Origin of the sequence: Solwaraspora sp. WMMD406, from assembly GCF_029626025.1 — a bacterium.
Taxonomy (GTDB): domain Bacteria; phylum Actinomycetota; class Actinomycetes; order Mycobacteriales; family Micromonosporaceae; genus Micromonospora_E.
On the sequence record NZ_JARUBF010000001.1, the window covers coordinates 2877536 to 2935206 of the forward strand.

Annotated in this window: 40 protein-coding genes and 1 other RNA gene (2 of these 41 running past the window's edge); 30 read left to right on the forward strand and 11 right to left on the reverse strand. The window is 70.1% G+C overall.

What is annotated here, in order from left to right:
• On the forward strand, nt 1-736 hold the 3' portion of the coding sequence (locus O7632_RS13090; protein ID WP_278114384.1) for a nitronate monooxygenase. 365 nt of this gene lie to the left of the window's left edge; 736 of the gene's 1101 nt are visible here — the last part of the coding sequence; the start codon falls outside the window, past its left edge; the stop codon is at nt 734-736.
• Here the strand turns inward: O7632_RS13090 and paaI are convergent, their stop codons facing one another.
• Nucleotides 737-1204, reverse strand: a complete 468-nt coding sequence (paaI, locus tag O7632_RS13095) for a hydroxyphenylacetyl-CoA thioesterase PaaI (RefSeq protein WP_278114387.1) — start codon at nt 1202-1204, stop codon at nt 737-739. It abuts the gene before it with no gap.
• A gap of 521 nt (nt 1205-1725) precedes the next feature.
• Between paaI and O7632_RS13100 the strand changes: the two genes are divergently transcribed.
• From O7632_RS13100 to O7632_RS13120, 5 genes are read left to right on the forward strand one after another with little or no spacing between them, the layout of a single operon-like run.
• Entirely contained in the window at nt 1726-2169 is a 444-nt protein-coding gene (locus O7632_RS13100; protein ID WP_278114389.1) for an acyl carrier protein, read from the forward strand.
• Between the two features lie 33 nt (nt 2170-2202).
• The gene (locus O7632_RS13105) at nt 2203-8697 is read left to right on the forward strand and encodes a type I polyketide synthase (protein WP_278114390.1); all 6495 of its coding nucleotides are present in this window, start codon (nt 2203-2205) and stop codon (nt 8695-8697) included.
• A gap of 42 nt (nt 8698-8739) precedes the next feature.
• Complete coding sequence (locus O7632_RS13110; protein WP_278114391.1) at nt 8740-10653, forward strand: polyketide synthase; 1914 nt, start codon at nt 8740-8742, stop codon at nt 10651-10653.
• A 40-nt stretch (nt 10654-10693) separates the two neighbouring features.
• The gene (locus O7632_RS13115) at nt 10694-12286 is read left to right on the forward strand and encodes a fatty acid--CoA ligase (RefSeq protein WP_278114392.1); all 1593 of its coding nucleotides are present in this window, start codon (nt 10694-10696) and stop codon (nt 12284-12286) included.
• Nucleotides 12287-12300: 14 nt separating this feature from the next.
• A complete protein-coding gene (locus O7632_RS13120) occupies nt 12301-13149 on the forward strand; it encodes an alpha/beta hydrolase (protein WP_278114393.1) in 849 nt (282 codons plus the stop codon).
• A 22-nt stretch (nt 13150-13171) separates the two neighbouring features.
• On the opposite strand, the gene O7632_RS13125 is transcribed toward O7632_RS13120, so the two are convergent.
• Entirely contained in the window at nt 13172-16075 is a 2904-nt protein-coding gene (locus O7632_RS13125; RefSeq protein WP_278114395.1) for a CHAT domain-containing protein, read from the reverse strand.
• A gap of 104 nt (nt 16076-16179) precedes the next feature.
• On the opposite strand from O7632_RS13125, the gene O7632_RS13130 reads away from it, so the two are divergent.
• Together O7632_RS13130 and O7632_RS13135 are read left to right on the forward strand one after the other, a co-directional pair.
• Nucleotides 16180-16599 carry a hypothetical protein gene (locus O7632_RS13130; protein WP_278114398.1) on the forward strand — a complete coding sequence of 140 codons (420 nt, stop codon included), beginning with the start codon at nt 16180-16182 and terminating at the stop codon, nt 16597-16599.
• Nucleotides 16600-16635: 36 nt separating this feature from the next.
• Complete coding sequence (locus O7632_RS13135) at nt 16636-17046, forward strand: hypothetical protein (RefSeq protein WP_278114400.1); 411 nt, start codon at nt 16636-16638, stop codon at nt 17044-17046.
• A gap of 25 nt (nt 17047-17071) precedes the next feature.
• Here O7632_RS13135 and O7632_RS13140 read toward each other — a convergent pair whose 3' ends face one another.
• The 4 genes from O7632_RS13140 to O7632_RS13155 are packed head-to-tail and all read right to left on the reverse strand — an operon-like array spanning nt 17072 to nt 20418.
• Nucleotides 17072-17764 carry an acVLRF1 family peptidyl-tRNA hydrolase gene (locus tag O7632_RS13140; RefSeq protein ID WP_278114402.1) on the reverse strand — a complete coding sequence of 231 codons (693 nt, stop codon included), beginning with the start codon at nt 17762-17764 and terminating at the stop codon, nt 17072-17074.
• A 2-nt stretch (nt 17765-17766) separates the two neighbouring features.
• Complete coding sequence (locus tag O7632_RS13145) at nt 17767-18708, reverse strand: hypothetical protein (protein ID WP_278114403.1); 942 nt, start codon at nt 18706-18708, stop codon at nt 17767-17769.
• Nucleotides 18705-20084, reverse strand: coding sequence for a hypothetical protein (locus O7632_RS13150; protein WP_278114405.1), 1380 nt, complete (start codon nt 20082-20084; stop codon nt 18705-18707). Before O7632_RS13150 ends, O7632_RS13145 begins: the two co-directional genes overlap by 4 nt.
• Nucleotides 20077-20418, reverse strand: a complete 342-nt coding sequence (locus O7632_RS13155) for a DUF6403 family protein (protein ID WP_278114407.1) — start codon at nt 20416-20418, stop codon at nt 20077-20079. Before O7632_RS13155 ends, O7632_RS13150 begins: the two co-directional genes overlap by 8 nt.
• A 194-nt stretch (nt 20419-20612) precedes the next feature.
• Here O7632_RS13155 and O7632_RS13160 point away from each other — a divergent pair, with 194 nt between their 5' ends.
• The 4 genes from O7632_RS13160 (at nt 20613) to O7632_RS13175 (ending at nt 28787) form a co-directional block, all read left to right on the forward strand.
• The gene (locus tag O7632_RS13160) at nt 20613-22628 is read left to right on the forward strand and encodes an ABC transporter ATP-binding protein (RefSeq protein ID WP_278114408.1); all 2016 of its coding nucleotides are present in this window, start codon (nt 20613-20615) and stop codon (nt 22626-22628) included.
• Nucleotides 22625-24370: an ABC transporter ATP-binding protein gene (locus tag O7632_RS13165; RefSeq protein ID WP_278114410.1), complete on the forward strand. Its 1746-nt coding sequence runs from the start codon at nt 22625-22627 to the stop codon at nt 24368-24370. The genes O7632_RS13160 and O7632_RS13165 overlap by 4 nt, the downstream gene beginning before the upstream one ends.
• Nucleotides 24371-24604: 234 nt before the next feature.
• Entirely contained in the window at nt 24605-27901 is a 3297-nt protein-coding gene (locus O7632_RS13170; protein ID WP_278114412.1) for a DEAD/DEAH box helicase, read from the forward strand.
• A gap of 25 nt (nt 27902-27926) precedes the next feature.
• A complete protein-coding gene (locus O7632_RS13175; RefSeq protein WP_278114414.1) occupies nt 27927-28787 on the forward strand; it encodes an SWIM zinc finger family protein in 861 nt (286 codons plus the stop codon).
• Between the two features lie 25 nt (nt 28788-28812).
• On the opposite strand, the gene O7632_RS13180 is transcribed toward O7632_RS13175, so the two are convergent.
• Both O7632_RS13180 and O7632_RS13185 read right to left on the reverse strand, forming a co-directional pair.
• A complete protein-coding gene (locus O7632_RS13180; RefSeq protein ID WP_278114416.1) occupies nt 28813-29064 on the reverse strand; it encodes a DUF3040 domain-containing protein in 252 nt (83 codons plus the stop codon).
• Nucleotides 29065-29474: 410 nt separating this feature from the next.
• Nucleotides 29475-30218, reverse strand: coding sequence for a bifunctional DNA primase/polymerase (locus O7632_RS13185; RefSeq protein ID WP_278114418.1), 744 nt, complete (start codon nt 30216-30218; stop codon nt 29475-29477).
• A 308-nt stretch (nt 30219-30526) separates the two neighbouring features.
• Here O7632_RS13185 and O7632_RS13190 point away from each other — a divergent pair, with 308 nt between their 5' ends.
• The 6 genes from O7632_RS13190 (at nt 30527) to O7632_RS13215 (ending at nt 36228) form a co-directional block, all read left to right on the forward strand.
• Nucleotides 30527-31765: a helix-turn-helix domain-containing protein gene (locus O7632_RS13190; RefSeq protein ID WP_278114420.1), complete on the forward strand. Its 1239-nt coding sequence runs from the start codon at nt 30527-30529 to the stop codon at nt 31763-31765.
• A gap of 29 nt (nt 31766-31794) precedes the next feature.
• Complete coding sequence (locus O7632_RS13195) at nt 31795-32361, forward strand: flavoprotein (RefSeq protein WP_278114422.1); 567 nt, start codon at nt 31795-31797, stop codon at nt 32359-32361.
• A gap of 95 nt (nt 32362-32456) precedes the next feature.
• Nucleotides 32457-33302 carry a Nif3-like dinuclear metal center hexameric protein gene (locus O7632_RS13200; protein ID WP_278120016.1) on the forward strand — a complete coding sequence of 282 codons (846 nt, stop codon included), beginning with the start codon at nt 32457-32459 and terminating at the stop codon, nt 33300-33302.
• A 21-nt stretch (nt 33303-33323) separates the two neighbouring features.
• Nucleotides 33324-34064 (forward strand): C4-type zinc ribbon domain-containing protein, encoded by a 741-nt coding sequence (locus O7632_RS13205; protein ID WP_278114424.1) that lies wholly within the window; start codon nt 33324-33326, stop codon nt 34062-34064.
• Nucleotides 34065-34072: 8 nt separating this feature from the next.
• Nucleotides 34073-35395 carry a bifunctional RNase H/acid phosphatase gene (locus O7632_RS13210; RefSeq protein WP_278120018.1) on the forward strand — a complete coding sequence of 441 codons (1323 nt, stop codon included), beginning with the start codon at nt 34073-34075 and terminating at the stop codon, nt 35393-35395.
• A gap of 71 nt (nt 35396-35466) precedes the next feature.
• Complete coding sequence (locus tag O7632_RS13215; RefSeq protein ID WP_278114426.1) at nt 35467-36228, forward strand: sulfite exporter TauE/SafE family protein; 762 nt, start codon at nt 35467-35469, stop codon at nt 36226-36228.
• Nucleotides 36229-36348: 120 nt separating this feature from the next.
• Here the strand turns inward: O7632_RS13215 and O7632_RS13220 are convergent, their stop codons facing one another.
• On the reverse strand, nt 36349-37404 hold the full coding sequence (locus O7632_RS13220) for a phosphotransferase (RefSeq protein WP_278114428.1): 1056 nt from the start codon (nt 37402-37404) through the stop codon (nt 36349-36351).
• A gap of 193 nt (nt 37405-37597) precedes the next feature.
• Here O7632_RS13220 and rnpB point away from each other — a divergent pair.
• An RNA gene (gene rnpB / locus O7632_RS13225) (RNase P RNA component class A) lies at nt 37598-38015 on the forward strand.
• A 67-nt stretch (nt 38016-38082) separates the two neighbouring features.
• On the opposite strand, the gene O7632_RS13230 is transcribed toward rnpB, so the two are convergent.
• Together O7632_RS13230 and O7632_RS13235 are read right to left on the reverse strand one after the other, a co-directional pair.
• Entirely contained in the window at nt 38083-38652 is a 570-nt protein-coding gene (locus O7632_RS13230; protein WP_278114430.1) for an HAD hydrolase-like protein, read from the reverse strand.
• Nucleotides 38649-39491 carry a GntR family transcriptional regulator gene (locus O7632_RS13235; RefSeq protein ID WP_278114431.1) on the reverse strand — a complete coding sequence of 281 codons (843 nt, stop codon included), beginning with the start codon at nt 39489-39491 and terminating at the stop codon, nt 38649-38651. Before O7632_RS13235 ends, O7632_RS13230 begins: the two co-directional genes overlap by 4 nt.
• Nucleotides 39492-39838: 347 nt before the next feature.
• On the opposite strand from O7632_RS13235, the gene O7632_RS13240 reads away from it, so the two are divergent.
• From O7632_RS13240 to O7632_RS13290, 11 genes are all read left to right on the forward strand, one after another.
• Nucleotides 39839-40549 (forward strand): response regulator transcription factor, encoded by a 711-nt coding sequence (locus O7632_RS13240; RefSeq protein WP_278114433.1) that lies wholly within the window; start codon nt 39839-39841, stop codon nt 40547-40549.
• Complete coding sequence (locus O7632_RS13245; RefSeq protein WP_278114434.1) at nt 40549-41571, forward strand: HAMP domain-containing sensor histidine kinase; 1023 nt, start codon at nt 40549-40551, stop codon at nt 41569-41571. Before O7632_RS13240 ends, O7632_RS13245 begins: the two co-directional genes overlap by 1 nt.
• A 213-nt stretch (nt 41572-41784) precedes the next feature.
• Nucleotides 41785-42438 carry a hypothetical protein gene (locus O7632_RS13250; RefSeq protein ID WP_278114436.1) on the forward strand — a complete coding sequence of 218 codons (654 nt, stop codon included), beginning with the start codon at nt 41785-41787 and terminating at the stop codon, nt 42436-42438.
• Nucleotides 42439-43101: 663 nt separating this feature from the next.
• Nucleotides 43102-43860 (forward strand): hypothetical protein, encoded by a 759-nt coding sequence (locus tag O7632_RS13255; RefSeq protein ID WP_278114437.1) that lies wholly within the window; start codon nt 43102-43104, stop codon nt 43858-43860.
• A 450-nt stretch (nt 43861-44310) separates the two neighbouring features.
• A complete protein-coding gene (locus O7632_RS13260) occupies nt 44311-44628 on the forward strand; it encodes a hypothetical protein (protein WP_278114439.1) in 318 nt (105 codons plus the stop codon).
• 40 nt (nt 44629-44668) lie between these two features.
• Complete coding sequence (locus O7632_RS13265) at nt 44669-44959, forward strand: hypothetical protein (protein ID WP_278114441.1); 291 nt, start codon at nt 44669-44671, stop codon at nt 44957-44959.
• A 17-nt stretch (nt 44960-44976) separates the two neighbouring features.
• Nucleotides 44977-45414 (forward strand): hypothetical protein, encoded by a 438-nt coding sequence (locus tag O7632_RS13270; RefSeq protein ID WP_278114442.1) that lies wholly within the window; start codon nt 44977-44979, stop codon nt 45412-45414.
• A 74-nt stretch (nt 45415-45488) separates the two neighbouring features.
• Nucleotides 45489-47366 carry a hypothetical protein gene (locus tag O7632_RS13275; RefSeq protein ID WP_278114444.1) on the forward strand — a complete coding sequence of 626 codons (1878 nt, stop codon included), beginning with the start codon at nt 45489-45491 and terminating at the stop codon, nt 47364-47366.
• On the forward strand, nt 47363-47818 hold the full coding sequence (locus tag O7632_RS13280) for a hypothetical protein (RefSeq protein WP_278114445.1): 456 nt from the start codon (nt 47363-47365) through the stop codon (nt 47816-47818). The genes O7632_RS13275 and O7632_RS13280 overlap by 4 nt, the downstream gene beginning before the upstream one ends.
• A gap of 3 nt (nt 47819-47821) precedes the next feature.
• Entirely contained in the window at nt 47822-48148 is a 327-nt protein-coding gene (locus O7632_RS13285; protein WP_278114447.1) for a hypothetical protein, read from the forward strand.
• 147 nt (nt 48149-48295) lie between these two features.
• Nucleotides 48296-57671: the 5' portion of a hypothetical protein gene (locus O7632_RS13290; protein ID WP_278114448.1), read on the forward strand. Its footprint extends 2060 nt past the window's final position; the window shows 9376 of its 11436 coding nt (coding positions 1-9376); it begins with the start codon at nt 48296-48298; the stop codon falls past the right edge of the window.

A 57671-nucleotide genomic window follows, 5' to 3' on the forward strand; every position in this document is an offset into this window, starting at 1 on the left:
CCGCGAGCGGGTGCCGGTGGTCAGCTTCACCTTCGGTTGCCCGTCGCGGGCCGTGGTCGATCGCCTGCACGAGGCGGGCAGCACCGTTCTGGTCACCGTGACCAGCGCTGACGAAGCGCTGATCGCCTCCCGGGAAGGTGCCGACGCCGTCTGCGTCCAGGGCACGGAGGCGGGCGGGCATCGGGGCTCCTTTCTTCCGGTTCGTCCGGGGGCCGAGACGCCCGGTCTGCTGCCCCTGTTGGCGAGTGTGCGGGCGGCGGTTCCCGACATGGACATCGTTGCGGCCGGCGGCATCATGGACGGTGCCGGGATCGCTGCGGCACTGAGCGCCGGTGCCCGCGCCGCCCAATTGGGCACCGCATTTCTTCGTACGCCGGAGAGTGGTGCCCATCCCGCCTACAAGTCGGCGCTGGTGCGGCCCCCCGGGGACGGCACGGCGGTGACGTGGGCGTTCAGCGGCAGGCCGGCGCGAGGTCTGCGGAATAGGTTCATCGCCGAGTACGGCGCGCACGCACCGATGGCCTATCCGGACGTTCATTTCGTGACCGCGCCGATTCGCCGGGCCGCGACCCGGGCCGGTGACGTCGACGCGATGGCGCTGTGGGCGGGGCAGGGACACCGGCTGGCCCGCGATCTGCCCGCCGCCGTACTGGTCGAGACGTTGGTGGCCGAGGCCCGGCAGGCGGTGCGGTCGGTCGGTGACCGGCTCGAACCATCCGTCGCGGCCGAGCCGTGATCAGGCGGTGCCCGGCCGGCCGCTGATCATCTGGCTGTGGCCCCGGAATTCCGCGATGACGGTGCCGTCCGCGCGTCGTACGGTCACGTCGTAGAGGCCTGCCCGGCCGAACCTGGAACGTTCCACCGCCTCGGCCCACAGTTCGTCGCCCACGGCGGCGGGCCGTAGAAACGTCACCTGGGCGCCCTGCGCCACCGTCGTCGGACCGTGGGTGTTGCAGGCGAACGAGAACGCCGCGTCGGCGAGGAGGAACAGGTAACCGCCGTGCGCCATGCCGAATCCGTTGGTCATCGTCTCCGTCACCAGCATCCGGACCGTCGCGTGTCCGGGGCCGGCCACGTCGAGTTCGATGCCGAGGGACCGGCAGGTACGGTCGTTGCCGTGCAGTTCACGGGCCCGGAGCTGGGCGGTGGCTTCGTCGGTCCGTGGCGTGCTCCGGGTCGGGACGCTGGTGGCTCCATCGGCCATCGATGCACTCCTGTCGCTGCGCGGTGCGGATCCTGAGGGACGCGTCACGGGTGATGCCATTGCCGGAACGGATCGGTCCGTGGACGACATTAGCCTGTGGATCAGCGTCGACCGTCGCGGTGCCGCAGTCCGACAACGATCCAGAGTCGGATGTACGGCACCTATCACACTTGACAAGTGGGAGTACGGAGTTCTGCGGAGACAGGCATTTAGCTGGGCCTGAATCAATTAGCCGACGTAATGCACATGTGATGCAGATCACATCGACTGATGGTCGGGTCCGCCGGTCCGTGTGTGTCGAGCGATCCGAAGGAATCTGCTGGTCACCGGGTTCTTGGGGGAGGCTGGTCGGGCAACCACGGACGCCGCCGGGGGTCGAATCTCCCCTTCCGGTCGGCGGGTCGGTGTGTAAATGTGTAAGCGCCGACAGCAATCGCCGATCGAGCCTGTCCCGCTCGTCGTGCGACTGGAGCCGACACCCCGTCGGCCATTCACCCTCGAACGCTGGCAGGGGCCGAATCTTGACTCTCGACGCATCGTGGTACCAAAAGCTGGCCGACACCCCGTTCTCCGAGCGTGCGTCGGCCCTCGAGGCCCTCGTGGTCGCCGAGTTCAAGACGTGGTTGTTGATGGGCGACGCGGAGACGCTGCCGCTGGACGAGAGCTACTTCGAACTCGGGCTGACCTCGCTCGGCGCCACCGAGATCCAGCAGCTGCTGGTGGCCGGGTTCGGGCGGCCGATCGACGCGGTGAGCCTGTTCAACAACCCGACGGTCGGCCACCTGCTCGAGTACCTTCGCGCCGAGGTGTTGCGGGAGCTCTTCGTGCAGGGTGGAGCCGCGCCGATCCACGGCACGCCCGCGCCTGCCGAGCAGCGCTACCCAGGCATCTCGACGTCAAGTGACGCAGGTGTGACGACCAAGGACCTCGTCGACGACATTCTTGCAAAACTCTACAATTCCTGACCGCCGGATTTCGCGGTACCAATGGGGGATGGCGTGACCGAGCAGATTTCACACGTCCGTAATGACGATCTCGTCCGTGACCTGCTGATGGAGAAGTACGAGCCGATCGCCATCGTCGGCATGGGCCTACGCCTGCCTGGCGGCAACGAGACCCCCGAGGAGTTCGCTGATTTCCTCCGTTCCGGTCGAGCCGGCACCGGCCCGATCCCGAGTGACCGCTGGGACGTGGAAGGTCTCTACAGCGATGTCGACGGAGAAAAGGGCAAGGTGCTCACCGCCGGTGGCGGATTCGTGTCGGGCATCGACGAATTCGACCCGAGGTTTTTCAACATATCGCCCAAGGAAGCCGGCTACGTCGACCCGCAGCACCGGCTCGTCCTCGAGTGCGCCTGGAAAGCACTGGAGCACGCCAACATCGACCCGACGTCGCTACGGGACGGAAACGGCGGCGTCTACCTCGGCATCAGCTCGATGGACTACACCATCGAGGTGGACCGGCTGGATCCCACCGAACTGACCTCGCACATCGCCGCCGGCACCGCACACAGCGCCATGTCCGGGCGCCTGTCGTACTTCCTCGGCTGGCGCGGCCCGTGCATGAGCATCGACACCGCCTGCTCGTCGTCGCTGGTCGCCCTGCACGTCGCGGTGCAGGGCCTACGCCGGCGTGAGTGCGACATCGCGCTCGCCGGAGGGGTCAACGCGGTGCACCACCCGCGTAACCACGTCGTGTTTTCCCAGGCCAACATGCTGGCCGCCGACGGTCGCTGCAAGACGTTCGACGACAAGGCGGACGGATACAGCCGCAGCGAGGGCTGCGGTGTCATCGTCCTCAAGCGCCTTTCCGACGCCAAACGCGACGGTGACACGATTCTGGCGTTGGTCCGTGGCTCGTCGGTGCGCCAGGACGGCGAGAGCGGTGGTCTGACCGTACCCAACGGCACGGCGCAAGCCATCCTGATGCGCGAGGCGTTGGCCAGCGCGATGCTCACGCCCGCCGACGTCCAGTACGTCGAGGCGCACGGGACCGGCACCTCCCTCGGCGACCCGATCGAAATGGGAGCGATCGACTCCGTGTTGTCCGCCGCCCACCGTGGGGGCGACCCGGTGATCGTCGGCTCGGTCAAGACCAACATCGGCCACATGGAAGCCGCCGCCGGAGTGGGTGGCGTCATCAAGACCGTGCTGCAGCTCGGCGAAGGTGTGGTCTACCCGCACATCAACCTGGACACGCCGTCCCGGCACATTCCCTGGGACCGCTACCACGTTGCCGTGCCGACGCAGCCGATGCCGTGGTCCGGCGGAACGCGGCGGGCCCTGGTCAACTCGTTCGGATTCGCCGGCACCATCGCCACCGTCGTTCTCGAACAGGCTCCGCCGACGCAGGCCGTCACCCCGCCCACCGACGACGACCGGTCCGTGTTCACGCTGTCGGCCCGGACCCAGTCGGCGCTGCGTGCCCTGGCGTCGCAGTACCGGCAGGTTCTCGCACAGCAGCCGGAGTTGTCCGTCGCCGATCTCTGCTACACCGCCAACATCGGCCGGTCGCACTTCAACGTACGGCTGGCCGGTCCGGTCACCACCCGGGCGGACGTCGAAGCGCTGCTGGACAAGCAGGCGACCGGATCCACCGAGGACGCGGGAGCGGCCTCGGCCGGCGAAGGCGAGTTCCGGGGCGGAAACGTCGCGTTCCTGTTTACCGGTCAGGGTTCGCAATACCCTGGTATGGGATCGGCGCTGTACGAGCGGTATCCCACCTTCCGCGAGTCGTTCGACGAATGCGATCGGTTGTTCGGGCCGCTGCTCGGTCGATCCATCAAGGATCTCGTCTTCGCCGCTGACGGCGCGGACGGGCAGGAGATCCACCAGACCGCCTACACCCAGCCAGCCCTGTTCGCCCTCGAGTACGCCACCGCCCAGCTCTGGATCTCCTGGGGCGTACGACCCACCATCCTGCTCGGCCACAGCATCGGTGAGATCGTCGCCGCGACGATGGCCGGGCTGTTCAGCCTGTCGGACGCGGTCACCCTCGTCGCCGCCCGGGCGCGCCTGATGCAGTCGGTTTCCACGCCCGGCGGCATGGTCGCCGTCCGCGCCACGGCGGCCGACGTGGCACCGCTGCTGGCTGGCTACCCGGACGTCAGCTTCGGCGCGATCAACTCGCCCGAGCAGTGCGTCGTCTCGGGAGGCATCGCCTCGCTGGCCGCGATCACAGAACAACTCGAGGCGCGGGGCGTCAAGTCCAAGGCGTTGCCGGTGTCGCACGCGTTCCACTCGCCGTTGATGGCGGAGGTGTTCGACGCGTTCCGGGAGGCGATCAAAGAAATCGAATACCATGAGCCCGAGCTCAGCTTCGTATCGAACCTGACCGGATCGGTGGCGTCGCTGGCCGAGGTCGGCAACCCCGACTACTGGGTGCGACACATCGGCGAGCCGGTCAACTTCGCCGCCGGCATGGCCTTCGTGCAGGCCCGGGGCCGGCACGTCTTCGTGGAGGTCGGACCGTCCGCGGCGTTGACCGCGATGGGCCGACAGTGCGGTGATCCGTCGCCGCACCTGTGGCTGAGCAGCCTGCAACCCGACGACACCGAAGGCCGGACCATCCGTCGGTCGTTGGCCCGCAGCTACACGGCGGGACTCGCCATCTCCTGGTCCGGCTACCACCGTGGGTCGCCGCGTCGACGGGTCGACCTGCCGACGTACGCGTTCGACAAGAAGCGCTACTGGCTCCCGGTTCCGCCCGGTGGCGGGCGGTTCGCGCCGTCGGCGACGTCGACCGTCAGCGAGCATCACCCACTGCTCGGCGCCGAGGTCTCCACGGCCGAGCAGCGGGCGGCCGGCCAGCGCGAGTTCTCCACCCGGTTGTCCCCACAGACCCCCGCCTACCTGGCCGACCACGTGGTGATGGGCCAGACCGTGTTCCCCGGTGCCGGCTACGTCGAGGTGCTGTTCGCCGCGCAGGACGCCGTGTTCGGCGAGACCACCCGCCCGGTCCGTGACGTCGCGATCCACGAGCCGCTGTTCCTGCCCGAGGACGACCTGACCGAGGTACGGACCCGGCTGTCCACCGACGCGGACGGCACCTGCCAGGTGGAGATCGTCAGCCGGCTCGCCGCCCGCGACGGTGGTGCCATCGAACGCCGGCACGTCACCGCCCGGCTCGGCGCCGAACCTGACGGCCCGGCCGGCTCGGCGGACCTGATCGCCGACCTGCGCGACCAGGACGCCCGCCGGGGTACGCCGATCACCGTGCACCGGGCCGACGACCTCTACGCCGACTTCGCCGACCTGGGACTGCCGTACGGTCCGGAGTTCCGCCGCATCCGGACGGTGGAGCAGCACCCGGACGGGTTCGCCGTCGGCGACCTGCGGGGGATCGACACCGCTACCGTCGGGCACCTGCACGCCTCCGTCCTCGACTGTGCCATGCAGACCCTGGCCGGCGTCGCCGACCTCGGTGACACCTATCTCCCGGTGGGGTTCAGCCGGGTCACCCTGCTGAAGAAGCCCAAGAACGACCTGCGTACGCTGCTGCGGCTCAACCGGCCCGACCCGGCGGCCGGACCGGCTGCCGAGCTCACCGCCGACATCGTCGTCCTGGAGGGCGACCGGCCGGTGTTCGTGGTGCATCAGGCGCGGCTCAAGCGGGTGGCGAACACGTCCGGCGGCGCCGGGCGGGGGATGCTGCACGAGCCCCGCTGGCTACGCCGTTCGCACGTGGCGGCGCGGACCGGTGGTGACACCCGCCGCCAGGTCCTCGTGGTGCACCGGACCGAGTCCGACTTCGCCACGGTGTCCGAGTCGCTGGCCGAAGCCGGCATCGGAGTGCGGTTCGCCGCCGACGCGGCCCAGATCCGGTCACTGCTCGCCGCCGACACCACGATCACCGACCTGTACTGGTTCTGGCGTACCGCGCCGGACCTCGCCGGTGAGGCCCGGCTGCGGGCCGAGACCGAGGTCAACTACCGCGACCTGCTCACCCTGGTCGCCCAACTCGACGGGGTCGGCGTCGGCCGGGACCTACGGGTCACCCTGGTCACCGAGGCCGCCCAGCTGCTGCCCGGTGACGTGACCACCGGCCGCGACGACGAGAGCCTGGTCGCCTCCTCGCTGTGGGGTTTCGGGCACGTCATGCTCAACGAGTACCCGGCACTGCGGACGACCCTGCTCGACCTGCCCGCCAACCCGTCCGGGGTCGCGGATCTGCGGCCGCTGGTCGACGAGCTGGTCGCCGGTGACTCCGGTGGTGACGAGTTCCAGGTCGCGTACCGGGACGGGCTCCGTTTCGTGCGGCGGGTGTTCCCGCAACCGGCCGGTCCCGGATCCGACGACAACGTCGAGCTGACCATCACCGAGTACGGCCAGTTCGCCAACATCAAGCCGGTGCCGGTTCCGGACGTGGACCCGGTCGGTGACGAGATCGCGGTCAGCATCGAGGCGGCCGGACTGAACTTCAAGGACGTGCTCAACGCCCTCGGCATGCTCAAGCAGTACGCCGTCGACAACGGCATCGAGTACAAGCCCCTGCCGCTGGGCTTCGAAGCGTCCGGCACCGTCGTCGCGGCCGGCCCGGACGCCGAGTTCGCGGTCGGCGACGACGTGGTGCTCAGCCAACTCGGCTGCATGCGTCGCCGGATGACGGTGTCGTCCACGGTCGCCGTCCGCAAGCCCACCGAACTGGGCTTCGCCGAGGCCGCCGGCCTGTCCGCCGCGTACGTCACGGCCTACTACGCCCTGCACAACCTGGCCGGCATCAAGGCCGGGGACCGGGTGCTCATCCACGCGGCGGCCGGCGGTGTCGGCCAGGCGGCCGTCCAGCTCGCGCAGCTCGCCGGCGCCGAGGTGTTCGCCACGGCCAGCCCGCGCAAGTGGTCGTTGCTGCGGTCGCAGGGCGTCGAACATGTGATGAACTCCCGGACGCTCGAGTTCTCCGACGAGATCCTGCGCATCACCGAGGGACGCGGTGTCGACATCGTCCTGAACAGCCTCAACAAGGAATACGTCCCCGCCGGGCTGCGCGCGCTCGGCACCGACGGTCGGTTCGTCGAACTCGGCAAGATCGGCATCTGGTCCACCGAACAGGTTCGTGCCGAACGCCCGGACGTGGACTACCACAACTTCGACCTGAGCGAGTTCGCGCCGGACGAGCTGAACCGGCTCAACAAAAACATCCTGCAGACCGTCGTGGACCTCATCGACGCCGGGAAGGTCAAGGCGTTGCCGACCGTCGCCTACACCCTGGACGAGGTCGAAGAGGCGTTCGGGGTACTGAGCCGGGGCGCGAACACCGGCAAGCTGGTGCTGCTGTTCGGCGACGACCGTCCGGCTGAGCAACCGCTTGTGGTCACGCCCGACCTGACCTACCTCATCACCGGTGGACTCGGCGCGCTCGGCGTCGCCACCGCGCGCAAACTGGTGGACCTGGGCGCCCGGCACATCGCCATGGTCTCCCGACGGGACCTGCCGGAGGCCGAGGTCAGCGCGGTGGCCGGGTCACTCGGTGACGACGTCGTGCTCTCCGTACACCGGGGTGACGTCGCCGTCGCCGCCGACGTGGACCGGATCATGGCGGACATCGCCGGGTCGGGTGCCCCGCTGGGCGGGGTGATCCACGCCGCAGGTGTGCTCGCCGACGCCCCGATCGCCAACCAGACCTGGGAGAGCTTCGAACGGGTCCTGGCACCAAAGGTGTACGGGACGTGGTTGCTGCACCGGGCGGCGGCGGCCGTACCCACCCTGGGGTTCTTCGTGGCGTACTCCTCGGTGGCGTCGATCATCGGCGCGGCCGGACAGAGCAACTACGCCGCCGGAAACGCGTACATGGACGGTCTGATGCGGTGGCGGGTCGCCCAGGGGCGGCCCGGTCTGAGCGTCAACTGGGGTCCCTGGGCCGAGATCGGCATGGCCGCCGAGCTGACGGCGGCCCAGATCCGCAGCATCGAGGACCGGGGCGTCAAGTTCGTCAAGCCCAGCGACGCGACCCGGGCACTGGTCAAGGTCATCGGCCGAGGAGTGCCGCAGAGCATCATCAGCGAGTTCGACTGGGACCGGTTCGTGTCCGGTCAGCCGGTGACCGACGCGCTGTACCGGCAGGTTCTGTCGCACGACGCCGGTCCGGTGCAGAAGGTCGACATGGACGAGCTGATGCGGCTCAACCGGACCGACCGGGACGCCGCGATCCGGACCATTCTCCGGTCCAAGGTCGCTTCGGTGTTGCACTTCGACTCGGTCGACGACATCGAGGTCGATGCCCGGTTCGTCGAGCTGGGGCTTGACTCGCTCGCCGCCGTCGAGCTCAAGAACGCATTGGAGTCGGTGTTCCAGGTGCCGTTGCCGACGTCGATCCTGTTCGACTATCCGGCGGTCGGCTCACTCGCGGCCTTCATCGGTGAACAGCTCGCCCCGGCGGGCGCCGACGACGCGGCGACGGTCGAGCAGAAGGCGGACGACGACCAGTCCGACGTGCGAGGGCTGGACGACAGTGCTGCGGACGCCGAGCTCGACGCCCTGCGGGCGTTGGTGCAGTGATTATCCGGACACGCTCGGTGGACCGGTGACGGGGAGCCCACGATGACGAGCTACATCGACCAGCTCGAGGCGATGTCGAAGAAGCAGCTGATGGTGATGCTGGCCCGGCAACGTCTCCAGGAGACGCAGGCCATCGCGGTCGTCGGAATGGGCTGCCGGTTTCCCGGCGGGATCACCGATCCGGCGGGCTTGTGGGCGCTGGTGCGGGAGGGCCGGGTCGTGCCGACGGAGTCGGCCGGCCCGCCCCGCGACAGCCTCGGCCGGCCACGCTGGAACCTGGACGCCCCCGATCTCGCTCCGATGGCGGACCTGCTCGGCTCCGGGGGGTACCTCGACTCGATCGACCTGTTCGACGCCGACTTCTTCGGGATCAGCGCGCAGGAGGCGGAGCGGATGGACCCGCAGCAGCGGCTGCTGCTGGAGGTCACCGTCCAGGCCCTGGCCGACGCCAACCTGACCCGCGCCGAGCTGCGGCGACGCCGGCTGGGGATCTTCATGGGCGCCAGTACGGTGGAGTATCCGCTGGCCTGGATCCGCAATCGGATGACCGTCGACGACCTGTCCCCGCACATGGCCCTCGGCAACACGCTCAGCTGTACCTCCGGGCGGATCGGATTCGTGCTGGGGGCCAACGGGCCGGCCATGACGGTCGAGACGTCGTCGTCGTCCGCTCTCACCGCGATGCACCTGGCCGTGCAGTCGCTGCGTCGGCGCGAATGCGACATCGCACTCGTCGGCGCGTGCCAGCTGCTGCTGTCGCCGTTCACGACCGCCGTGCTGGCCAAGCCGGGCATGCTGTCGGCGGCGGGGCGAAGCCGCCCGTTCACCGCCCACGCCGACGGACATGTCCGAGGCGAGGGCTGCGGGGTGCTGGTCCTCAAACGTCAGGCCGACGCGGCCGCGGACGGTGACCTCACCTACGCGTTGGTACGCGGAACGGTCGTCCATTCGCAGGGCGACCGGCCGTCGATGGCGATGTCCACCTCGGCGGGACAGCGCACCGCCATCGAGTCGGCGTTGCGCGACGCGGGCGTCGGGCCACTCGACGTGCAGTACGTCGAAGCACAGGCGAACGGCTCACGGCTGGGCGGCATGATCGAGGCCGAGTCGCTGGCGCAGACCTACCAGCGAGGCTCGGCTGCGGCTCCGGCGCTCTACCTCGGCTCGTGCAAAGCCAACCTCGGATACCTGGAGACGGCGTCCGGCGTGGCCGGGATCATGAAGACGGTGCTGGCTCTCGCCCACGGCGAGATCCCGCCGCAGCCGGGTGCCGACGAGCTCGATCCCGGCGTGGCCTGGGACCAGATGGCGCTGCGCTTCGCCAGCAAGCCGGTGCCCTGGCCGGTCGCGCAGCGACGGATGGCGGGGGTCAGCGCGTTCGGGTTCACCGGCATCAACGCGCACGTGATCCTGGAAGGTAGCTCCCCGACGGGGCCGGCTCGTACCGAGGCGGCCGCGCTCGATCCGGACGACGCCGAACCGGTCCGGGCCGAGGCGGCACGGGCCGAGGCGGCACTGTTGCTGGTGTCGGCGCACACCGACGAGGCGCTGGCGGCGACCGCCGCCGCCCTGCACCAGTACCTCGCGGAGCGGGCCGACTGGGAGGTCGCGACGGTCTGCCGCACCCTGGCCCACGGCCGGGATCACCTTCCGGTCCGGTCGGCGGCAGTGGTGGCGGACCGCTCCGACGTGCTGGACCGGCTGGCCGCGCTCGCCGCCGGTCGGTCCGTCGAGCAGCCGGACCCGACCGGGTCAGCGGCCGCCGCGACCGGGCCGGCCTCCGCCGGGTCTCCGGTCGCCTCGGCGGTGTCGACCCTTGCCGCCATCGGCGAGCGGTACGTAGCCGGCACGGAGGTCGACCTCGCTGACGTGACCGGCGCCGGCCCGATGTGCCGGCTGCCCGGTCCCGCGTTGATCGGACGTAGTTTCTGGCCGGACGGCTATCGATGGTCCTGACAGGCAAGCGGATGGGACGGGCGACATGTACCACCCTCAGTTGAAGACCGTCGTCGACACGGTCACCTTCCACGCTGGCCGGATTCCGGACAGTGTCGCCATCGAATGCGAGGGCCGTGAGGTCACCTTCGCGGCGTTGCACTCCGGCAGCAACCAGACCGCACAGGCCCTCGTCGCCGCCGGAGTCGCACCCGGGGACCGGGTGGGCTTCCTCGGCCGGGAGTCGGAGCGGTACTACGAGATCTTCTTCGCCTGCGCCAAGGCGGGCGCGGTGCTCGTACCGATCAACTGGCGGCTGGCGTCCGGCGAGGTAGAGCACATCCTGCGGGATTCGGCAGCCGTGCTCGTCTTCGCCGAACGCGAGTTCCTCGCCACGGTGCACGCCGCCGCCGACGGCACAGCCGACGGCGGGGCCGACGACGGCGTGACCTCGGGCACCACGTCTAGGGTCGTCGTCGACCTGGACGGCGACGGCGCGCCCGGCGAGGCGTTCGCGCGCTGGAAGGCCGCCTACCCCGACGAGGACCCGAGCGGGCAGGTCAGCCCCGAAGATCCGATCGTGCAGCTCTACACCAGCGGCACGACCGGCCTGCCCAAAGGGGTCGTCCTGCCGCATCGCAGCTTCTTCCGGATCAACGATCTGCTGGTCGAACACGGCCGCGACTGGATCGACTGGCAGCCGGGCGACAAGAGCCTGATCGGCATTCCCGGGTTCCACGTCGCAGGCATCTGGTGGGCGATGCAGGCGATGAACGCCGGCGTCCCCAGCGTCTCCATGCGCAGTTTCGTCAGCACCGAGGCCGCCCGGCTGATCCGCGAGCGCGGCATCACCACGACGCTCGTGGTGCCGGCCATGCTGCAGATGATCCTCGCCGAGCCACGTACCGGCCCCGACGACTTCGCCAGTCTGCGCAAGGTCGCCTACGGTGGGTCGCCGATCTCCGAAAGCCTGCTGCGGCAGTGTATCGAGGTCATGGGCTGCGAGTTCGCCCAGCTCTACGGTCTCACCGAGACCGGCAACTGTGTGGTCTGCCTGCCGCCCGCCGACCACGTGCCGGGCAGCCCGCTGTTGCGGGCCGCCGGGCTGCCGTTGCCCGGGGTCCAGCTGCGGATCATCGACTCCGAGGGTGCGGACCTGCCCGCCGGTACGGTGGGCGAGGTCTGTGTCCGTACTCCCGCGATCATGATCGAATACTGGGGATTGAAGGCGGCCACCGACGAGGTCCTGCGGGACGGCTGGTTCCGCACCGGCGACGCCGGCCACCTCAACGACGACGGCTACCTGTTCATCTCCGACCGAATCAAGGACGTCATCATCGTCGCTGGTGAGAACGTCTATCCAGCCGAGGTCGAGAACGCCCTGTGTCGGCATCCGGCGGTCGCCGAGGCCGCGGTGATCGGCGTACCGGACGAGAAATGGGGCGAGTCGGTCCGGGCGTTTGTCGTGCTGCGGCCGGACACCCAGGCCACACCTCGTGAGTTGATGCTGTCGCTGCGCGGGCAGATCGCCGACTTCAAGATCCCTGCTCGGTACGATATTGTGGACAGTATTCCCCGTAATCCCAGTGGGAAGATTCTCCGCCGGGTTCTCCGTGACGAGTTCTGGGCGCACGCCGACCGGAACGTGAACTGAAGGGGAAGTCCTCGATGAACGTCGCGCTCCTCGCTGTCAAGACCGGACTGCGCGCCACGTCCGTGGTCGCTCCGGGACTGGCCGGGAAGATGGCCTTCGCCCTGTTCTGCCGGCTCAAGAGCCCCGCGCCGGTGCGCGCGACGGACGCCGAGATGCACGCGCAGGCGGTCGTCGATCACATGATCCACGATGGCCGGCGCATCGCCCTCTATCAGTGGGGCGACGGCGCGAACCCCGTGCTGATGGTGCACGGCTGGGAGTCGCGGGGCTCGCGGTACGCCACCTTGGCCAAGGAACTGCTCGCTCGCGGCTTCAGCCCGGTCACGTTCGACGCCCCGGGCAACGGCGACTCCGAAGGCAACCGCACCACCTTGCTGGAGTACGCCACGATCATCGAGGAACTGCACCGCAGGTACGGCCCGTTCCGGGCGATCGTGTCCCATTCCTTCGGGACGCTCGCCACGTTCCAGGCCCTCCGCGCCGGAGTCAAGGCCGACAAGGTCGCGACGATCTGCGGGGTCAGCGAGTTCAGCTATCTCGTCGACGTGTTCAGCGACGTCCTGGGTCTGACCCCGAAGGTGCGCAGCGACCTGACCGTTCGGTTCGCCGGCCTGTTCCCGCAGGAACACGACATCTACCGCCGGTTCTCCGCGACGCACGAAGCGGAGAGCGTGACGATCCCCGTACTCGTCGTTCACGACACCGACGATGCCAAGGTGTCGATGCGGCAGGCGCAGACGATGGCCGACGCGTTCCCCAACGCGCGGCTGGTCACCACCAGCGGACTCGGCCACAACCGGATCCTCACCGACCCGACGACCATCGGCGTGATCGCCGACTTCGTGACGGAAACGGCACAGTGACGCCCGTGCCGTCCGGCGCCGATCAGGCCCCGGTGTAGGCGAACGCCGCCCAGTACCTCGGATCGGCGTAGGGAAACGCGCCCGGCTGTCCGGCCGGAGCGATCCCCGGTAGCAACGCCACCAGATCCGCTGTGGACGCGGTGCGCAGCCAGCCCTGCGCCCGGTGTAGTGCGATCGCCGGTTCGTCGCCGTGTCGGCACCACCGCTCGTAGAAGGCGGTCATCAGATAGGTCGTGGCCAGGTCGTCGACCGCCCACGCCGAAGCGATGACGCCGGCGAAGCCGAGCTCGACGAGCGCCGCCGGCAGGCCGACGATCTCGTTCGGCAGGTCCGCGCCGGTCAGGTTGGTGTGGCACGCCGACAGGACCGCCAGCCGCCGTCGTCCCACCGCCAACGCGGCGCGCAGCTGCGCCAAGGTGACCTGGCGGTCGGCGAAGTACAGCCGACTGTCCATGATCCGGCGCGGGTCCGCGAAACCGTGCATGGCGAGGTGCCAGACCGTGTGCCGCTGCGCCTCGGCGCGGAACTCCGCCCAGGTGCACGCGTGCACCGGCCGGGTCGGCCGCCCGGTCCAGCGTCGGGAGACCTCGGACGTCTCCCGCGCCACGTACCGAAGCTCGGCCGCGCCCTCGGCCCCGGTCCCCGCCGGAACGTCCACCGCGAGCAGGGCCTGCTGAGGACCGAGCTCCCGGGCCGCCGTCCGGCACCAGCGCAGACCGCGGGTGTTCGGCGCGTACCGGATGGCCGAGTGGTTCCCGAGGTACCACCACTCGGCGGGCCGGTCCCACCTCGGTGTGCCGGCCGCGTGCAGCGGCAGCAGACTCAACAATCCGACCGGGATCAGGGTCACCACCTGACCGCCTGCGCGAAAGACGAGCTCCTTGATCCCGTCGTCCCACAGCGCCCGGAGCGTGCCGGTCAGCGGGCCAGCGGTGGCCTCGCCGTCTGGCGGGAGTTCGCGTAACCGGCCCGGCCCGGGCGCCCGCACCGCGCCCATCGGGGTGGTGTCGACGGCAGGCGCGGTCCGGTCGATCAGCCCGGTGACCCGGGCCCGGTCGAGCCGGGGCAGGTCGACGTACTGCGGATCATGGTCGGCGGCGACCACCAGGGCGTAACCGCCGGCCGCCGCCGCGCTGACGAACACGATCGCGCCGTCACCGGTTTCGGCGAGAACGTCGTCGTAGCTCAGGCCGGGCCGGCTGGCGTCGCGGCGGCCGAGCGCGTCGGTGAGATCGACGGCCCGGCCGGTCTCCAGGGCGAGCACCGCCTCCCGATACCTGCCGGTACGCGCGAGCCAGTATCCGGCGTCCTCGGCGTACTCCTGGGCTGCGGTCAGCACCCGACGTCTCGCCCGGGTGCCGGAGCGTTCGACGGCGTCCCGCGCAGCCAGTCCGACGAGCCGGTCGTACGCGTCGGCCGCGAGCTCCGCGTTGCCCGTACCGACCGCCCACTCGGCCCAGGCCGCCGCCAACCTCGCCTGCTCGGCGGTGCGGCTCGACCTGTCGAGCGTGCCGCGCCAGGCCAGATGTCGCCGTACGTCGTCGGGGCAGCCGGTCGCGGTGTCATGTGCCGCGAGCACCTCCTGGAGCAGGATCTGGTCGTCGACGCCGGGCCGACGCCAGGGGCGGCATCGGCGTCGCATCAGCCGGACCGCCTGGCGTACGTCGTCGGACCCCGGTCGGCGTCGCCACAGCAACAGCCGCGCCAGGGCTGCGTCGGCGGCGGTGCTCCGCCGCCACCAGCGCAGCCCGGCCCGCCGCCCGAGCTGGCACCCGCGTACGGCGTCCTCGACACGCTCTGGCGTGTGGCGGGCCAGGAGCAGCCCATGGGTGGCGAGGATCTGTGGCCGCAGCCCTCGGGCGAGCGGACCGGTTTCGCCCGCTGCGAGCCGCAGCTGCTCGATCGCCGCCGGCAGGTCAGCGGCGACCACCTGACGCCGGGCGTACAGCAGCCGGGTGAGGGCCGGCGAGGTGCCGCTCGCGGCGAGGTGGCGGAGCAGTTCGTCGAGCGGACCGACATCGTCGTGCAGGTCGGCGTTGTCGAGCACCCTGTCGATGAGCGCCAACGCGCGTCGGGTGTCCGAGGCGAGCAAATCGACCAGGCGCGGCGCGCTCGGGATGGCCTGCCGCGTCGGTCGCTCGGGTGCCGGCGGCCACGACAGGGGCGGCAGACACTCGGCGGCGGTGGCGACGGATCGCCGCTGCCGGGCGATGGCGGTCCGGGCCCGGTGCTGAGCACGGACCTCGCCGACTCGCTTGAACGCACGGTGATGGTCGGGGTTGAGGAGGTCGCCGAGTCGATCGGCGACGTCGCGCATCGCGGCGTACAACTCGTCCGCACGCGGATGGTCGACCGACGATTCCTGGCTGAGTACTTCGGCGCACATCGACACGAAGCCCCGGGCGACCGTCCGACGGCCGTTGTCGGTTCCAGCGTCGCGCGTGTCGATGAACGGGTAGTCCGCCATCAGCTCGGGTATCGCGTGGTCGAAATCGCCAGCCCTGGCCGCGAGCAGGATAATCTCGTGCGACGACGTCGAGACCACTGGATCGTACTCGGCCCGACGCGCTTGGCGCTGCCGCTCAGCGTGGTACGCCACCCAGGCGTCGGCGGCCGATCGCTGGGCGTCGCGGAACAGGGCGTCCTTGTACGCCCAGACATGCTGCTGAAGCCGAGCGAACTGCCGCCAGAACGGGTCCGGGCTGGTCAGGTACCGCGCGATCTTGTACCGCCGGGCCTCGTGCGCCCAGGGCTCCTGAAACGTGGCGTCGGTCGGCCTCCCGCAAATCCGACACGGGTACGGCCAGGATCGCGGGGCCGGAGCGTCTCCCGTACCGCATCCCTCGTTGTTGCACTCCCAGCCCTTCACCTGCGCTCCGGCTGGTGCCAGGTAGCCGTAGGAGGTGCGTGGCGGGCGTCGACTCACCTGCGTTGACCTCCATCCGATCGTCCACCTGAGCGGCGTGACTGCTCGTAGGAACCTGACGGACACCGCCCCGCGTTCCTGCGGCTTGTCCGTCAGAGGCCGGCATGGGACTGTTCCGTCGCGCGCCCCGGTCACCGTTTCCCGCCGACATGCTGCGATGGCTCGACCGATTCGGACGCTCCTCGTTCGATCCGATGGGCAGCGGGATCGAAACCGACGAGATCATGGGCCGGCTCGGGTCACTGTACGAGTACGCGACCAGCGATCCGGACGGTTTCATCGGCGAGTTGTCCGCCCTCGTGCAACGGGACCGAGGCGGATTCGCGACCTATGGGGCGGCGAGCCTGATGTGGGAGATGTATGGCGGCAAGGCACTCCGAATGCCGGCCGCTTTGCCGCTGATCGACGCCGGGATTCGATTCAAGCTCTCCCGGGGTCTGCCGACTGCGATGCTTACCGGCTTCGAAATGGAGCGGCTCGGTCGGCTCCGTGAACGGAACGGCGGGCAGCCGCCACCGCTGTGAACCAAGCACGTCGGAAACCGAAGTAAGGAGAAGATCATGGAGAGCCTTCTGTGTTTCGCGGTCGTCGTCGTTCCGATCGCCATCATCGGCTGGCAGCTGTACGAGACCCGGCAGGCCGTCGCCACGACGACCGTCGATTCACCGTACGAACCGGCCCAGGTGGCGCAGATCATCCGTGACGCGTTCGGCGGGCCGCGCGCCGTGCTGTGGACCACGACCGGTGGGCCGGGGACGATCAACATGCGTCGGCGCGGAGTTCGTGGCGGCATCACCATGTCGATCGACATCGAGCCGCTGTCCGGCGGCGGCACCCGGGTCGACATGTGGGCCTCGGGGACGGTCGTCTACTTCGGCTTCCTGGTCAACTTCGCCGGTGTGGTCAACCGCCGCAAGCGGGCGATCGCCCGTCGGCTCACTGCGGAACTCGCGGCCGGCCACACGGCCTGAGCACCGGGTGGCGGGGCGACAACGATCAGGGCACGAGGTGGATGCGGACGCGGCGGGCGGTGACCGCCGCGTCCTGCAGCACCGCGAGCCGGGGCTCCGGGCAGTCCAGTAGGTGCGCGTGGCGCAGCGGCAGCAGGAGTGCCAGCCGCCGGTCGGCGAGCACCGCGTCGACCATCAGGCGGTCGCCGCCGCAGACCAGTGCGCGGATCGGCTCCTCAGCGCCCGCACCGGCACCGGCGCGGGTGTCGGCGGCGGACTCGGCAGCACCCGGCACGTGGGGCAGCAGCACCCGGGCCACGATGTCGGCGGCCTTACCGGCGGCGGCGGTGGCCTGGTTGTCGCGCCGTCGGGCGTACCGCTGCTGGGACTGGCCCCCGGCGGCGGTCCGCCCTTGCACGTAGTGACGCTCCACCTTGGATGCTGTAATCGTGGTGCCGTCGACGATCCCGGCGGCCACCGCACCCTTGCGGGCCACCAGCAGACCGATACGCGGCGGCCGGATCAGCGCGGTGAGCAGGCCGTCGATGTCGGTGACCCCGACCACGCCCGGCGGCGGGTGCAGGGTGGCGGTGTCGCCGTTGCTGGCCCCGGTCACCGTCAGACCCTGCTCGGTGGCGCCGTCGTGCCGGCCGTAGAAGCCGTCCAGCCAGCCCCGGATCCGTTCCGGCGAGATCTCCACCCAGCGTCCGCCGCCGGCGGCCGGCCGCGCGCCCCGCATCGTCAGTCTCCCGGTACGGCGGGGGAGCGGGCCGCCAGTCGATCGCTTCGCACAGTCAACGCCTTCACTTCCGTGATCAGCTGGTCGACGTCGGGTTGGCCCCGTTCGTCGGCGGCGACGATCCTCGGTAGCAGTTCGGTGTAGTCGAGGGTGAGCTCACGGTACCGCCGCAGGAAGTCACGCCGCTGGTTGGTCCTGGCCACCGCGCGTTCGACCGTGGCGTACCGCCGGTCGAGGTCGATGATCCGCTGGGCCAGCACCGCCGTGGCGGCGGACAGCCGGCTGCGGCTGTCGGCCAGCTCCTGCCGGTCGGCGGCGCGGGCGGCGGCCCGCCGGCCGACCCGTCGACCGTACAGCCAGGTGACGGCGGCTCCGACGAGCACCGCGAGCACGGCCGCCGCAGCGACCAGGTAACGCGGCAACGACGGGCTGATCGTGCGCGACCCGTCCGGTACGGTGCCCGCCCGGACCAGGAAGTCGTAGTTGACGGCGATCACCTTGACCGCTTCCACCGGCCGGTCGGCGAACTCGTCGATCCCGCGCCCGACGACCATTTCGGCGACGGCGGCGCGGCCGAAGTTCTCGCCATCGCGGTCGGGCAGCAGCGCGCAGCCGTACGTGTCGTAGCCGTCCTGGTCCTCCTCCGGACGCAGCACCAACACGACGGTCCCGTCGGCGGCCCGGCGTACGTCGTCGCAGCCCTCGCGCAGGTCGGCACCGGCCGCCAGGAACACCACGACCAGCCGGCGGTTGCCGATGACCTGTTCGGCCGCGCGTTCGTCCACCGCCACCCCGGGCGCGGCGTACACCGACGACGTGCGGACGTCGCGGGCGATCGGGCCGTCGAGGGCGCCGCCGGACCACAGCGCCCAGCCGGCCAGCATCAGGCAGCCCAGCACGGCCAGACCGAACGGGGTCCCGGCGAACCGCAGCAGCCACCTCATGCCAGCCGGCCCTGCAGGTAGGCGTCCGGGCGGTAGCCGTCGATGCCCACCGTCCGGGCCGTGGCGTCCAGTTCCGCTTCCGCGTCGGTGAGCAGGGCGTGCACGTGCCGGCGCGCAAGGTCGTCGTCGAGCGCCGCCCGAGCCGCCGTCAGCTTGCTGATCGCCCTGGTCAGCGCCGGATCGCCGCGCCGTCCGGTGACGGCCGACAACTCGACGGCCAGCGCGGTCAACCCGGCCAGTCGGGCCGGTACGGTGCTGTGCCCCAGCAGATCGCGTCGCGCGCCGGCCGGGTTCGCGGCCCGCAGCACCGAGCGCGCCGACAAGGCCAGGAAAAGCACCACACAGCCGGCGAACAGCCACGGCAGCGCGGGCAGCGCCACCCGCAGCGGATCGAACGGCTGGTACGGCAGCGGCCGGTCGAACAGTCCGGCGTACCGGACGTCGGTCACCCGGCCCAGGTAGGTGCCGAGCACGGCGGTCTGCGGGTAGTCGTAGCGGCTCAGCCGATCGCCGAACTGGCCGTAGAAGCTGGCGGCGGCGACGTCGGCGAATTCGTCGGCGGCCGGCCCGTGATATTCGACCCAGGTGCCGTACAGCACGATGGTCGGGATGTCCGGGAAGATCGCGGTCAGCGCCGGACCGTACGCCGGCAGCGGTTCACCGTACGGCTGGCGTGGCAGCACCACGTAGTGCACGTCCCGGTCCGGGAAGGCGGTGGCCGCCGCCCGGCGCGGCACCTCGGTGAGGGTGGCGCCGTCGGCGACGTGCTGCCCGCCGGCCCGCAGGTCGGCCGTGACGGTGGCCAGCTCGGACTCGGTCGGCTCCCGCCATCGGACGCCGTCGACCTCGGCCGGGTCGGGCCGGTCGTCGAGCGCCACGATCAGGGCCACCAGCTGGTCGGTGACGTCGCCGGTGGCGAACTGGGCTCGCCAACCGGCCAGATCGGTCGCGACCGCCTGGTAGAAACCGCCACTGACCTGCGTACCGATGATCCGGACCGTCGCGTTGTCCACCTCCCGGACCCGGTCGCGTTCGTCGCTGTCCAGTCCGGGTGGGGCGACCAGGATCCGGACCTCGCTGTCGCCGATCGCCGCCCGCACCCGGACCGGATCCCATCGCGCGATCGATCCGGGCAGCCGGACGACGTCGTCGGCGGCGACCAGCGCGGTCATCTCGTCGACCGACGGTACGTCCGCGTCGCTGAGCTCTCCGGCCGACCCTTCGTCGATGGTCGGGCCTGACGGTGACTCGCCGTAGCTGACGTCCACGCTATGCCGCTGCGCCAGCAGGAAGATCACCAACACGACGAGGGCCGCGCCGAGCGCCAGCCAGCGCAGCGCCTCCGGCCATCGCGGCCGGATCGCCGGCTCAGTCATTGGTGTCCTGCCGATCGATGTCCTGCCGATCGGCGGCCCGCCGCCACAGGTGGTCGGCGCGCTGGGCGTACCCGGTGGCGGTGTCGGCGGCGGACGGCCCGCCCCGGTCGGCGGCGATGGACTCCGCCTGGGCCAGCAGCCGCTCCGCTTCCGGTATCCGCACGCGCGCGGCGTCCCGGCTGATGGTGGCGCTGTCGATCGCGGCGCGCGCCGCCGACCAGGCGGTCCGGCTCACGCGTCGCCGGGCCCGTCGGCGTGGCAGCCACGTGGTCGACAACCCGGCGGCGACCAGCAGGGCGGCGCCCACCGGCCAGACCAGCCAGGACCATTCCATCGTCGTGACCTACTTCCCGCTGCGGTGACCTGTGGGTTCGCCCGCCGATTCTGCATGATCGACGCCAGCGCGCCACTGGACGGGCGACGCCGGACCAGCCGGCCAGACGTCGACGTCGATCGACATCGATGGAAGGCGGTCGGCTGGTGATAATTGCCACGGCGTGCAGCGGTACGGGCGAATAGTCTGGCCGGGTGCCGCCGCAGATCCCACACGCCGATCCGGGGGTGCCGGACATCCGGGGTCCGCTGCGCTACCTCTGGTGGCTGGTCCGCCGCCAACCCTGGTGGGTGCTCCGGGGAAGCCTGCTCAGCACAGTGTGGATGGTCGGCTTGGCGGTCCGACCGTACCTGGTCGCTCGGGCGATCGACGACGGTCTGCGGGTCGCGGACCAGCGGGCGCTGTGGTCGTGGGTCGCGGTGATCCTGATCGCCGGGGTGCTCATCGCCGTGGTGGGCGTGTTCCGGCACCGCACGATGACCTACATCCGGGAGGACGCCACCGCCCGGACGGCGGCGGTGCTGCTGCGCAAGCTGTCGCGGATCGGGGCGGTGTTGCCGCGCAAGCTCGCCACCGGCGAGGTGGCCACCGTCGGCGGTACGGACATCACCCACACCTCGCAGGTGCTGACCCTGGCCGGCCCGGGCGTCGGTGCCGTCATCGCGTACGGGGTGGTCGCGGTGCTGCTCTGGACGGTGTCGCCGCTGCTGGCCGGCTGTGTCCTGGTGGGTGTCCCGGTCGTCGCCGCCCTGCTCGGCCCGCAGCTGCGGCGGCTGGACCGGGTCGAGCAGGCCTACCGGCGTGAGCAGGGGATGCTGACCGCCCGCGCCGGTGACATCGTGGCCGGGCTGCGGGTGCTCGCCGGCGTCGGGGGACGCACCTTGTTCGCCCGCCGCTACACCGACCACTCGCAACGGCTGCGAGCCGAGGGCTACCGGGTCGCGGCGGTCAACAGTTGGATCGAGGCGTTGACCGTCACCGTGCCCGGACTGTTCCTCGCCGTGGTCGTCTGGCTGTCGGCCCGGATGGCCGTCGATGGTCAGATCAGCATCGGACAACTGGTCGCGCTGTACGGCTACGTGGCCGCGCTCGCCATACCGGTCTGGTTTCTGCAGGAAGGCAGTTACCAGTTCATCCGGGGCCGGGTTTCGGCACGCCGGATCATCGGCCTGCTGCGGTTGACCCCGGATCCGGTGACCGGTGCGGTGACCGGCGCGGCGACCAGCCCGTCCCCCGGCTCGGCCGGTGACGACGCCCGGCGCGGCCGGCCGCCGGTCGACGGCCCGGTCCGGCCCGCCGACCTGCCCGGCCCGGTCCGGCCCGCCGACCTGCCCGGCCCGGTCCGGCCCGCCGACCTGTGCGACCCGGTCAGCGGGCTGACGGTCGTGGACGGGAGCCTGACCGGGATCGCCGCCACCGATCCCGGCGTGGCGCTGGCCTTGGCCGACCGGCTCGGTCGGTTCACTCCGTCCGAGGTCACCTGGGGTGGGCTTGCGCTGTGCGGGGTCCGTCTCGACGAGGTGCGCGCCCGGATCCTGGTCGCCGACCACGACGCCTACCTGTTCGCCGGGACGCTGCGGGAGATCCTGCAGGCGCCCCCGCCGGCGGATGGGTCGTCGTCGCCACCCGGGGGCCACCCCGACGATCGTGACCGTGGCGAGCAGGCACTCACCGCTGGCCTGGAGCAGCGCCGCCTCCGCTCGGCGCTGCGGGTGGCGTCGGCGGAGGACGTCGTCACGTCGGTCCGTGACGGGTTGGACGCCGTGATCGACGCTAGGGCCAGGAACCTCTCCGGCGGCCAGCGGCAGCGGGTCCGGCTGGCCAGGGCACTGCTGGTGGAGCCCGAGGTGCTGATCCTGATCGACCCGACGTCGGCGGTGGACGCGCACACCGAGGCCCGGATCGCGGCCCGGCTGCGGGCAGCCCGCGTCGGGCGGACCACCGTCCTGATCACTACGTCGCCGCTGCTGCTCGGGGCCGCCGACACCGTCGCCTACCTCGACGGCGGCCGGGTGACGGCCGTCGGGCCACCCGGGGACCTGCTGGAACGCCACCCGGGCTACCGGGCCCTGGTCTGGCGGGGCGACGAGGAGCAGGACCAGCCCGTCCGACCGTCCGGGGCGTCCGGGCCGGGGGCGTCCGGGCCGGCTGCGGCGTCCGGAGCGGCCGCGTCGCGGTCGGCCGGCGTACGCCAGCGGGAGGCACCGTGACCGCGTCGACCCGGGCCGGCCTGCCGATCGCCGACCGGCGTACGGTCCGCCGTGGCACCCGCGAACTGATCGGCCGGGAACGGTGGGTCGTCGCCGGCGTGCTGGCCCTGCACATCGCCGCCGCGCTGGCCGGCCTGGCCGGACCGTGGCTGCTGGGTCGCATCGTCGACCAGATCACCGCCGGTGCCGGGGTGGCGATGGTGGACCGGCTCGGGCTGGCGCTGGTCGGCTCCGTACTGGCGCAGGGGTTGTTCGTCCGGTTCGCCCAGTGGGCCGGCCACCGCTTCGGCGAACGCGCGGTTGCCCGGCTGCGCGAAGACTTCGTCAACCGCACCCTCGGCCTGCCGGTCTCGGTGGTCGAACGCGCCGGCACCGGCGACCTGGCGACCAGGAGCTCGATGGACGTCAGCACCGTCGGCACCATGGTCCGGGACGTGGTGCCGGTGGTGGTGATCGCGTCGGCGCAGTTGTGCCTGCTGTTCGGCGCGGTGTTCCTGCTGCACCCGCTGCTCGGTCTGGTCGGTCTGGTCGGGTTGCCGTCGATCGTCGCGGTGACCCGCTGGTATCTGCGGCGGGCGCGGGGGGCCTACCTCGACGAGGGGGCTGCGGTGGCCGCCCTGACCGACACCCTGACCACGACGGCCGACGGCGCCCGTACCGTGGAAGCGCTGCGGCTGCGCGACGACCGGGTCCGGCACGGCACCGCCCGGATCGCCCGGCTGTGGGCTACCCGGCGCGCCACCCTCGCGCTGCGTTCGGTGTATTTCCCGGTCGCCGAGGCGAGCGTGGCACTGCCGATCGCCGCCGTGCTGCTGGCCGGCGGAGTGCTGCTGCAGCGCGACATGGTCACCCTCGGCACGGTGGTCGCCGCCGCCCTCTACCTGCAGCAGACCATCGACCCGTTGGACCAGATCCTGCAGTGGATCGAGCAGGCGCAGCGCGGCCTGGCCTCCTACGCCCGGGTGCTCGGCGTCGGGCAGGTGCCGCCGGAACCACGCGGCCGGTCCGCCGTACCCGCCGACCGCGGCCTGCGGGTGCGCGGCGTGACGTTCGCCTACGGCGACGGCCCCGACGTGCTGCGCGACATCGACCTGACCGTGGCCGCCGGGGAACGGCTGGCGATCGTCGGCCCGTCGGGGGCGGGCAAGTCGACCCTGGCCCGGCTGCTCGCCGGGATCGACTCCCCGCGCGACGGTACGGTCCTGCTGGGCGGGGTCCCGGTCACCGACCTCGATCCGGCGCAGCGACGTCGGCGGATCGCCCTGGTCACCCAGGAGCACCACGTGTTCATGGGTTCGCTGCGGGACAACCTGGCCTTCGCCGCACCCGAGGCCGACGACCAGCGGTTGCGGTCCGCGCTGGTCGTCGTCGGAGCCGACTGGTACGCCACCCTGCCCGACGGCCTGGACACGCTCCTTGGCGACGGGGCGCGGGAACCGGGCGCCGCCGAGGCGCAGCAAGTTGCCCTGGCCCGGCTGGTGCTGGCCGACCCGGACATCCTGATCCTGGACGAGGCGACCGCCGCGCTGGATCCGACCACGGCCCGGCGCACCGAGCGGGCGTTGGCCGCCGTGCTGGCCGGGCGGACCGTGATCGCCATCGCGCACCGGCTCAACTCGGCGCACGACGCCGACCGGGTGGCCGTCCTCGAACAGGGCCGGATCAGCGAGTTGGGCAGCCACGACGAACTGGTCGACGCCGGTGGACCGTACGCCGCGCTCTGGCGTTCCTGGCACGGCTGATCTCGCACGCTCGTTCCGTGCGGCCCATGCTCATCCGCGACGGCGATCCCGCTTGTCCGCGACGGCGATCCCGCTTGTCCGCGACGGCGATCCCGCTTGTCCGCGACGGCGATCCCGCTTGTCCGCGACGCGCGGCCCACCGGGTGGGCCGCGCGTCGATTGGGCCGGCGACCGGCCGCACCCGTACCATCCGGGCAGATCGGCTCCGGCGGCGCGCGGCAGAGTGGAGGAACCATGCTGGTGGTGCATGGCCTGCTCAGCCCGGGTGGACGTCTGGCGTTGTGGGCGGAGGATTCGAGGTTGCCGGCGGCACCACCACGCCGTCCCGGACGCCCGCCCCGGCGACGCCCGCACCCGTTCGCCGCCGACCTCGACCGGCTGGCGGCGGCGTTGACGCCGATTCTCGACACGGTGGTGGCGAAGGCCACCACGGCGAGCGCGGCACTGGTTCTGCCCACTGTGACCGGCCGGCCGATGGAGTCGCCGGAACTGGTCCGTACCCAGCCGGTCGACGCGACCACCGGATCGACTCCGGTGGCGGGGACCGCGTCCTGGCTGGTGCCGACCCTGGAGTTCGACGTCGACGAGGCGTTGTCGGTGCTGTGCACGTTGCACGACGCGGCCGACGGCGACCCGGACGTCACCGTCGCCGCCTCGGTACGGCACCTCGCGCTGCTTGCCGGGTTCGCCGCTGAGCTGGTCGCCCGGGGGCGGGTCGTGCCGGCGGTGCGTGCCGACCGCGACGAGGGTACGGCTACCGCGTGCTGGCTTCCGGTGCTGACCGGTGCTGACCGGCAGTGGGCCCGTTCGCTCGCCGCCGCCGTACCGCCCGCCGCAATGTCCGCCGCGCTGCCAGCCGGGTCCGGGCCCGCCGCGCTGCCAGCCGGGTCCGGGTCCGCCGCCGGCACCCGATCGTCCGAGGGTTCCGGGCGACTCGGATCCGGGCTACTCGGATCCGGGGCGCGCGTCGTCGCCGCCGCGTTGGACGCGCTGACCGACGCCGCCGCCCGAGCCGTGCTGGACGGGGTTCGCTTGGCCGACCGCCGCTCCGGGTCCGGTGTGCTGGCGGTGCGTGACGCGTGGCTGAGCGCGTTGACCGGCCGGCAACGAGCGTTCGCGGCGCCGGCCGGGCCGCTCGCCACGCTCCGTGCCGGGCTCGACGACTGGCACCGGGAGGTGGCTGTCCGGCCGGTTCGGGCCTGCTTCCGGCTGCGCGAGCCGGCCACGACGGACGCTCCGCAACCGCCGGCCGGCGTCGGGGCGGCCGGCCTTGGGGCGGCCGGTGACACACCGGCCGGTGACGCGGGTGCCGGTGACGCGGGTGCCGGTGACGCGGGTGCCGGCGACGCGGCACCCTGGCGGCTCGAATTCGCCCTGCAGGCCACCGACGAGCCGAGTCTGGTGGTCGACGCCGAGCAGATCTGGCGCGGCGGCGACGGCCTGCGACCACTGACCCGACACACCGGCACCCCGCCGGAGGCGCTGCTGGCCGAACTGGGCCGGGCCAGTCGACTCTGGCCGGCGATCGAGGACGCGCTGCGTACCGCCACCCCGGACGGGCTGGACCTCGACGTCGACGGGGCACACCGGTTCCTGCGTGACGGCGCACCGGCGCTGCACGCGGCCGGGTTCACCGTGCTGCTGCCGTCGTGGTGGCACGGTCGGGGTGCCCGGCTCGGAGCCCGACTGCGCGTCACCAGCCGTACCGCTCCCGGCGCGGTGCAGGTCGACAGCCGGTTCGGCCAGGCCGACCTGGTCGACTACCAGTGGGAGGTGGCCCTCGGCGAGCAGCAGCTGACCGAGGCCGAACTGCGGGAGCTGGCCCGGGCCAAGACCCCGCTGGTCCGGCTGCGTGGCCAGTGGGTGGAGGTCGACGCCAAGCGGCTCGCCGCCGGCCTGTCGCTGCTGCGTTCCGGCGGCCGACTCAGCCTGGTCGACCTGCTCCGGTTGGCCCTGGGCGAGCACGACGACGGCGATCCGCACGACGAGGGCGACCTGCCCCTGCCGGTGCTCGGCGTCAGCGCCGACGGTGCCCTGGGCGACCTGCTCAGCGGCCAGGCCGACCGTCGGCTGGTGCCGGTGAGCGAGCCGCCCGGCTTCCGGGGACAGCTACGGCCGTACCAGCGGCGGGGGGTTGCCTGGCTGCGGTTCCTGCACTCGATCGGTCTGGGCGGGGTGCTGGCCGACGACATGGGACTCGGCAAGACCGTCCAGCTGTTGGCGATGCTCGCCGCCGACGAACCGCACGTCGGACCGACCCTGCTGATCTGTCCGATGTCACTGGTCGGCAACTGGTGCCGGGAGGCGGCGACGTTCGTGCCGGACCTGACGGTGCACGTGCATCACGGGGCGGAACGCCCGCGCAGGGAGGCATTCGCGGCGGCGGTGACGGCCTCCCGGCTGGTGATCACCACGTACGCCGTGGCGACCCGGGACGCCGCCGAGTTGGCCGAGATCGCCTGGCATCGGATCATGGTCGACGAGGCGCAGGCGATCAAGAACGCCGCGACCCGCCAGTCCGTCGCGATTCGCTCGCTGCCCGCCCGGCACCGGGTCGCGATCACCGGTACGCCGGTGGAGAACCGGCTCGCCGACTTGTGGTCCATCATGGACTTCGCCAATCCGGGGCTGCTCGGACCGGCCGCGACGTTCCGCAAACGGTACGCCGAGCCGGTGGAGCGGCATGGCGACGTCGAGGCTGCCGAACGACTGCGCCGGATCACCGGTCCGTTCGTGCTGCGCCGTCTCAAGACCGATCGGTCGATCATCGCCGATCTTCCGGAGAAGCTGGAGATGGAGGTGCTGTGCAACCTCACCGCCGAGCAGGCATCGCTCTATCAGGCGGTGGTCGACGACATGATGCGTCGCATCGAGTCCAGCACCGGCATGGAACGGCGCGGCCTGGTGCTGGCGACCATGACCAAGCTCAAGCAGGTCTGCAACCATCCGGCCCAGTTCCTGCGGGACGGGTCGCATCTGGCGGGGCGTTCGGGCAAGCTGGCCCGGCTGACCGAGATCCTCGACGAGGTGCTGGCGGCCGGCGAAAAGGCCCTGCTGTTCACCCAGTACGCCGAGTTCGGCGCGATGCTGCGGGGCCATCTGTCCGCGTACACCGGTCGGGAGGTGCTGTTTCTGCACGGTGGGTTGACCAAGGCGGACCGGGACACGCAGGTGGCCCGCTTCCAACATGACAGCTCCGGTCCGCCGATCTTCGTCTTGTCGCTCAAGGCCGGCGGCACCGGGCTGACCCTGACCGCCGCCAACCATGTGGTGCACGTCGACCGGTGGTGGAATCCGGCCGTGGAGGATCAGGCCACCGACCGGGCGTTCCGGATCGGGCAGCGGCGGGCGGTGCAGGTACGCAAGTTCGTGTGCGCCGGCACCGCCGAGGAGAAGATCGCCGCGATGGTGGCGGACAAGCGTGGCCTGGCCGCCAGCATCGTGGGTAGCGGTGAACAGTGGCTGACCGAGCTGTCCACCACGCAGCTGCGGGAACTGTTCGCCTTGGAGGCCGGAGCGGTGGTCGAGTGACGGTGGTCGGATGGCAGGTGGTGCGGTGAGTGCGTTCGCCGAGTACGGACGTCCGCGCCGGGTCGACGGCGGGTTGCGGGCACGCAGCACCCGGGGTGCGATCGGACAGTCCTGGTGGTCGCGGCGCTTCGTCGACGTACTGGAGTCGTTCGCGTTGGGCACCCGGCTCAGCCGGGGACGGTCCTACGCCCGGTCCGGTCAGGTCGTCACGTTGCGGGTCGCTCCGGGCGTGGTCACCGCCCGGGTGCAGGGTTCCCGGCCGCAGCCGTACGAGGTGCGGATCGGGCTCCCGGTGTTTCCGGGGTCGGTGTGGCGCGACATCGAGCGGACCCTCGCCGCGCAGGCGTTCTACAGTGCCCGGTTGCTCGCCGGTGACCTGCCTCCGGAGCTGGAGGAGGTCTTCGACGCCGCGGGATCACCGCTGTTTCCGCGCGGAATCGGCGAGTTGACCCTGCGGTGCGGTTGCCCCGACGACGCGGTGCCGTGCAAGCACGTGGCCGCGACCTGCTATCTACTCGCCGAGGTGTTCGACGCCGACCCGTTCGAGATCCTGCACTGGCGGGGCCGGGACCGGCAGACGTTGCTGAGCCGGTTGCGGCCGGCCCCGGCCACGTCGGCTGGCGCCAACGGTTCCGGCGGCGCCGCTGGTGCCGGGGTCCCGGCGGTCGGCGCCGCCTGGGCGTTGGTCGACCTGCCCGAGCCGACCGCGACAGATGCCGCCTTCTGGCGTGCGCCGGTGCCGTTGCCGGCGCGGGCACCGGTGCTGCCGGCCCGCTCCGATCTGCTGCTCCGCCAGCTCGCCGCGCCGTCGGCGGCCGTCGGCGGCCCCGGGCTGGTGGCGTTGCTGAGCCGGGCCTACCGACGGTTCGGCGGACGACCCGGGTAGCGGATGACCGCCCGACCCGAGCCGGTCACCAACGTCGGGCGCGCAGGGCGAGGACCCCGGCGACGCAGAGCGCCACCGTCGAGATGATCGCCGCCAGCCATCCGCCGAACAACGCGAGCGGCGGCACGGTCGCCCACAGCAGCACACTGGCGATGATGGCCATCCGGTTGCGGCGGTTCGCGGCCCGATCACCCACTCGGGCGACGAAGTCCGGATCGGTCGTCCGCAGATGGCGGGCGATCTGGTCGAACCGGCGTTGATCCTCCCTGCTGAGCATGGCGTACCTTCCCTCCAAGCGTCCCCGACGACCGTTGGCGCTCTCGCGTCCGAGCGCGTCACGCTCGTGATGCGCATCGGGTCCGGACCCGCATCACGAAGGCCACCGGCGCATTACCCACTCGGCTGGCGCTCACGCCGACACTTCCTGCGGCTTGCGCGTGAACCGGCAAACTGGTCATCCGATCAGCCGGCGTCCGGGTGGCGTCTGTGACGGCGTTCGGGCGGCGTCGAGCGCGGATACGCCCGGTGCGGCACGCGGATCAAGAGAAGAACGTCGACGTGGGTGAGTGCCGCCGGCCGTGAAGGTTCATCCGACAGCGGCGGCACTCACCCACGTCGAGGGCAGGTCACCTCAGCTGGTGCGACCCACCCGGCCGGCCAGCGTGACGACAACCGGGCGCACTCGGATCACATCGCTCTGCGCAGCGTCGAGACCTGCCGGGGGACCGGGACGGTCGCTGGCACGGCGACCCGCTGGGCCAGGCTCACCGCCGGCACCGACTCGATCGGCGCGCTCCGGGGGTGCGGCAGCCGTCGCGGCGATGTCGCGCTTTCCCGCGCGTCGACGACGATCCGCTGTACGGCGTACGAGTCGGGCACCTGCCAACGGACCTCCTCCGGCCGCACCGCCCAGCGGACGGCACCCTCGGGCAGCAGGGTGGGCGGCGCCGGGATCCACGACCCGTGACCGTGCTGGATCACGTCGAGCGACTCGGCCAACTCCGGCCGCAGCGCGTCGCCGGGGCGTACCAGGAACATCCATCGTCCGGTCGGGGTGACCGCGACGGGACCGCGGAGCTGGCCGTGCCCGGGGGCCGCCGCACCTCCGCGTAGTCGGACCGTGCACAGCACCCGTAGGCCGAGCCGGGCGGGCATCTCCAGGACGTCGAAGGCGTAACCGGTGGCGAGCAGGACCGCGTGCGGTTGTCGCCGCCACCACGAGCTCACCCGGTCGGGGCGGTCGGAGGCGGACCGCTCCCAGCTCTCCAACGCCGGATGGCAGCTGGCCGTCGGACACCCGGGCCGGTCGCAGCAGAACCGACCGTCCTTCAGGTAGGCCCCGGGCGTCACCGGCCAGCCATGAGCGGCATAGTGCAGCGCGCCGCGGCGTAGCCGCAGCCGAACGAAAGGCGGTTGGACCGTCCACCGCATGATCGAGATTCCCCCCAACACGTCATGACATCGGCAACGGGCTCAACCAGGATCGGCGTGTCTGCGCACGCGGGGAGAGAACGCCTGCGCAGACACGCCGTCACGGTGGAGACCGTTGCAAGTTGCATCGAAAACTACGAGCATCTGTGACGGACCTGACGCACAGGCTGTGCGATGAGCTCAGTTGGGGTACGGGGACTGGCTGTGCGATGAGTACAGTGCCGAGGTCCGTACGTTCGGGGGGACGCCACGTCGATCGACCGCTTCCGTCCTGCCGGCCAGGGCTGAGGCGAGGCAAGGGGGGAACATTGGGCGCGGACGATTTACCGATCGGCCGACGGGTCGCCTACTGGCGCGGCCGACGCAAGATGTCGCAGCAGGTCTTCGCCGACCGGCTCGGCAAGTCCAAAAGCTGGGTGGACAAGGTCGAGCGAGGAGTCCGCCGGCTCGACAAGTTCTCCGTCGTCTACGAGATCTCCGACGTCCTGCAGGTCGACGTCCAACTGCTGCTCGGCAAGGAGCCGGAGCGCCGTCCGGAGAGCGTCACCTGCATCGACCAGGTGGAAGTCGAGGAGATCCGGGCCGCGCTCGAACGCTACGACTCGATCAGTGCCTTCTTCGAACCGGCACCGACGCCGCCGCAACTCGCCGAGATGCGCAAGGCCACCAACCACGCCTGGCTGACCTTCCAGCACGCCAAGTACGGGGTGCTGGCCCGGGCGCTGCCCCGGCTGCTGCGCGACGCCCAGGCGGCCGACACCCTCTACGCCAACACCGACGAGGCGAGGGAAGCGTCCAGCCTGCTCGGGCAGATCTACCAGATCGCCTCGACCACCCTGCGCAAACTCGGCGAGCATGATTTGGCCTGGCTGGCCGCCGACCGGTCGATCGTGGTGTCCCAGCGCGCCGGTGACCCGCTGCTCACCGGCGTGGCCACCTGCCGGGTCGGTAACGCGTTGCTCGCCCTCGGCCGGTCCCGGGCGGCGTTGGAGGTCAACGTCAACATCGCCAACCGGCTCGCTCCGGGCACCAGCGGCGAATGCACGCCCGCGCAGTTGTCGGTCTACGGGCTGCTGCTGCTGCAGGGGGCGATGGCCGCCGCCCGGATCGGCGACAGCGCCACCGTACGGGATTTGGTGCATGGTGCCGAGGAGGCGGCACGGGCGCTCGGTGAGGACCGCAACCACTATTGGACCAGTTTCGGTCCGACCAACGTCGAGCTGCACCGGGCCGCCGCCGCCGTCGAGCTGGGCGAAGGACGGATGGCGGTCGACACTCATCGAGCGATCATGGAGATGCCTGGCTTCAGCGCGTTGCTGCCGGAGCGCCGGGCCCACCACATGCTCGACGTCGCACGTGGCTACGCCCAGTTCGGCGAGATCGACAAGGCCAGCGAGATGCTTCTCGAAGGAGACCGGTTGGCGCCGGCGGAGATCCGGTGTCGTCCGATCGCTCACGAGGTGATGTCGGAGGTGCTGCGCCGGACTCGGGGCACCCCCCCGGCGCCGGTGGCGGAGCTGGCCGAACACATGGGGGTAGGGGTATGACAAGTGCCGACGGGTAGCGAGGTGACGGTGTGAACCCGGTCCCTGACCGGACCCTGTACGTGGTCGCCTGTGGAAGTCCGGCCGCTCGACGGGTCGGGCGGCTGGTCACCTTCGCGCAGCGACGTGGCTGGGCGGTGTGCGTGGTGGTCACCCCGGACGGGCGCAAGTTCGTCGACGTACCCGGGCTGGCCGCGCAGACCGGCAACCCGGTGCGGTCCGACTACAAGAACCCCGGCGACCCGGACGTCCTGCCCCCTGCCGACGCCATGATCGTCGCGCCGGCCACCTCCAACACGATCAACAAGTGGGCCGCCGGCATCACCGACACCCTGGCGCTCGGTCTGGTCGTCGAAGCCCAGGGCAAGGGCCTGCCGATCGTCACGCTGCCGTTCACCAACACCGCACTCGCCGGCCATCCGGCCTTCCAGGAGAGCGTGGTCCGGCTGCGGGGATGGGGGGTACGAGTGCTGCTCGGCGACGAGATCCTGCCGCTGCAGCCGCCGGGCATCGGCGAGCAGATCATCGACCGGATTCCCTGGGAACTGACCCTCGACGCGCTCGACGAGCAGATCGAGGCCGCCACCGGTCAGCGTTGAATCGGGGGACGGTGGCGGACAAGTAGGTAAGCTGGGCCGCCGTGGGCACAACTACATCACCGTCGGCGCGGGCTGCGGGCGACCCGGCTGATGTCGTGGGCGGTTCGCCGGTCCGGGTGGCGGACGTCATCGCCGCCGTCGAGCGCCGTTACCCGCCGGCCTGGGCCGAGCAGTGGGACCGCGTCGGCCTGATCCTGGGCGAGCCGGACGCACCCGTTCGCACGGTCTGGTGCGTCGTCGACTGCGTGCCGCAGACCGTGGCGGAAGCGATCGACGCCGGCGCGCAGATGATCATCGCCCATCATCCGCTGCTGCTGCGTGGAGTCTCCTCGATCGCCCCCACCACCTACAAGGGACGAATCATCCACCAGCTCATCCGAGGCGGCGTCGCGCTCTACACCGCGCACACCAACGCCGACGTCGCCCGACCGGGCGTCTCCGACGCGTTGGCAGCCCGGCTCGGACTGACCGATCTGCGCCCGCTGGTGCCGGCCGCCGCCGGCACCCCGGCCGCCAGCGTCGACGGGCAGGGTGCCGGCCGGATCGGCACCCTGCCACAGCCGGTCACCCTCGCCGAACTGACAAGCCGGGCCGCCGCCGCGCTGCCGGCCACCACCTGGGGCGTACGGGCCGCCGGCGACCCCGAGCGGATGATCACCACGATGGCGGTCTGCGGCGGCGCGGGCGACTCCTTCCTCGACGCCGCGGCCGCTGCGGGCGTCGACTCCTACCTCACCTCCGACCTGCGCCACCACCCGGCCGCCGATCACATCGCCGAGGCCGGCCCGGCGCTGCTCGACGCCGCCCACTGGGCCACCGAACGCCCCTGGCTGGACGACCTCGTCGGCCTCCTCGCCACCGAACTGCCGGTGCGGGCGACCGCCTCCGACCTCGATACTGATCCGTGGACCCTGCACGCACCGTCGTCCCCCACCAGCTGACCACCCGAAGGAGCACCACTAGTGAAGGCCGACCCGCAAGCCCAGCGTCGCCTGCTCGACCTGCAGGCGATCGACACCGCCCTCGCCCAGCTCGCCCACCGCCGCCGGACCCTGCCGGAGCACGCGGAGTTGGACGCGCGGGCCCGCGAGCTGTCGGCGCTGGAGGACGAGCGGGTCCGCGCGCAGGTCGCCGTCGACGACCTGGACCGCGACATCGCCCGCCTGGAACGCGACATCGAGCAGGTCCGCGCCCGCAAGGACAAGGACCAGGCCCGGCTCACCCTCGGCTCCGGCCCGGCCCGGGAACTGGAAGCGCTGCAGCACGAGATGGCGTCGCTGACCCGCCGGCAGACCGAGCTGGAAGACGCCGAACTGGAACTCATGGAGCAGCGGGAAACCGCCCAGGCCACCCTCGACGAGATCACCGGGCGGATCGACACCACGCGCCAGCGACGCGCCGACGTCGAAGCGGCCCGGGACAAGGCACTGGCCGAGATCGCCAGCGAGGAGGCGTTCAAGACCTCCTCCCGGGCGCCGCTCGCCAACGACCTACCCGCCGACCTGGTCGCTCTCTACGACAAGGTCCGCGAGAACTCGGGCGGGTTGGCCGCCGCGCTGCTGCGGGCCGGCCGCTGCGGAGGCTGCCGGCTCGAACTGTCCGCCACCGAGCGGAGCCGGATCAAGGCCGCCGACCCGGCGGAGGTGGTCCGCTGCGAGGAGTGCCGGCGGATCATGGTGCGCACCGCTGAGTCCGGCCTGTGAGCGCCGCGATGAAGGTCATCGTCGAAGCCGACGGCGGCGCCCGGGGCAACCCCGGACCGGCCGGGTACGGGGCGGTGGTGCTCGACGGCGTCACCGGTGCGGTGCTGGCCGAGCGGGGCGAGGCACTGGGTATCGCCACCAACAACGTCGCCGAATATCAGGGCCTGATCGCCGGGCTGCGCGCCGCCGCCGACCTGGGTGCCACCGCCGTGGACGTACGGATGGACTCCAAGCTGGTGGTGGAGCAGATGACCGGCCGGTGGCAGATCAAGAACCCGGGACTGCGGCCACTGGCCGCGCAGGCCGCCAGACTGGTCCGCGAGTTCGATACGGTCAGCTTCGGCTGGATCCCTCGGGAGAAGAACAAGCGCGCCGACGCGCTGGCCAACCAGGCGATGGACCGGGCCGCCGGCAAACCGGCCAAGTCCAGCCGGGCCGCGTCCGCCGTCGCGGCGGCTCCGGGCGCTGCGGCTCCGGGCGCTGCGGCTCCGGGCGCTGCGGCTCCGGGCGCTGCGGCTCCGGGCGCTGCGGCTCCGGGCGCTGCGTCGGCCTCTGGCGAGGCTCCGGCCGCGACGGCGGCCAGCGACCCCACGGTCACCACCGCCGGGCCGCCGGCCGCCGAGCCCCAGCCGTCGATGTTCGCCGTCGCCGGATCCGGCGCTGTGCCCGCCGCCTCCTGGGAGCCGCCGGCCACCGCCACCGCCACCCGGCTGATCCTGGTCCGGCACGGCGAGACCGGGATGAACAAGCAGAGCCGCTACTCCGGTCGCGGCGACGTACCCCTGTCCGAACAGGGCGTCGCTCAGGCCGTCGCCGCCGCCGCGCGGATCGCGGTGATCCGGGCCAAGGTCGACGCGATCGTCTGTTCGCCGCTGGTCCGGTGCGTGGACACCGCGCGGGCGATCGCCGCCGAGGTCGGCCACCCGACGGTACGCACCGAAGCCGACCTGATCGAATGTGACTTCGGCGACTGGGAGGGGCGCACCTTCGCCGAGGTACGGGAACGATGGCCGGCCGAGTTGACTTCCTGGTTGGCGTCGACCGAGTTGGCTCCGCCGGGTGGTGAGTCCTTCGCCCAGGTGGCCGGGCGGGTCCGCCGGGTGGTGCGGGAACTGCTCGGCGCGTACCGGGGAAAGACCGTCGTGGTCGTCTCGCACGTCTCCCCGCTCAAGATCATTCTGCGGGACGCGTTGGGAGCCGGTGACGCGCTGCTGCACCGGCTCTACCTGGACCCGACCGGCATTTCGGTGATCGACACCTGGCCCGACGGTGGGGTGGCGGTACGGACCGTCAACGACACCGCGCACCTGGCCGGCATCGCCACCCCCTGACCCGAAATCGCCCCGACTCGATGTCGCCACACCGGGGTCGCGCGTCGCCCCCGCGCCGCTAGCCTCGCAGGATGGATCTTCCCGCGTTCGCGCTGCTGGTCGGGGCCGGGCTGGCCGCCGGCACCGTCAACGCGGCGGCCGGCGGTGGCTCGCTGATCACCTTCCCGGCGTTGATCGCCGTCGGGCTGCCACCGGTCTCGGCGAACGTCACCAACGCGATCGCGGTCTGCCCCGGCTACATCGCCAGCACGGTCGGCAGCCGGGTCGACCTACCGCGCCGCCGAGGGCTGTGGCGCCTCGTCCCGACCGCCGTCGCCGGGGCGGTCCTCGGCTGCGCACTGCTGCTGGTCACCCCGCCCCGGGCCTTCGAACTGATCGTGCCGTTCCTGGTGATCAGCGCGGCGGCGGTGCTCGGCCTGCAGAACCAACTGCGCCGCCTCGTCGGCGAACCCCACCACCTGCCACCCGGGCGCGAACAGTGGTCACTGCAGGCGATGACCTTCTTCTGCGCCGCGTACGGCGGATACTTCGGCGCCGCGCTCGGGGTGATGCTGGTCGCCGGCCTGGCCCTGGTGCTCGACGAAACCCTCAACGGAGTCGTCGCGCTGAAGAACCTGCTCTCGGCGGCGGTCGGGGTCACCACCGTCGCCGTGTTCGCCATCTTCGGCCCGGTCGACTGGGTAGCGGCGGCGACCGTCGCCCCGGCCACCATCGTCGGCGGCTACGTCGGGGCCCGGGTGGTACGCAAGCTCCCGCCGACAGTCCTGCGCTTCGGCATCGTCATCTTCGGCATCGGGATCGGCGTCCTGCTCCTGGTCCGCGCCCTGCGCTGAGCGTCGGTTCGCCCGCTGTCGTGCGGCCTGCCGTCGCACGAGGGGACCCTCCTTGTCGTCAACCTGCCCGGATGACAACCATGGAGGTTCCCTCGATCCCTGCGACAGGGTCGGAGTCGGTCAGACGATGTCCGGTTCGCTCAGCTCGGCCAGCCATTCGGCGGGCGCGTCACGCACGTCGTCGTCGATCGGCGACGCCGCCCGGTCCAGTGCCCGTCGCCACGACAACGCCCGGCTGATCCGGGTCAACCGGCATGCCAGGGCCGCGCTGCGGCGCCGCGCCGCGCCGTCGCCGGGCCAACCCGACAGGTACGCGTCCCGCAGCCGCGCCAGCCACGGATCTCCGGGGGCCAGACGGTAGGCGTATGACGCCGACGACAGGGTCACCAGCAGTGTCCCGAACGGGTGCGCCACGCTCGCGTCACCCCAGTCGAAGAAGCGGTACGGCGCCATCGCGTCGCCGCTGGTCACGTAGCCGCCGTCCGCCACGAAGACGTTGCCGTCGTGCAGGTCGTCGTGCTGCAGCGACGCGGGCATCCCGTCGGCGGCCAACTCGGCACACCAGCGGGCCACGTCGGGTGCCTTCGCGGCGACAGCGGCCGCCCGCTCCGGTCCGAGACCGGCCCGTACCGCCGGGTCGTCGAGCAGGTCGGCCAGCAGCGCTGGCAGCCGGTCCGACCGCTGATCCGGTACGCCGAGGGCCACCATCGCCTCGGCGTGCGGTGCCACGGTGCGCTGCAGGTCGGCGTACTGCTCCAGTAGCGCGACCCAGTGCGGCAACTCGGCGTCGGCGTCGCGTGGCGCGTCCGCCCCGCCGCGCCGCCGCCCGAGAGCGTCCCGCAGGGTCGCGCCCGCGTCGGCGGTGAGCAGCCAGCCGCGTACCGGATGCGTCGCGATCGGGGCGAGGACCGCGTCCGGTACCCAGCCGGCGAGCGCGGCGGCGAGCGGTGCCTCGTAGCGGCAGCCGTACGTGTTCGCCTTGAACCAGTGCCAGCCGGCGGCGGTCGGCGCGCGGTAGGTCACCGACCAGGGACGTACCCGCTCCTGCTCGACCGGGCCGACGGCCGGCGTGCCCCGGGCAGCGAGCTGCTCGCCAACCCATTGCAGTACGCCGTCGCGCCAGGCCGGATCCGCCCAGTCGTTGCCGCCCAGGATCGACTCGTCTGCCGTCAGCACCGCGCGATCGTAGTCCCGGCCCACCGGGTCGAGCACGGAATTATCCGGCTGAGCTGCACGTCCTGCGGTGGATCTAGAAGGATCTGGCCGGTATACCGACCACAATCCTTCTAGATCGGCGCTGGTCGAGGGGGCGCGGCCAGCCTATCGTTCGGCGGTGATCGTGGCTGCGTACGATTGACCCTCGGACGGACGAGTCGACCGGGCGGCCGCGTCAGCGGGGGATATGTCCCCTGTTGCCGAGGAACGTCCGGACTCCTCAGGGCAGGGTGGTTGTTAACGGCAACCCGGGGTGACCCGCGGGACAGTGCCACAGAAAACAGACCGCCGGGCGGTGAAACGCCAGGTAAGGGTGAAACGGTGGGGTAAGAGCCCACCAGCATCCCGGGTGACCGGGATGGCTCGGTAAACCCCACCCGGAGCAAGGCCAAAAGGGCCGGTGTCGCGAGACGCCGACCTGCGCAGGCGTTCGAGGGCTGCCCGCCCGAGCCTGCGGGTAGGCCGCTGGAGCCTGCCGGCGACGGTAGGCCGAGATGGATGGCCGCCCCCGCTGCGTAGCCGGGCAACCGGCGCGTACGGGACAGAATCCGGCGTACAGGTCGACTCGTCCGTTCCACCCCAGTTCAGTACGCCGATCAAGCCGCTGAGCTGCACGAACTTCCCGTCATCGATGGTCGTTCATGGTCGGCTTTGGTCGGCGTCTGACGTCCTGGATTCGCTCTGACGTACGCATTCCTCGGGGTGGGTGTGGAGTTCGCGGACGGCGGCGAGTACCGGACCGGGATGGGGTTTCATACCGCCGGGGTCGCCGTGGGGGCGGCCGATGACGGGGTGGACGTAGGCGGCGAGCCGTCGCGCGATCAGATATTGGGTGACGGCGTCGGCGCTGTTGTTGGACACGATCGCGATCCCGCGTCGGGCGTGGTGGGCGGCCACGATGACTTCCCGCGCGTACGGGGTGGGTTCGGCGACGGTGATCGCGTCCAGCTCGGCGGCGCGGAGGGCGTCGTCGACCAGGCGGACGATGACGGGCCGGTTCAGGGTGGCGGTCCAGCGCAGGACGGCGAGCGGGTCGGGTTCGTCGAGCAGGTCCGCCGGGATGGTGACGCCTTGGTCGACCAGCAGGCGGCGCAGGGTGGCGGCGACCTGGGGCGCGGGGTGGTTGGCGAAGACCTTGCAGACGGGTCCGTCGAAGTCGAGCAGCAGGAACCGGGCGCGGTCGATGACGGCGGCGAGTTCGGCGTTCATGACGTGTACTCGCGGGCGATGGTGTTCCACAGGCTGTTGAACCAGGCTCCGGCCTGCTGCACGTACAGGCCGTCGTAGGATGCGTCGTCGTCGCTGGGGGTGAACGGTAAGAGGATCGCGTCTTTGCCCATGGCGTCGTAGATGGCCATGGGTTGGCCGTCGACGCTGACGGTGTGTTCCACGACGGGGTAGAAGCCGAAGAACGCTTTCTCGTCGTTGATGACGAACAGTTTGAACAGCGGGGCCGCGCCGTGGACGCGTACCTCGGTGGTGGCGGCCTTGACCAGGTCGAGATCGGCCAGCTCCTGGACGGCGTCGATGATGGCGTGGATGGACCGGTTGGTGATGCGGGCCGACCGGGCGCGGACGCGGGGGTCGTCGGCGCGGTCCTCGGCCCGGCACGGGATCGCCATCGGGGCGTTCATGTCGGAGATCAGGATCCGGATGCGGATCGATCCCGGGGTGAGTCGGCCGACGCGGACCTTGTCCAACGTCTCCTGGATGGCGTTGTGGAGGGTCTCGCCGGAGAAGCCGGCGAAGTCGATCGCGACGTGGGTGGCCTCGAAGGCGCGTTCGATGTGCGGGCGTAGACCGACGGGGCGTTCGGTGTTGGCGCGGACGAACGTGCCGCTGCCTTGGCGGGTGACGATCAGTCGCTCGTCCTGGAGCTTTCGCAGGGCGGCTTTGATCGTCTCGCGGGCGACGGAGAAGCGTTCGACCAGGTCGTTTTGGCTGGGCAGCTTCTCGCCGGGGGCGAACTTGCCGGTTTTGATCTCGGCGCGCAGGGCGGCGGCGATCTGCTGGGACGGGGTGCGTGGGTCGTCGGGGTCGAGCGCCATGTCCGGACCATACCTGTTGGCTAGCCAGGCTAGATGTCTCGTGTCTAAGTGTTGATATGGCTAGCCAAGTCGCCCTGCCTTTGATCCACGGCATCTGGCTAGTCAAGCCGGTCTACGAGTGGAGGTAGAGAGGTAGAGCAGTGGCTCTGCGAGGCGGGACGCGGTGTTCGGTCCGGTGTTCGGACGTTTCCCGGCCGTGGACACGTTCACACTGGTGGAAGCCGCGTCCGTATCCGCAGGTCGGATCAGCCCACAATAGACAAGAGTTGGCGAACCGCTCTCTCGGGACCATAGTATCTGCCTCTGATGTCACCACCAGCACGCCAGACACCTGTGGGGTGGGTCAGTTGAAGGTCTTGCTCGTCGAGGATGACCTGCGGTTCGCGCGTGTGCTGGGGACGGCGTTGCGTCGGGCGGGATACGAGCTGACCCATGTCGGTACCGCGACCGAGGCGTTGGCCGCCGCGCCAGCGGACGTGGTGCTGCTCGACCTCAACCTGCCGGACTGGGACGGCCTGCACGTCTGTCGCGAGCTGCGGGCGCGCAGCGAGGTGGTGATCATCGTGTTGAGCGCCCGATCGGAGGAGAGCGAACGCATCGCGGGTCTGCGGGCGGGCGCTGACGACTACCTGGTCAAGCCGTTCAGCTTCGGTGAGCTGCAGGCGCGGATCGAGGCAGTGCTGCGTCGGGCCCGGCCGCGCCCGGCGGGTGTCCGGGAGATCGGCACGTTGCGCGTGGACCTGGATCGCCACGAGGCGTTCGTCAGTGACGAACGGCTGTCGCTGAGCCGCAAGGAGTTCCAGCTGCTGGCCCTGCTGTCTGGCGAACCCGGCACGGTGCAACGGCGGGACCGCCTGATGATCGAGGTCTGGAACACATCCTGGCCCGGCACCAGCCGTACGCTCGATGTGCACATCGCCCGGTTGCGCGCCAAGGTCGAGGGGTCCGTGCACGTCGAGGCGATCCGTGGGGTCGGTTACCGGCTCGTGCCCGTCGACGGTTCTGGGCCTGGTCCGGCGGCGCCGATCGGTGACGAGGCGGACGAGGTGCTCGGTTGATGCTGCGCCGGATACTCGCGGTCCAGCTGGCACTGTTGGGAGCGGCCGTGCTCGGACTGGGTACGCCACTGGCGTGGTCGCTGGTCACTCGACCGGGCGGTACGCCGGTCGCCTGGTGGATCTCGCTGGTCGGGCTGGTGCTGCTGCTGGTCATCGGCGCGGTGCAGGCCGCGCGTCGGCTGAGTCGCTGGTTGGGCGACCCGGTCGAGTCCTTGACGGCCGAGGCTCGGGCTTGGCGGGACGGAACGTCGCAGCGGCCGGTGCCGCCGGCCGGCCCTATCGAGCTGCGCCGGCTCGCCGACGCCTTCAACGATCTCGGAGCCCGAATGGCGGCGCTAGTGGATCGGCAGCGAGCCTTCGTCTCCTATGCCAGCCACCAGCTGCGGACTCCACTGGCCACGTTGCGGCTGGCTGTCGACAACCTTCGGCCGCCGCAGGGCGACGGCCGTGACGATCCGCAGGACGAGTACGACGTCCTGGTCGACGAGATCGACCGGATGACCCGGATCTGCGATTCGTTGCTGGCCTACGCCCGAGCCGAGGCGACCGCCGCGCAGGCCACGGAACTCGACCTCTCGGCGCTGGTGGCCACCCGAGTGGAGATGTGGGAACCGGCCGCCGCGCTGGCCGGCATGCAGATCGTGCGGGGCGGGGCCGACGGGGTCGTCGCATGGGTCGGGGAGTCCGCCATCAGCCAGTGCCTGGACGCGCTGATCGACAATGCGATGAAGTATGCCGGGTCCGGCGCGAAGATCGTCGTCGCCGCGTTCCGTCTACCGGACGGGTGGGCACAGCTCGACGTGATCGACAACGGACGAGGGTTGCTGGCTGAGGAGCTGTCCAATGCCCGGCAGGCGTTCTGGCGTCGAGCCGCCGACCAGAACCAGAGCGGATCCGGGCTGGGCGTGACGATCGCCGAGACGCTGATCACCGCCTCTGGTGGGACATTGACGCTGATGCCGGCCCGGCCGCGTGGGCTGCGGGCACACATCCGGCTGCCCGCCGACGCCCGGCGCCGCTGACCCACCGGGGTCGACCCGGTCCGGGTCGTGGTCCATGGCGCGCCCAGACGACGAGTCTCGCCGCTGTCGCGTGTCGGCTCACCATCTTCCGCCGATGGCCGCCTGTGTTAACTGTTCATCACGTTCCATCGAGGATGCTGGCCGGCGACGTGCTCGGCTGCGAGTCTGCGAGCGACCGATGCGAGGTGCGGAAGGCAGGAGGCCGGTGGACCCATGCGGACCAGAGGCCTGGTGACGTTCGAGGCCGCGACGATGTACGTCTGCGCGAGTTCCTATCGCCGATCGGCTCGGGAGCGGCTGGCCGCCGGGATCGGCGGCGGGGCAGCCGGGGACGTCCAGGGAGCGGCCGCACCGAACGGTGGGGCGTTGATCGCCGAGTTCAGCCAATCCCCGCCGGCGAGGCGGCTACGACGGCTGCTGGATCCGGAGGCGGACGGCGAGGTCTGGGTGCGGTCGGACGGTTACGGCGTTCGTCGGCAACTCGGCAGGCATCAGGTCCTGACCACGCATGATCGACAAGCCCGGATGCTCGCTGACTTGCAAGAGACGTGGCGGTCCGGGGTCGCTGTGGTCCACGAGGATCACCCGGCGCGGGTGCAGCGGGCCACGGAGCTGTGGCGTGGACTGCTCGCCGCAGCTGCCCCCGTACGGGGGGCGAGCGGCTTGTGCCTGCCCCTGCCGGCTGGTCCACTGGCCGAGATCGCGGTGAACGGTGCCGGGCATCTTGGGATCTCAGCCCGGGTGCGGCGTACGACGACCCAGTTCTGCGTGGTGAGTGTCGACAGTCACGTGCACGTCCTGCGGCTGATGCAGCTCATGAGGCAGAGTACGGGTCATGCGCCAGCAGACTTGAGAGGAACTACGTAGGTGAGCTCCGATCCACCGAGTGATCTGACCCCGATGCGAACCATCATTCTGCCGGCCATGGCGGAGGCGACGGCCCCCGATCCGGCGCAGCCGTCACGGCGGCCGCAGCCGCCGCAGCCGCCGCAATCGGTACCGTCGGGCCGGCGGCTGCCTCGGCTCCGTAGGCAGGTTCGGGGCCAGGAACCGCTACCCGGATCGGCGGCCGCAGCCCAGCTCGCGGATGTTCCGATCGATGATCGAGCGGGTGTTCGGCTGGCCAGCGATGTCGCCGGCTCCGACAGCGTCGCGCGGCCCACGACGGGAGCCGCACCGCGGCCGGCGGAGTCCGAGCCTCGGATCACGCCGGACGACTCAGCCGGTACCGGCGAGTCCGGTCGGGTCCGACGGGTCGGAGCCGGCTGGCGGACGCGCCTTGGTCTCACCACCCCGCCAGCGGCAGGTGCGGCGGAGCATACCGGGCACGCGGACGAGCCCTCGGGAGCCGGAGATGTGCTGCCGGCGCGTCGCCGACGCCGACTCCGGGCGGCTGTGGCGGCAGCGGCCGCAGGTATGCTCATCGGCCCGCTCGTCTACAGCTTCGTGACCGGGCCGGGCGGCCAGCCTCCTCGGACGACCGTCCCCCCGGCCGTTGCCCTGGCACAGCCGTGGCCGACGAAGTCTGCCGTGACGACCGGACCGGACCCGTCGCCGGCGACGTCGACCGGGTCCCCGGACACGCTGACGCCGACTCCGGCCGGCGCGGGCACGCCAACCGCAGGCATTCCCGCCTCGGTGCGAAACGGTGCACCGCCACCGGCCGCGATGACTCCTCGCCAGTCGACAACGACTCCGGCCGCAGCCGGCAAGCCGTCCGCCGGACAGCCCGCCGCGTTGGCGAACAGTGCGCCTCCGCCGGCCGCCCCGACGACTGCGGCTGCGGCTGCGGCTGCGCAGGCGACCACGGTCGTCAAGGTCTCCGGAGTCGGCTGCGCGAACGATGCCACGCAGAACTGGTACGCCTCCGGCATGGACGGCAGCTGGTCGGAGAAGAGCGGCGGTGCCAGCGGCTGCGGTCGGTTCGTCGCGATGCCGATGTCCGGCAGTTCATCGTGGGACAGCGGTCGGTACGTGGTGTGGTGGTTCGAGACCAGCCCGGTCGTGACCGGGTCCTGCGCCGTGGCGGTCTACATCCCGTCCAGCGGAGTGGCCAACGACGTCGCCGGCCGCCCGTCGTACTACAAAGTCCTTGGTGGACGTACGAGCAGCTCGGTGTATGCCGGCTTTTCCGTTGACCAGACGGTGAACCGAGGGCGCTGGGTCGGCGTGGGCACGTACCCGTTGCGGAACGGTGCCATTTCGATCCACCTTGCGAACCGTGGGGCCAACCCCAATGGTGAGCGGCACGGCGCGGCGCAGGTCCGGGTGTCGTGCACCAACTCCTGACGGTTCGACGGCCCGCGCCGCGCTGAGGCGTCGCGGGCCGCGTGTTCGCCGGAGCGAGATTCGAGAGGCCATGGCGGTGGGCCATTCGCCGCCGCTTCGCCGTGTGGACGTGACCTGGGACGACATCGTTGATCGGGATGTCTGCGCGTCAGGAATTCGATCCCTTGGCGTCGGGTGGTGTCGCGCCCACGCCAGGCGAGCGGATCGAGCTAGGCCCGTCGTATTCTTCGACCACATGGGTATTCCTTAACCTTGCACCGATCTGCGGTCAGTCATGTTTTTCCAGGTAGAGGTGGGTGGAGTCCTTTCCATGATCATCTAGTTTACCTCTATGAAATATTTGTAACCCATCTCTGTAACGGCCTTGGGCGTAGCCACGTTTGTGGACTGATGTTGTACTAGCCCCATCCATAGTCGGTCGAGTGCTACCGCGAGCGGGAGGCAAGGGCATTGACCAGTCCCAACCTTAATCATGACGTCGAAGGAACCCGTCAGGTCACGGCGGCCTATGACGAGACGCAGCGGCAACTCGCCAGCATCAGATCACGATTCGACGCGGCGGTCGCCGGCATCACCGGGGTCCAGTCGGGTGCCGCGATGGCGATGAAATCGGCGGTGGCCACGGAGGTTGTCCCCCGGTTCAACGCGATCGTGCAGCAGTTCGCCAGCCTCGGTACGGGCATCGGCCTGGCAAACCGCGACGCGGTTCAGGCGAACGAGCAGGCAACCGATTCCGTGGCGAGCTTCCGCAGCAAACTGAACTACTGACAGCTGGTCCGAGCGCAGCGCCGTTACCGAAGGAGCAAGCATGACCCAACCGATTCACGTCAACAACGTCAACCTCGGCGGGGAGCTGGACGGGCTCCGCAGTCTTGTCGTCGAGCTGGACTCGGCGCTCGACGCGTTCGAGACCACCGCAGGTCCCATCCTGGTCAACTGGACAGGCTCGGCACCCGAAGAGTACCGCGTCGCGAAGGCGAACTGGGACCGGCTCATGGGTGAACTCGGCATGGTCCTGAACAGCACCCCGCAGGTCATCTCCGAGATCGCTCAATACCACGTCATGGCGGACCATCGCAGCGCCGGCTACTTCGCGTGAACTGAAAGAGCGCCAACATGCTGACATTCAACCCTGCGGAACTGCGGACGATCATCGCCTCGCTCACGTGGCTCGGTGCCAACATGAAGACGTTCGCCGGCGAGCACAGCGTATCCGCCAGCGGGGCCATGACCGGGATGACCGTTTATCCGGGAAGTTCCAGCTTTCCGGAGGCTGCCGCCCTCAAGACGGCCATCGAGAACCTGGCCACGACTTTCGGGGGAGAGTTCGTCTGGCTCACCGGAGTCGTCGACAAGCTTGTCGTCGACACCCAGCGGGTCGTCGCCACGATGGACGACAGCACCTCGCTGGCGCGGGAGGAGGTGAGCAAGTTCCTGTCGGACTTCCGTAGCACCCTGGATGCCATGGGCGTGCAGACCAACGGTTCGCCGACACTGGAGGACATCATCAAGAACATAAATCCGTCGCCCAACAATAATCCTGGCACCAACTAGCCTTTTGCGCCCTGTCCGCAGACGGTTCGGAGACCGCAATGCCGAGGCACTGGAACGAAGTCGTCAACACGGTCATGACTGTTACCGGCGCTGTCGGCGCCGGGACCAGCGACAATCCGAGCGCTGCGGGGAACCGAGGGCTCATTCACAGTGAGAACTGGATCGTTCCCTACCAAGGCTCCGGGTACTACTTCTGGGTCCGCTATGGCCTGACCATCGGTGACCTCGGAAACCGGCAGGGCAACGGCGGCATCACTACTTCGGTAGCGGAATTCGGCCTGGACCCTCGGGTCCAGGCCGCCTACAACGAACTCGTCAGCGTCGGTGCGCAAGCTTACCGACAGGCTCAGGACGCGATCGACGGACGTGGCGACGTGATCAACGTCAGAAGCCTGCGGGACGCGGCTGCCAACGTCAGGGCGTGGTCGGCGTGGATGTCGTACTACAACAACACCACGGCACAGATCCGGTCACGGGACGCCGCAGGCTGGGAGGGCGGCGCGGCGGGCGCGTTCGACGACATGCTCGCCAACGTCGTCAACGGTTTCAGATCACTCTATGACCAGCTGAACCCCGGTGGCAGGAGCCTGGCCGACATCATCGACGGCACGGCGACGGACCTCACTACCTTCCTGCGGGCATACCAGACCGCGTTCGACGAGTGGCGCAGCAACGACGAGAAGAGCCCCGAGAACCTGGTGCGCCAACAGGTGATGGGCTGGGTGCAGCCACAGGCGAATCTGCCCTGGCGGGAAAACCCTTTCTATCGGATGACTACCTCGGCCGAGGTGCTGGCGTACCTGCGGAGACATCTGCAGGACGGGCCGGTCACCGACTCGGTCAGTGGGGTGAAAGGCGTGTTCGAGCGCGAGATCTTCAAATTCGACGCGGCGGTAGACAACGCGTTCAACCCGCTGATCGTCTCCTACAACACCGCAGGGCCGTCGATCCTGTCGATCGTACGGCCCACCATGAACGCCGTGGGTGCGCCTCCGCCGGGCACTGAGGACCCCTTGGTCGACACAGAGACCGTCACCGACCCCGAGGGCGATCCCAATCAACCAGTGGGTGAGGCTGGCGGAGCAGGCGGTGGGCCAGACGACCTGGGTCTGGGTGGTGGTTCGGGTGGTGGGGATCCCGGGTTGGGTGGCGGGGACATCGGTTTGGGTGGTGGTTCGGGTGGTGGGGATCCCGGGTTGGGTGGCGGGGACCTCGGTTTGGGTGGTGGTTCGGGTGGCGGATACCCCGGGTTGGGTGGCGGGGACATCGGTTTGGGTGGTGGTTCGGGTGGCGGATACCCCGGGTTGGGTGGCGGGGACATCGGTTTGGGCGGTGGTTCGGGTGGTGGGGACCCCGGCCTGGGCGGTGGCTCGGGAGGCGGGGGTTTCGGCAACGGACCTGGCGATCTCGATCTCGGCGGGGGGTTCGGTGACACCCCACCCGGTTCGGGCGGGGGAATCCCGGGCGGGTCGACGGGCGGGATTGGCGGTGGAGGTGGCTTCGTAGGGTCGCCCGGTCTCGTGACCAGTGGATCCTTCGGGGCTGGCGGAGGGGCGGGGTCTGGAGCGGGAGCTTCGCGGTACAACGCGCTGACCTCGTTGGCGGGGGCGGGCGGCGCGGCGGGAACGCCGAGGGTGACGCCCCTTCCGCCGGTGGGCACCGCAGGACTTCCGCCGGGCGCCATCGGCGGTAGCGGCGTGCCGATCTATCCGCCGATGGCCGGTGGCATGGGCGGTGCCGGCGGGGCGGGCGGGGATCGCAAAGAGCGGGAGCGGCACACATGGCTAGCCGAAGACAGAGATGTGTGGGGTTTGGACCCGGACGCATCACCAGCGGTGGTCGGCCGCCCGGGCCGAACCGGTGCCCAGGACCGTGCCGAGCAGGACGATTTCGAGGTCGATCTCGGTCAGGCCGGCCGCCGGATCGTCGACGGAAGGAGAACACGACAGTGAGTCAACCCTTGGAGGCCAGCGCCGAGGCGCTCGTCCGGCAGCTGGAGCAGCAGCAGCGATCCATTGAGCAGTCGATGCTGTCGGCGGGACGGGTCACCGCGACCGCCACCTCGCCCGACCACTCGGTCACGGTCGCCCTCAACCACCTGGGGCACATCACCGAGCTCACGTTCGCAGGCGGCAAGTATCGGTCGATGGCACCGGGTGAGCTGAGCCGGGTCATCACCGACACCATCGCCAGGGCCCGAAACGACCTGCTCGACCAGCTCTCCGGCGCCTACCTCCGGGATGCTCCGGCGTCGCTCGACGTACGCGCAGTGATGTCCGGGAACTTTGACGTGGCGAAGGTGATGCGGGACATGGTCGAAGAAGGCGTCGCGACGCACGATTCGACGTTCGCCAGGTTCAAGACGATGCGTGACGGCGACGCCGGCTCGGGGGACCGGAGGTGAGCCATGCCGAAGGGACTCGACGTTGACCTGAGCAAGTTGCCGGACGTCATCAGAGAGTTGGAGAGTCTCGGACAAAGCGCTGGCGCGATCGCAGCGCAGCTGAGGCGTGTCGCCGCGCTCTATCCCCGCCCGGCAGGTGAGCGTGGCGACGAAATCGGCGACCAGTTCGAGGAGCAGTTCCGAGGTACGTTCAACGCTGCGGTCGAGTACCTGGAGATGCTGGCCAAAGGACTGGACGAGGACGGCAAGAGTGTCGGCACGACCAGTACCTCCCTGTGGAACAGCGAGAACGCGGGACAAGATCTGGTGAATCAGTTCCGTAAGGCGTAGAAACGCCGAGGGGAGGGACGGGTAGGTCCGGTTCCGGCTTCCTCCACTCGGCGTTTTCTGACACTCGGTGTTTCTGACAAGTCGGGAATGGATCCGGACCGTCTATCGTACATGATGACTGCGTCTTTTCGTTTCGGGGGTGTGGTTGTGATCGTGCTGGATACGACGGCGCAGCAGTGGATGTTGTTCTTCTTTGGTGATCTGTTCCCGACTGGAAATGAGGTTGGGTTGCGGTGGTTTAGTCGTGATTTGGTGAACGCGGCTGATGATGTTGATGTGTTGGCGGAGTACGCGGTGCGTGTGTTGGCGGCTGCGCGGCGGGCGGGTTCGGGTGCGGCGGTGGATGCTATGGAGCGGACGTTCGGGCAGTACACGTCGAGTCCGCCGGCGTATTTCGATCAGTTGGGGTCGCAGTTGCGGGGGTTGGGGAGGTATTCGCGGGATACGGCGACGTTGGTTGAGTATTTCAAGTGGATGTTGATCGCTGATTTGGTGGAGACGCTGGCGGAGTTTGCTTTCACGGTGGCGTGGAGTTGGTTGTACCCGGGTTTGTTGCCGCAGTTCGCGGCGCGGACGGCGGCGCGGCGGGCGGTGATCGGGCAGGTGCGTCGTCGGTTGGTGGTGGAGTTGGCGAGTGGGGCGGTGGTGGTGTTGGGGATGCAGGTGGCGATGGATGTGTTGGTGCAGAAGTTGCAGTTTTTGACGGGCGGTCGGGATGTGTGGGATGCGTCGTTGACGGAGGCTGCGGCGAAGACGGGTGGGTTGTCGGCGTTGTTCGGGGCGGGTATCGGGTTGGGGCGTGGTGGGTTGGGTCGGGACGGTGGTGGTTTTCTTGGCGACGTGGTGGACGGGATGTTGAACGAAGGGTTGACCACTTTCGCGTTGACGGGCGCGGTGGATCCGTTCGCGTTAACGGCGGGTGGAGTGGGTGGGGTGTTCGAGGGGTTGGGTGAGCGTCTCGGGCCCGGCAACCTACGGTTACCCGGCACCGAGGACAGTTGGGAGGCCGGCGGTGACGCCAACGCCAACACCAACGGTGGCAGTGCCGGCGGCGGTGGTGGCGGTGGCGGTGGCGACGGCGGGGACAGTGGACCGGTGACACCACCGCCCGGGTCCGTGGCACCTGGTGTGAACGGCAGCCGGGGGGACCGAGACCCGGTACCGCTGGAGGAGCCGGCCGACGACGCGGATGGTGCCGGGTCGACCTCGGCGGGCGGCCTGCCGCCGCTGGTCGGGACGCCGCCGCCAGGGCGGGAGGTCGGGTCGGGCGGCCTGCAGCCGGTGGACGCGCCCCGCGAGCAGACGGGCGACCTTGGATCGTCGCCGGTGCGTGATCGTTCCGCCGACGACGGGCCCGATCGGTCCGGGCTGTCGCAGCCGGCTCCCGATCCAACATCTGGTGGTACGGCGTCGGACGGCAGGAATGACAGGACCGGCACACCTGCTGTGTCCGACACATCCGGCGTGGCGCGCGTGTCGGTCGTCGCCGACGTCGGGTCCAGCCCGGACCACTCGGGCCAGGCGTACCACCCGGACCGCCCGGTCGAGACGACGACGTCCGCGACGACGTCCGCGGACGGGACCGTCACGTCGGTCACCGACCAGGTCGCAGAGGTCGAATCCACCGCACGGCCGACCGCTGAAATCGACTCTGTAGCGCAGCAGACGCCGATCCTGCTCGATGTAGCGGAGTCCAACGGCGTCGTCGCCACCAGCCCGGTGCCGGCCAGTGACCAGCAGACCATGCCCCCACCGCCGGTGGCCCAGACATCGGGCCTGCCCGAGGAACGCGCGGACAGTATGGACCCGGACCCGGACCCGGTCCCGGACCCGGTGCCCGCGTCGAGCGGCCCGGTCGTCGCGACCGTACCGCCGTGGCGAACGGACCCGCAGTGGGTGGGTGGGACCACCGGGAATCAAACGGGAACACCGCTGGCGGGACGCAACCGGCCTTCGGCGAACGGATCAGAGCCGACAGCAGACGTCCCGGCACCGAAGGATCCGACGCTGGCCGAGCGGGCGAAGACCGCTGTGTCGGGACCGGTGCCGGCGACCGAGGAGGGTGGCTCGGTTACGTCGGGCGAGTCGAGTACGCCGAGTATGCTCGCCACGCTGGGCGTTTCGAAGACGTCTGTTGCGTCCAATCTGGTGAAGGCCGTGTTCGGGTCCGGTGGCGACGGCGGGACGCGGGCCACCGGAGGGCCGTTGTCGCGACTGTTCGGGGAAACCGGCGGCACACAGGTCAGCCATGCCGATGACGGCGACATCGTCGGTGATCAGTCCCGGTCCGAGAACGAGGACATGGCAGACAGCATCGGTGACGGTGACACCAGCGAAGCGGGGCGGGCCGAATACCTCGACCACGCGGCGATATTCGAGACGAACCTGGTTGACTGGCTGGGTAGAAACGTGGAGGTTCTGGAGCAGGCCAACATCATGCTCCGGCCGTTCCGTGGTTATCCGAGAGAACTGGCGCTGGTAACCAGCGACGGGAGCGGACGCCGCCGGACACCGGAGCAGCATCGGCGGGAGCTCCAGCACCTTGACGAGGTCATCAAAGGTGACGATCTCGACGCGAAGATGGAGTTGCTGACCGCCCTGTATCGGTCGGGTGCGATGGCCCGGGTCTACGGGGTGACGTTCGAGATCCCGCAGGAGTTCTACGCCGAGCGGCGAGAGTTCGGCGGTGACTGGCACCGGCCGGAGTTCGCGGCGGACTCGGTGTACGTGTCGGCCGCGGCGCGGACCCAGGCTCTGGTACGGCGGGGCACCTCGTTGCCCGCGTACGCGATGATGAGCATGGCGTTGCAGGCGGCGCGGCGCGGTGGTCTGGAGGGCTTCGATCCCCAGGTCTTCCGTAGGACGTTGCTGGCGGGCATGGTCACGTCGGACGGTCACACGGCGCATGAGGTGTTGACGGCCGTCGCCTACGCGGGCCGGGGCAGCAATCCGCAGATCCTCCCCTATCAGAGCCATCGGCGGCGCTACCGCGCCATCGCGGGTCTGGACGAGAGCATTCTGCGCGCCAAGGTCGCGCCGGAGCACCTGTTCCCGGACGAGCGGCAAGATCAGCGTTTCGCCCGACCGGACATCGTCGACGATTTGTCGGACAGCGCCAGCTTCGTCACGGCAGAGTCGTCCATGACCGAGTCGTCCATGACCGACACTTTCACGACCACCGACCCGGTTATGGCCGACCCGGTCGACGAACAGGCCGTCGAGACATCTGCCGGCCAGGCTACCGGGCTGGGGCAGGTGGTCTACGAGCGTGAGGCGGCGAAGTTCGAGGAAGCCCTGGTCCAGTGGCTGCGCCAGGACGACGACGTGCTGCGGCAGGCTGACGTTCTGCTCACACCGTTCCTCGACAAGCCGGCGGAGTTGGCACGGGTGGCGTGGGACAGTGGCGGGCCCAGCCGGACGGCCGACCAGCGGGACTCGGATCTGCGGCATTTGCGGACCGTCATCGACGATAACGATCTCAGCGCGAAGATGGAATTGTTGACCGCCCTGTACCGGTCGGGCGGGATGGCGCGGGTGTACGGGGTGACGTTCGACATTCCGCAGGAGCTTGGCCGCCGGGACCCCGCGTTGCCCGCGTACGCGATGATGAGCATGGCGTTGCGGGCGGCGCGGCGCGGTGGTCTGGAGGGCTTCGATCCCGAGGTCTTTCGTAGGACGTTGCTGGCGGGGATGGTCAATCCGGGTCGGCGTACGGCGCATGAGGTGTTGACGGCGGTCGCCTACGCGGGCCGGACCCGCGAGCCGCGCATCCTCACCTATCACACAAACCCGCAGAGCTATCACACCATCGCCGGTCTGGACGAGAACGTTTTGCGGGACAAGGTCGCGCCAGGGCAGCTGTTCCCGGACGAGTGGCAGTCGGCCAGCGAGGGAAAGCATGGCGAGGTCCTGCCGGACGGCCACGGTGTCTTCTCCAGACCCGACGACTTGGACCTCGCGTCGTGGCGTCGGTGGAACACCCTCAGGAACCGGTACGGGTGGCTCTGGGAAGCCGATCTCACCGCTAGCCGGGCCGGCCGAGAGGCCGATCAGGTGGACGAGGTGTTCGCGCTTGACGTGGTGCTTGGCCAGAGCTGGGGCACGTACGGCGAGGAGACGCCTCCGACGTCTCGCCCGGACGCCCCGCCGATCACGGTCGACAGCTATGCCGCCGTTGGCGCGGCGCTGACGGCGAAGGGTGACCGTGCCGCGCTCACGGTCACCGATGGGGGAGGCGTCACCCGCGAGTTCAACGTGATCCGCGACGCGGCTGGCGACCTGGTGTTCCTCGACCCGAGCACACTAGGCTTGGCGGTGCTCCCAGCGGACCCACAGACCCTGAGCCTGACGTGGTTCGCGCGCGGCCAGGAGACGCCGGACGATCGGCAGGTGAACCTTGCGACGCCGTCTCCGGCGCCTTCGTCCATCGAGCCGGCTGACGTCGTGATCGAGCCCGCGCGTCCGCAGATGCCGACCGGGTCGAACTCGTCCGTTCAGAGTGTGCCAGCAAACCTGATTCTAGTGCTGTTTGGGCATTTGTTGTTCCAGCCCACGACGAACCTGGATACCGGGCTGCTGAGACTAGCGTCGAGCGTGTTTAAACGCGTGGAGCCGGTCGTGATCGCCGCTTACAACAAGGGAAGCAAATCGTTCCAGGTCGGCGGCAAGTCGTACGACTCGGCGGCGCTGGCTCAAGCGATCAAAGAGAGGATCGTCGGCCGCAACGGTCCGGTGTTCTTGATCGATCCGTTCATGAGAAACAACTCTCACGCCGCCGAGCGGATCGCGAAGGCGCTGGGCCGGGCGGTCATCGTACCCGCTGCCGATAGCCAGACGAGATCGGATCCCGTCCTCAGGATTTCCGGCACGCAGTGGTGGGTGGTGCACCCGAGACAAGCTTTGGCTCGTGGCCGAGTCGACTTCTATTCCGTCAACGGGAGCTGGGACGAGGCGGCCGAGTACGCGAAGCGCGGACCGGATCTGGCACCGGTTGACGACGCCAGGCGGGCGGAGGCCGAGGTCGTGACGAGGTCCGATCATAGCGGCAGAGCCAAGTACGAGCTGCGCCGCTACGAGCTCGCGCCCAGGCTGGTGGTGCGGGAGTACACGATCAAGGTGCACCTGGACGGTGTGGTGGACGACACGGTTGCCAGGAGCCGGATCGAGGGCGAGATTGACGAGGAACTCGCAGGGATCAACCGGCCTAGCCTGCGGCTGCCGGCCAGTGGCGATCGGGTGGTCGTCCGGTTGGAGTACGTCGACGATCCAGCGCGGGCGCATCTGTCCGTGACGGTAGCGGCGAAGGGAACCACCCACACGTCGTGGAACTCGAACCTGTGGTTCACCGACGAGCCGGCTGATCGGCGGATCGCGCAGCAGCTGATCGAGCATCTCGATGGCGGGCCGAACGGGTCCGTCTACCTGGGGTCGACCGCGAAGATGCTCGATGCCATCCCTCTCACGGACCTGCCGCATCCGTTGCCGCTGGCCGGTCCTGCTCACGGAGATGTGCCGGTGCCTCCAGCCCTTTCCGGATTCCGACGATCCGGCCAATCTCATCACGATTTGTCAGCGCCGAAGAAGCGTTGGGGTCCCTACCGCGAAGCGGAGGACGGCCCGCGTCGGCGTGATCCGTCGGAGTGGGAGTGGCGCCGCTTCCCGGTGACGATGCAGCATCGCCATGACCCGGCGAACGGTCCGAGTAAGCAGACGTTCTTCGAGCCGGTACGGCCGCTGGTGTTACGCAAGAGCGCTGGGCATGGCGCCGATGTGGACATCCGGCTGTTCGAGGTGGCCGAGGGCGTGTGGGTCCGTGAGTTCACGGTACGGATCGGAATACGGCGCGGCGAGGGCGTGTCGCGTAGGATGGCCATTCGGTTGCACGACGCCGTCCAGCGGCGAGTCGACGCCTATTTCAACAATGCTCCGCAGTTCATCGGTACCGAGTCGGGGCCGCCGCACCAGGTTCATGTGCGGGTCGAGTTCCGGTTGCTGAAGCCGACCGCTGCGGACCTTCCCGTCACGGTGACGGTCGTGTCGGGCGTCTCCGGCGACGCCAATACCTGGGGGCTGGGTGAAGCGCTGACAGGCGGATCTGTCGACCCGTGGTTTGGCGTGGCGGAGATGCTCGACGCTCTCGGGCTCGACGCGACACAGCGACCGCTGGACGCCGAGGAACTCGGCGTCCTGCCGGAGGAGGATCTGCGGCACCTGGATGAGCTGACGGCCGAGCCGGAACACCCGGAGTTCAGGTCCGCTCTGTCGGAGTCGATCAAGCGTGCCCAGGTGCTCGACGACGAGAGCTGGCATCGGTCGTCGCTGACCATGGACGAGGCATGGTGGTCCCGCCCGGACGACCCAGCGCAGCCGCAGCAGTGGGAATTCCGGCGCGCAGGGCTCACGCCTATCACGGTGGACACCAGTCTCGTCGAAGTCAGCGGTGACGGCTACCCGGATGGTCCGCTCCAGGTCGCCTATGACGGCGCTGGTCGTTTCGACCTGGCCCGGTTCGAGGTCGAGCACCCGGTCACCGGCAAGAAGACGTTGGTCCGGGAGCACACGTTGCGGTTGCACCTGAAGCTGACCAATGGCGTGTCCGAGGCAGAGCTCACCAGACTGAAGCGGCGGAGCGAAAGAGTCCTGTACGAGGTGAGCGCCGAAGGCAACCGGTTGCCCAACGGAGACCAGTTCGCCGTGCGCGTCGACTTCGTGGACGATCCCGCCAACGCGCACGAAATCGTCAGTGTCGCGAACGTGGCAACTGCCAACGCGCGCGGATATCACAGTCAGGACCAGTGGTCTTCGGGCATGAGTGACCAGACCATCCTGCATGAGGTCCTGCACTACCTGCTGCTGCGTGACGAGTACCGCGACCGGGTTGCCCTCCGGTCCACCGACGGCGGTCCCGGTCGCCAGAATCGCACCGACGATGGCGTGATGGGCGCCGCAAAGCTCTTTGATCGCCGGTCCTTGATGGCCAGGTACCTGTGGCAGATGGAGAAGCGCACCCAGGCCGTGACGCCGGTGCCGATCGACGGTCTCGCCGCTTTCGGAAGTCTGTCCGAGGCTCCGGACCTCACTCCGTACGACTGGCAGAACGGCAACTTCCTGTCACTGGAGCCCGGCCATGATTTCACCGACCCGGCCGACCTCCAGCCGACGGCATCGATTTTTGGCAACTCGACCGCGACGGTCACCCTCTCGCTCAGCCTCGACGAATGGCAGGATCTGGCCGGGTCGCGCGTGCCGCGACGGGTCGCGCTGCTCGCGCAGATGCTCGCGGCACGCCTGCCGACGGCAACGACGCCGGTCATCGTGACCAACCCGACCGGAGGCACGTTGTCGAGTGCGGCCGGCACCGGACTCGCCCGGGCGCTCGGCCGGCCGGTCATCGCTGCGGCCGCGCCGACCCCCGCGATGTTCAAGCACATACCCGAAGGATCAGCGCTGTGGAATGTCCACGGGCATGACACCACTCTGACCTTCATGGCCGAACGTTCCAGGCCGGTCGTCCGGGTGAACCTGCGCGACGCCAGATGGCGTGCCATCGACGACAATCCCGAGCCGGAGGTCGCCCTGTTCGTGAAGGTGCTCGCGGCACGCCTGCCCGCCGGAACGCCGGTGACAATGCTCGACCCGACCGGTGTCGGCGTGCCGAACATCGGTGCCGGGCTGGCTGCCGCGTTCGGGCGCCCGGTCATCACTCAGCAAAGTCCGCGCATCGACCCCTCGGCCACATCGGTATCGTGGCATGTCGACTGGTCCGATGGCGGCAGTCTGGCCTTGAGTAGTCCCGTCGTCAGGTTCGACGTCGCCGCCACGCTGGAGCAGGGAGTCACCCACGTCGGCGAGATCGCCGCAGCGCTTGACGGTGTGTCGGTGGTGACCGGTTCGGCGGTCGGCGACCAGCAGCTTCTTGATGCGTTGCGCGCCGGTTGGGTCACGTTGCTGCGGGTGTCGTACAACGACCCAGGACGGGTGGCGCGGGTTGTGCGGGAGATCGACCCGAGCCGGACCGAGAGCGGGCTGTTGATCGTCGTGGCCCCCGCGACGTCGGCCAGCGCGACCGCTCGTCTGCTGAACCGGCCGGTGATCGGGGTCGTCGAGGACGGTGGACTCTCCCGCTACCAGGTCTTCGGCCCCGACACCGGTCATCAGGCGACGGAGGAAGAGTCGCTGATCGAGGCCGTTAACCTCATCCACGATGGCGATCGGTGGATGAGTCCTCTGCTCGGCAGGCTCTCGTACTTTCCGGTACCGCCCGTTCTGCAATTCGCCGACAGCCGGCTCCGCAGTAGTCTGACCGACCTGAAGGCGCACCACGTCGACGGCACGATCACCTTCTACCCGACGGTCCTGTCGGACTATTTACTCCGCGATGCCATCACATCACTCGGGCGGGCGGTGGCCCCGGACTCGCCGCAGCGGAGTGAGGTCGCTGCATTCGTTCTGGATGTGCTGCTTGCCGTCACGGCCGTGCCGACGCGCCGCAGCCAGCCAACGGTGGGTGACCACGACAACCTCGACGAGATCGTCAGCCTGACCCCGCCGCGGGCCACTGAGGTGCTGAACGACCTCGCCATGGAGGTGGCGTTCCCGGACATCACGCCGGGCCGCGCCGGGATCCTGGAAAGCATCGGCTACGACAGCCGTCAGCCATTGGCGCAGCGGCTGGCGCGGCTGGCCCTGCTGAACCTGCACCCCGATTCCCGGAGCCAACTGGCCCGCGACGGCCTGTTCCTGGACATGCTGAACAGCCCGTTGCTGTGGGAGGCCCGTTACGCCGGAGTCGTCGGTACGGCGCAGCCCGCACTCGACCCCGTCTTGGCGGTGCACGACGCACAGGTCCGTACCCAGATGCCGACCATCGCGTCGGTGGTGTGGCTCGGCCGGTCGGTCACGGAGACAGTCGAGGCGCGGCTGAGCAACGTCCACGCCACCCTCGCGTCCAACGGTCCGGACCGCCAGCCCGTCGAGCGGTGGGTCGTGCAGGCCCGCACGACGTTCGATGAGATCGAGAACGACGTGCGGGCGCTGATCAGCGACCCGCCTGAAGGTGGTGAAGCCCAGGCGAGGCTGGAAGCTCTGACGGAGCGTTGGAGCCAGACCATGCAGGCCATGCCCCTGCCCCTGCACGCCGATGACGACTCCGATGGTTCGGTCGGCACGTCCGGCGAGGCGTATCGCGAGGCGCTGGGGCAGGTGATCGACCATCTCCAGGAACCCACGGAGACGATGACGACCACGTCGACGGGCTCGGAGGCTTACGAACGGGCTTTCGACGAGGCGTTGTGGTGGGAGGTCCGACTGGTCGGCGGCATAATGATCACCGCTGTCGTAGCCGGGGAGACGCGCCCGCTGCGTCTGAGCGCGGTATTCGTGGACGGCGACCGCCGGTTCGTCGTCGGCGACTCAAGGGTCATCACCCTCAGTGAGGCACGGACGCGGTCTGCCATGCAGGACTGGCGGGCCGCCGGTCAGTACCTGGCCGACGCCAGGACTTCCGCCTTGGCGAAAACCGGAG

Excerpts from the sequence above, each read along its gene's own strand:
- O7632_RS13130 (WP_278114398.1), top strand. The coding sequence starts at position 16,180 with ATGGGACTGTTCCGTCGCGCGCCCCGGTCACCGTTTCCCGCCGACATG.
- O7632_RS13110 (WP_278114391.1), top strand. The coding sequence starts at position 8,740 with ATGACGAGCTACATCGACCAGCTCGAGGCGATGTCGAAGAAGCAGCTG.
- O7632_RS13180 (WP_278114416.1), bottom strand. The coding sequence starts at position 29,064 with ATGCTCAGCAGGGAGGATCAACGCCGGTTCGACCAGATCGCCCGCCAT.
- O7632_RS13210 (WP_278120018.1), top strand. The coding sequence starts at position 34,073 with ATGAAGGTCATCGTCGAAGCCGACGGCGGCGCCCGGGGCAACCCCGGA.
- O7632_RS13245 (WP_278114434.1), top strand. The coding sequence starts at position 40,549 with ATGCTGCGCCGGATACTCGCGGTCCAGCTGGCACTGTTGGGAGCGGCC.
- O7632_RS13235 (WP_278114431.1), bottom strand. The coding sequence starts at position 39,491 with ATGGCGCTCGACCCCGACGACCCACGCACCCCGTCCCAGCAGATCGCC.
- O7632_RS13215 (WP_278114426.1), top strand. The coding sequence starts at position 35,467 with ATGGATCTTCCCGCGTTCGCGCTGCTGGTCGGGGCCGGGCTGGCCGCC.
- O7632_RS13145 (WP_278114403.1), bottom strand. The coding sequence starts at position 18,708 with ATGAGGTGGCTGCTGCGGTTCGCCGGGACCCCGTTCGGTCTGGCCGTG.
- O7632_RS13120 (WP_278114393.1), top strand. The coding sequence starts at position 12,301 with ATGAACGTCGCGCTCCTCGCTGTCAAGACCGGACTGCGCGCCACGTCC.
- O7632_RS13150 (WP_278114405.1), bottom strand. The coding sequence starts at position 20,084 with ATGACTGAGCCGGCGATCCGGCCGCGATGGCCGGAGGCGCTGCGCTGG.
- O7632_RS13250 (WP_278114436.1), top strand. The coding sequence starts at position 41,785 with ATGCGGACCAGAGGCCTGGTGACGTTCGAGGCCGCGACGATGTACGTC.
- O7632_RS13170 (WP_278114412.1), top strand. The coding sequence starts at position 24,605 with ATGCTGGTGGTGCATGGCCTGCTCAGCCCGGGTGGACGTCTGGCGTTG.
- paaI (WP_278114387.1), bottom strand. The coding sequence starts at position 1,204 with ATGGCCGATGGAGCCACCAGCGTCCCGACCCGGAGCACGCCACGGACC.
- O7632_RS13135 (WP_278114400.1), top strand. The coding sequence starts at position 16,636 with ATGGAGAGCCTTCTGTGTTTCGCGGTCGTCGTCGTTCCGATCGCCATC.
- O7632_RS13155 (WP_278114407.1), bottom strand. The coding sequence starts at position 20,418 with ATGGAATGGTCCTGGCTGGTCTGGCCGGTGGGCGCCGCCCTGCTGGTC.
- O7632_RS13185 (WP_278114418.1), bottom strand. The coding sequence starts at position 30,218 with ATGCGGTGGACGGTCCAACCGCCTTTCGTTCGGCTGCGGCTACGCCGC.
- O7632_RS13275 (WP_278114444.1), top strand. The coding sequence starts at position 45,489 with ATGACTGTTACCGGCGCTGTCGGCGCCGGGACCAGCGACAATCCGAGC.
- O7632_RS13230 (WP_278114430.1), bottom strand. The coding sequence starts at position 38,652 with ATGAACGCCGAACTCGCCGCCGTCATCGACCGCGCCCGGTTCCTGCTG.
- O7632_RS13265 (WP_278114441.1), top strand. The coding sequence starts at position 44,669 with ATGACCCAACCGATTCACGTCAACAACGTCAACCTCGGCGGGGAGCTG.
- O7632_RS13270 (WP_278114442.1), top strand. The coding sequence starts at position 44,977 with ATGCTGACATTCAACCCTGCGGAACTGCGGACGATCATCGCCTCGCTC.
- O7632_RS13140 (WP_278114402.1), bottom strand. The coding sequence starts at position 17,764 with ATGCGGGGCGCGCGGCCGGCCGCCGGCGGCGGACGCTGGGTGGAGATC.
- O7632_RS13285 (WP_278114447.1), top strand. The coding sequence starts at position 47,822 with ATGCCGAAGGGACTCGACGTTGACCTGAGCAAGTTGCCGGACGTCATC.